Raw genomic sequence first — 57,671 nt, forward strand, 5'->3', positions numbered from 1 at the left:
AGTTAATGGACATAACGGTAAAGGATCTGATCTCCAGCAGTGATCTGCAGGCACGGGGTATGCAGCTGGTTGCAGAAAACACAGACGCCGCCGCTTCTGTCAGCCTGATGGACCTGTCTGTTGAGGCAGAGTGCTTTGGTTCAACAATCCGTGTCTCAGATGAAGAAGTGCCTACCGTAATAGGAAGTGTGGTCAGCTCAGAGGAAGAAGCAGACGCTCTGGAAATTCCCGAGATCGGAAGCGGGCGTACCGGACTCTATATAGAAGCAATTGAAAAGGCCTCAAAGTTAATAACAGACAGACCTGTGCTGGCAGGCGCTATCGGACCGTTTTCACTCGCCGGAAGACTGATGGATGTGTCCGAGGCAATGATTTACTGCTATGAGGAACCGGATATGGTACATACCGTTCTGGAAAAAGTCACGAGATTCATCATTAACTACTGTACAGAATACAAACGTGCAGGCGCTAACGGTATTGTTCTGGCTGAGCCTCTTGCCGGACTGCTCTCCCCAGCGCTTGCCGAAGAATTTTCAGCAGATTATGTAAAACAAATTGTTGATGCCGTTCAGGATGACGAATTCATCATTGTATACCATAACTGCGGAAACTGCACGATACAGCAGATCAACTCAATTATCGCAACCGGATGCCCGCTGCTTCATTTTGGCAATGCGATCAGCATGGCAGAAATGATGCCGCATATCCCTGCTCATATCGCTGCTGCCGGCAACGTAGATCCTGCTTCTCAGTTCAGAAACGGAACGGTGGAGTCCATCAAAAAAGAGACGAAAGCCGTTATGGAAGCATGCTGTAAGTATCCAAACTTTGTAATATCTTCAGGATGCGACATCCCTCCGCTTTCAAAATGGGAGAATATACATGCATTCTTCGAAGCTGTCAATGAATTTTATGTAAACTAAAGCGAAAGGAAGAAAACGGCTTAACCGGCCGCTTTCTTCCTTTTTGTTTCCCCCTTTTGCTTTTTCATTCCGGAATCAAAATCTTATCATTGTATTTTCTCTGACCACCGCATAAGTGATCCCGTTCAGCTTAATCTTCGGCTGTATCATGACGCCTTCGGGCGCATATTTTCTGGCAGCCCGCTCACAGACATTATCCACTCCGGTGATCTTTTCTACGAACTCAGAATGAGAACTGACGGCTTCGATTTCCTGCAGTTCGTCAGCTGAATACGTTGCGAAGGGAACCCGGCACTCTTGTGCAAGCTCCAGCAGTCCTGCCTCGTCCCTTTTCAGGTCAATGCTTGCAAGGGCCTGGATCTGGCAGAGGGATACGCCCAGCTCTTTTAGGAGGACTTCCAGCTTTTCCTTCAGCCTGGCCCCGGGGGTTCCTCTTCTGCATCCGACCCCTGCCACAAGATTCCTGGGCGGAAGAAACAGGATGTTTTTCCCCTCTTTTATCTCTGTCCCTGCATCTGCCACCGCAATCCCCAGCGGCAGCCTGCCCAGCTCTTCCAGGCAACGGCAGACACACAGTTCCTCCGGCATCCTGCCCTCCACCGGATAAGCACTGTAAAACCCGATCTTCTTTCCCTCCAGTACAGCTGCGGAAATCTCCTTTGCAAGCCTGCGGCTCCCGATGTGCAGATGGTTTTCTTTTGCAAATACATCCACAGCAAACTTATTCTGTACATCGGTTGCCGTTGTAACTACCGGTACTGCCCCCGTCTGCTCTGCGACCAGCATTGCCAGTCTGACAGCTCCGCCTACGTGGCCCGAAAGAAGCGGAATCACAAATCCGCCTTTTTCATCCATAGAGAGCACGGCCGAATCCCGGTACTTATCCGCCACCCATGGAGCAATATAGCGGATTGCAATTCCTGCCGCCCCGATGAACAGAAAGGAGCAGCTCCCCCATCGCACCCCAATCCATTGTTTTAGATCTTGATCCATCGGATTCATACCGAATCCTGCGGCAAAACGTTCCGTTGTATAACTTACGCACTCGTAACCTGCCTTTGCCAGCAGCGCATTCAATTTTCTGTTCAGCCTGCACCCTTCCTCCGTAAAACTGAATATGACAATCGGTTTCTCTTCTTTTCCTTTATTCTCCATATATATCTCCCCCGGGAACTACAAAAAACTGATCTGGTACCCGCTGTCCTTAAGTACGCCAAGCGCCTTTTGTAAATTCCTACTCTTAGTCAGTATATAGTCTGTATTGTACGTTGATACCGCAAATATTCCGATCTTATGCCCTGCCAGCAGGCCTGCGATCTTAGAAAGTATCCCGGTCAGGGAAAAGTCCAGGGTTCCCTGGATGCGGAAAGCACGCCAGCCATTGTCGCAGGCAGCCGCATTGGACGGGACATACTGTGAACTGCAGACCAGGGAATTCTCCTCATCCGTTTTTCCAATAAAACAAAATTCATCCTTCATATTCACCTCTGACAGATCTGTTACCCTGCACACAGAAAACTCCTGCCTCAGCACCTCTATTATCATATGGCATTCCCTCCTGCCTCTTCTTTGATAAAATGGCGCAGGTAATGCCTGCATTACCCGCGCCGAATCTTCCCAATTACTTTTGCACAATATTTATATCCACTTGAAAACATTGATTTTACGCCGTTTTTAGCTATCTATCTTCTGATTTACTCCATTTTTACTCCAAATTTAAGCCAATATTTTCAATTCGGCTACTTCTTCTTTTTTCTTTTCTTCTGAAACGTGCGTGTATAAATCAGTTGTCATCGCCAGCGTGGAATGACCTAAAAGTTTCTGTACTACTTGTTGGTCTACGCCATTTTCATAACACCTTGTAGCATATGTATGTCGCAGGGTATGACAGGTAAACACTTCAAATATCTTCGGCTCTCTCTTTTCTTCCTTTGCCAGTTCAATCTCTATCACATTGATTTTCGCTACATAGTCTTTGATTGCACTATTAACGTTGTAATAATAAACCGGCGAACCGTCCGAACAGGTAAATACCAAATTTTGAAATTCTTTATGCTGTTTCCATATCGAGCGTTTCCACATCTTCTGTTCTGTCTGCTTTATCTTCTGATTTTGTAAAATCTCATACACTTCATCTGTCATCGGAATTGCACGATTACTAGACATGGTTTTTGCAGTCGTGTAGAAAAACTTCGAACCCTCAACGGGACTGGAAGCCTTTGAATAATGGATTGTCTTATTGATTGTAATTTTTCTTCTTTCAAAGTCGCAATCTTCCCATTTCAGTCCAAGCACTTCTCCAATCCTACAACCTGTTGTCACGGCAAATTTTAGAACATTGATGTGTATGTAGGAAGAAGCAAATGTAAAAAATTTTTCCTGCTCTTCTCTTGTTAATACACGCCTTTCTTTTTTCACTTCTTTCGGCATTTCCACACCGATACAAGGATTTTTTCTGATGTATTCACTCAACACTGCCTTATCGAGCATATCGTTTAACATAAATCTGATATTTGATACAGTTCCATGTGCAAGACCATTGTCTAACAAATCATTCAAAAACTTCTGAACGTGATATGTTTTAATGTCCTGCAAATACATCTTCCCGATAGAGTTCTTCACTCTTGAATTGTAGTAACTGTGATTTTTATATATCGTAGTCATTTTAACTGTTTTCTTCTTATACAACTCCGTCCACGTTACATACCATGCATTTAAAGTGATACTTTCGCCATTGCCATTCAAACCATGTTCATCTTCATAAACCGCTTCTCGCAACTTCCGTTTCAACTCATTTAGTTTAAAATCATAAAGCGTTTTTCGTTTCCCTGTTTTGCTTGTAAATCTTGCAATATAGCGTCCGTCTGCTCTCTGTGAAATTCCCTTACCGAGTTCTTTGCCCTTTAAATCTTTACCCATACCAACTTTCCTTTCTTCTACTGAAAGAAATATGGTAAAGTAAATATTTCAATTTTCATTATATCGACACCTCATTTTCTTTTCAAGCCCTTTTGCATTGATATTCCAGCCATTCATCAAGTAATTTCTTATTTGCATACAACCGATTACCAATGCGTACTGTAAATCTATTTTTAGGATTGTTCAACAATTCTCTTGCCTTTGTTTTCCCAATCCCCATATACTCACAAAATTCATTTATATTTAGTAATGCTTTCTCGATACGATTACCCCCTTTCGTCTAATTTTCTTGCTTTTATGTAATCATCATACAACTGCTTTTGTGTGATATTCATTTCTCCATTTGCTATAAGATTAGCAATATAATCTCTCTGCTCTATCTTCCCAACTTCTGCAAACAATTTCAAAGACGGGGCAACATATTTTTCTAACCACTCCCATACCTTTTGCAGACTTTTCTTCTGTGGTTGCATAGTAAGTTTGACCTTGCCTATGTCTTTCATCAATTCCGTCCATGCTCGATAAGTGGGATAAAGCCTTTTTCTTGTTGTCATACAGTCTGTTGGCTTTTCTAAAAATCGTATTTTACTGTTCAATACTTCCATTGCCAGCCTTGCTACATCTTTATATCTCAATAATTCCTGTACTACACTAACTGCCATTTCCTGCCGAAATCTCAATTCATATCTATTCCAATTTTCGTCTAATTCTATTCCATATTTTTTACTCTGTTCATATCCCTTTTCATAAAACACCAATCTCAAATTACTGGCTGAACTACCGAGATAAAGACTGCCACCTTTACTCTGAAATACATCTTCTTTCAATTCTCCCGAATCATGAAAATCTATCTCCCGTAACTTTGAAGAAAGCAATCCCTCTTTTGTCCGTATAATCAAATCGGGAACACTCAAATACGGTTTTCTGTCGTCTATCGCCAAATCAATCCGAGGGAAATTGATATGATACTGACAAACTCTGTTAAAAAAATCAAACCAAGTTTCCTCATTGAGTTGTAAAAAATTCTCATAGTTGCGACAGCCTTTCCCACTCATTAAAATCTGAAATCCTTGATACTGTGCATTTCCTGTTGGTTTTAGTACCTTGATATTATCAAAGATTGCCACAACCTCATGTCCTGCAATTCCTTTTTCATAGCCTGTTACCGTCATAAGTTCCAACGGTATTCTCAGTACATCTTCTATAACTACTTCTAACGGAACTTCCTTAATGGTTACCTGACACCAATCTATCAAAGCACTTAATTCTTCTTTCTGTCGTATTACTCCCCTGTTAGTATAGGGGAGTTCTGGAAGAAAACTTCCACTTCTTTCTTCCAAATTTCACATACCTCCTATCTTCAATGGCGTTGTCATTGCCCCACCCTCAACCTGCCGTTTGGTACGACAGAACGAGGGCAGGAACTTTGACCACCTACATATTTTTATTTGAAACAGGACGGATACCCTTACAGGTAATCTTTTCCACTAATACAGGGAAGTTTCCTCTCTGCACATAAGGGGCATATACTGGTTCTTCCAGTTCTACCACCGCATAAGGCTCAATCTTCGGAAGTTCCGTTGCTTCCAAACGAATATCCACGCTGTTCCCAATTTTCATGCTTCCGAGATGAAGTTTTAAAGCTTCCACTTCCTCTGTTTTCTTCTTGCTGTCTTTGTCATAGTGGTAACAGTTGTCCGCACCCATAAAACGAAGTTCTCCAAATGCTTCTTTTACCTGTTCTTTTGTCAATGTAATCTGCATACTCGTTCCTTTCTCCCCGTTGAACCGATAGGTCAGTTTCTCATATTTTCATTTTCCTATTACGACGTCGTTTATGTTCAGTTATTTCTGAACTCATTTGTATATTAGCACAAGTATATTCATTTCGCAATAGAAAGTTTAGTTTTTTATGAACTTTTTGTTTTCTTTTTTCTGAACTTATGATATAGTGTCCTTAGACGATACGATATGAGAAGTTATAACACGATATGGAAAGAGAGGTTTTTCAGATGAATACAATCGCAGAACGGATTAAATTTGCCATGAAAGCAAAAAATAAAAAACAAGTGGATATAGTCAAAGATACTGGTATCAGCAAAGGAGCGTTCAGTTCCTATCTTTCGGGACAGTACAATCCAAAAGCCGATAAAATGGAACTGATTGCCGACTCTTTAGATGTGGACTTGAGATGGCTTTACGGACAAAATGTGCCTATGGAACATACAAGCCAAAATGACAATGCTCTGCAATATGTCTTTTACAACAACACCTGTTCCGAGTATCTTCTTGATAACTTAGATGATATATATATTGCCATGATGACACAATATGCCGCTCTTATTCCACGCTTTTACGTACTTGTCAATCGTGCTGGAAATGCAATGCACATACTTCCATTGTTTTTAAAAGACGATAGTTCCCAATTCTACGAATGTCCGTCTGATTTCTTCTATTCCGACAGGCATACTATTTTTACAAGAGATTTTGAAAGTATTCATATGGTATTAACAACCGCCACGATTTACTATTATGGAATTGATACGAAGATATATAAACCGAAAGTTACCAAACTTTCCTACTCACAAGCTGACGATTGCTTTTACATCGACACCGGAATACAAGACGCTCACATAAAAGCATTTGAAAAAGAACAAGTGAAAGAAGCACTTTACTTAAAATATAACGCCCAGTAACAGACAAGAGGACTTGCAAGGTTTCTGACCTTTCAAGTCCTCTGCTGTATCATGGTGCTGTTGGCTGTACCCGTTCCGTCAAGGACTGCCCTACGGCGTATCGGCTTCGCCTTGTTCCTTGACCTCACTTTTATTATATCAACTTTATCAAATAGTAATTGTTCTCATATATTTTCAATGTTACAATAAAATCAAAAACTTCAAAAAATAAATTACAACTATTATTTTTTCATGGAGGAAATAAAATGTATTCAGTCACACAACGAATTAGTAAAATAAAACAGCCTAGAGGTGGGTATATTAAACGAAAAGATTTTACATGTATTACCTTAGAAGATGGAATTGAACTAAATTCTCAAGAAAATATCCATCCAAGTTTAATTGGTCTTGTTATTGACTATATGACCAGATTCTGTATGGGAACACCTAAAGAAACTGCTTTTCATATATCTATACTCGGAGCTAAAATAGCTAAAAATGAATTTGTTGCTTATAAATTACTTTCCAAAATTAATGGATTAGATACTGAATCTATTATTAGCGCAAGCAAATTAGTGGGATATGACGTATGTTATCGAGCAGGAATGGCTCATTTTAAGCCAGTATCAGAAATCACCCCTGATACGAATACTATTGCAAACATTATAACAATGATAAAAAGAACTTTGTCTTTTTGGGAACAATATGGTCCAATCATTAAAGATGGTTTTACTTTTGAAGGTGGATACACATCTATCATATCAGCAGGTGATGGAGATTATTTAACCAAAGATACTTTATGGGATTTAAAAGTATTAAAAGAAGAAATCAAACCCAAATACACCTTACAATTACTTATATATTTAATTATGGGACAACATTCTGTACATAAAGAATTTAAAAATATAACACAGTTAGGTATTTATAATCCACGCTTAAATAAAGTATATATCATCAAACTAGATGCTATACCTCAATCTATAATAGATACCGTATCACGAGATGTTATAGGTTATGGAATATCAAGTGAAGAATTAAAAGAATTACATACAGCACAGTTGGATGAACTTAAAAAGAATTTCTATAAAACTCCTATTCAAAAAAGTTCTCCAAATGCAAATGATTCTGATGACTATTTAGATAAAAAAGTTTATGGATATTCAAGCAAAAAAAAATATATGTCCGTAGCATTTCCTCCTAAAATAATTGATGAATCAATATATGAAAAAGAACCTATTTTTTGGAGTGGCAATGCTCTTCCTTCCATTATCACCCAAAAGAATCTTTCATATATAGTAAGATTTAAAGCTTGTTTCAACCTAAAAAAAGGAAAAGAACCTTTTGTTATGAATAAAACAAGTTTTCTTTACCCTTTTAACAAAGCTTTAACTACATCTGACATTTACGATTCTAAGTCTAAGAAATATTACTCACAATATTTAGACAAGAATGGTAACATAGTAAAATCAAAACCAACCCTAATATTAACCAGTGATGATTTCAAATTATTTCAAGAGTTATATATTGTAAAGGATTTAGAAATCCTAGATGGATGTTACTTTTTATAACTATAATGCAAAGTATCCTTATTTTTTATCAATTGTATCAAATAGACGCAGGAAGTATTTCCACTACCTGCGTCCATTTTGACTTGAAATATTTACTCCATTTTCTTTCAATCTTTACTCCAAATTTACTCCATTTTAAAAATCTGTTACGATATTTTACGGTATTCTATAATACCTTTTCTTTAAAGAAAAATGTCTGTAAACCTTGATTTCAAGCAAACTTTTCAATATTTCCAAGCACTTTATTCTGTTGTGAGAATTTCTTCTCAATTATTTCTGCACAATATTTATAATCCTTCCGGGCACGTAGATTTCTTTTACAATCGTCCCCGTCAGTTTATCCGCAACCGCTTCTTTCCCGGCTGCTATGGCCGTATCTTTGTCTGCATCCGCCGCAATTGTTACAACGGCTCTTGTCTTTCCGTTGATCTGAACGGCAACTTCGATCTCATCGTCCTTCATCTTGGACTCATCGTATGACGGCCATCCTGCTTTGAATACCGTATCCGTATGCCCCAGCTGTTCCCACATCTCCTCCGCAAAATGCGGTGCAAACGGCGCGAGAAGTACTGCAATGTTTTCCAGTGTCTCCTGATCAATTCCGCCCTCTTTCTTAGCGATCTCGATCAACTTGTTATTATGCTCCATAAAGCCGGAGATTACCGTATTCAGGCTGAATGACTCCAGACGGGTCGTGATGTCATAGACCAGCCTGTTGCGCTGCTTGATCATTTCCTTCGTTGCTTTTATATCCTTGCCGCAGCTGTCCATGAGCAGATTCCAGAGGCGCTTCAGGAAACGGTTGACGCCGTCGATTCCGCGGTCATCCCACTCCGCGTCCAGTTCCGGAGGGCCTACGAAGAGCTCATACATTCTCAGAGAATCACATCCATAATCTCTTACCAGGTCATCCGGTGAGACTACATTTCCCTTGGACTTGCTCATCTTAACACCGTTCTTTCCAGTGATCATACCCTGGTTGAATAGTTTCTGGAACGGCTCATCAAAATCAATGGCCCCTATATCGCACAGGAACTTTGTATAGAAGCGGGAATACAGCAAATGCAGTACCGCATGCTCAACGCCGCCGATATACATGTCTACGGGGAGCATCTCATCCGCTTTTTCTCTGGATACCAGTTCGTTCTGATTATGGCTGTCTACATAGCGCAGGAAATACCAGGAGGATCCTGCCCACTGCGGCATCGTATTGGTTTCACGCTTTGCAGGCTTTCCGCAGACCGGACAGGTACAGTTTACCCAGTCTTCGATTCCGGCAAGCGGTGACTCGCCTGTTCCTGTCGGCTCATAGGATTCTACATCCGGCAGGCGAAGCGGAAGCTCTTCTTCCGGAACCGGAACGGCTCCGCAGTCCGGACAGTGGATAATCGGAATTGGCTCTCCCCAGTAACGCTGGCGGGAGAATACCCAGTCGCGCAGCTTGTAGTTTACCGTTGCATGGCCGATTCCCCTTTTTTCAATCATATGCGGCGCCTCTTTTTTAAGCACAGCAGATTCCATGCCGTTCCACTCGCCAGAATTGATCATAGTGCCGGCAGCATCCGTGTAGGCCTCTGTCATGTGTTCAATCTCTACGCCGTCTTTTGCAATAACCTGCACGATCGGAAGATCAAATTTCTTTGCAAACTCAAAGTCACGGTCATCATGCGCCGGTACACACATAATGGCTCCTGTTCCATAATCTGCAAGTACATAGTCAGACAGCCAGATCGGTGTCTTTTCTCCGTTCAGAGGATTGATGGCATAACTCCCTGTAAATACCCCCGTCTTTTCCTTATCCTGCAGACGATCTACATTGGACTTCATAGACGCATCGTAAATATACTTTTCTACCGCCTCTTTTGTCTCCGGTACGGCCAGCGATGCCGCCAGTTCATGCTCCGGAGCCAGCACCATGAAGGTGGCTCCATATAAAGTATCTGGTCTAGTCGTGTAGACCGTGATCTTCTCCTCTCTTCCGTCAACCGGAAAATCCACTTCCGCCCCGTAGGATTTACCGATCCAGTCGGACTGCATCTTCTTCACCTTCTCCGGCCAGTCCAGCTTGTCCAGGTCGTTCAGGAGGCGTTCCGCATAAGCAGTAATTTTCAGCATCCACTGGCGCAGATTTTTCTTGGTCACATCCGTACCGCAGCGCTCGCATTTTCCATTCACAACTTCCTCATTTGCCAGGCCGGTCTTACAGGAGGGACACCAGTTAATCGGGAATTCCTTCTCATATGCAAGACCTTCTTTAAACATCTTTACAAAGATCCACTGGGTCCATTTATAGAACTCCGGATCTGTTGTATTCACTTCCATATCCCAGTCATAGAGCGCAGCGATCTCATCGATCTGGCGTTTGATGTTAGCCACATTCTCAGCTGTGGATTTTGCCGGATGAACGCCCATCTTGATGGCATAGTTTTCCGCCGGAAGGCCGAAGGCATCCCATCCCATCGGATGCACAATATAATGGCCCTGCAGCAGTTTATAGCGGCTCCAGACATCGGAGATCACATAACCTCTCCAATGGCCTACATGAAGACCGTTTCCCGAAGGGTACGGGAACATATCCAGGCAGTAATACTTCTGCTTCTTATTTCCGTCATCGTCTACCTTGGGATTCACCGGGTTCTCCGCCCACTTCTCCCTCCACTTCTTCTCAATTGCTTTGTGATTGTACACAATCTTAGACATTACAATATCCTCCTACATTCAACACTTTATAAAAAGCCTTTTCATCTCATTAAGAGACGAAAAGGCTTTGACTTCCGTGGTACCACTCTCATTCACCCGGCAGCTCCCGGATGCACTCATTTCTTCTGTAACGGGAAGTCCCGCTTTTATCTACTGCTGTTTCAATAAAAGAACTCCGAGGCGAGTTGGGAGTTTACGCTTCTGCCTCACACCTTCCGGCAGCTCTCTGAAAACGATAGGCTCTTAGTACTCCTCATCCCAGTTTCTGCAATATTCTTATTTATTATAGGAAGAATGTTAAAATAAGTCAAGTAGTTTTCTCCCTGATTTCATAATTTGTTGCACCTGCGAATACTTTTCACGCCCGTTCACCATCTAAAACGGAGATGGCGTCTGCCTTTTCCGGTTATAGCGGTCGGCCGCGCCCCCCGCCCATAGGGAAACAAAAACCTGAGGTACCAGTGTCGCGATCGTTGCAGCCGTAATCCATGCCCCGGAAGACGTTTTCAGTGTTGATGTAGGTATTAAAATCTATTTCATCCCCATTTGTTTCAGCCTGGAAAAGTAATCCCTGCTCTCCGCGGCAACTACTCCGCTCAGTGAAATCAGAGCTACGAGGTTCGGAAGCGCCATCAATGCGTTAAAAATATCTGCAATATTCCAGACAGCCTCTACCGTCATATAAGGTCCGATAAAGATCGCAAGGATATACAGCCACCTGTAAGTTTTCACCGCCTTCATATTTCTGTTGGACAAATATTCCAGGCAGCGTTCTCCATAATAGTTCCACCCCAGTATCGTAGTGAAAGCAAAAAACACAAGGCACAGCATCAGGGCAAAGGATGCCACAGCCGGCGGAAACGGCAGTCCCTGCTGGAAAGCAGCTGTCGTAATCTCCACCCCTTCCAGGCCCGTATTCCACGTCCCCGCAATCACAATAGATAATCCGGTCATGGTACAGATTACGATCGTATCAATAAAAGTACCTGTCATAGACACCAAGCCCTGGCGCGCAGGCTCTTTTGTCTGAGCAGCTGCGGCAGCGATCGGGGCGCTTCCCAGACCAGCCTCATTCGAAAAGATCCCCCTTGCAATCCCTTTCTGCATGGCAATCACCATTGTTCCCATCACACCGCCGGCAAGCGCGCTGCCGGAAAATGCGGATTTGACAATCAGTGCAATCGCGCCCGGGATTGCCGGTATATGAGTCAGCAGGATGATCAGCGCCAACAGTACATAGAGAACCGCCATGAACGGCACAACAATCTCCGATACCTTTGCAATACGTTTAATTCCTCCAATCACAACCAGCCCCACACAGAAGGTCAGGATAATTCCCGTAATCACGGTTGCCCATGAGTATGTACCGCCGAACAAATTAACCGTGTTGGCGAGATCCGGATCAAAGAAATTCTTCACGGCAGAGGCGATCCCGTTAACCTGCGTAAATGTACCAATTCCGAACAGGCCGACACCTGCTCCAAAAAAGGCGAAAATCTTTGCAAGCCACCGCCAGTTCTTCCCCATTCCATTTTCTATGTAATAGAAAGGACCGCCCAACACATGTCCTTCTTCATCAATTGTACGGTACTTAATAGAGAGAAGCCCCTCTGCATATTTCGTCGCCATACCAAAAAAAGCAGCAACAATCATCCAGAATAAAGCCCCCGGCCCGCCAGCGGCAATCGCCGTAGCTACACCGACAATATTCCCTGTCCCGATTGTAGCAGAAAGCGCAGTACAAAGCGCTCCAAAACTCGTTACTTCCCCACGTCCATCTTCTTCATTTTTCACCATGAATTTCAGCGCCTTGCCCAGATGCCTGATCTGAAGGCCCTTCAAACGAACTGATAAATAGATTCCTGTCACCAGGATAAGAATGATCAATGGAAGCCCCCACACGGCATCATCGACCCACTTGATAAAACTGTTGATCTGACTAAACATAATATTACTCCTCCATCCTTTTGCCTGAGAGATTTACAGCACACGCTGCGTACACCTTCGGCGCTCTTAAAATAAGAGACTCTCCTGAGTTGTCGTGTCTTAACACGCAATTTAAAGCATATCACCAAATCCTCACCATTTCAAGTACTTTTTGGGGAATCAGCGTGCATCATCTGTCACTCGATCCACCTACTCCGTCTGGCCCCCCATCCGGGATAGGGACGCCTTCAGCTTTGATGTTCCAGCTCTTGAGAACCGGGGTGTCCGGAGGTCTTTTTGCGCAGGCTTATACTGATTCTGGAAACCTTTAATGCCGATTAATTCTAACTGCGAAAAAGCCGCATCTTATGGGGAAAAACTGATCTCCGAATCAGTTTTCCAGAGCGTATTCCCTTAGAAAGCATCGGCTTTCTAAGGGAATACGCTCGGTACCATAAGATGCGGCTTTTTCGCAGTTAGCAATTAACGGCTAAGCGGCCGGTTTCCAGAATCAGCATAAGCCTGCTCAAAAAGACCTCCGGACACTCCGGTTCCAAAGAGCGTCCCCATACCAGCCACCACAATCTCCCTACCCCAAAGCCACATCTAATATCATCATAAGGGTAAATCCGATTGCCACCCCCACTGTGCTGATGTTTGTATGCGGTTCTGCCTGTGCTTCCGGTATCAGTTCTTCTACGACAACATAAATCATCGCTCCCGCCGCGAATGCGAGCAGATACGGGAGAATTGGCACGACAAGACCTGTCAGAAGGATTGTTATGACCGCCGCAATCGGTTCCACTACACCCGACAAAGTGCCGTAAAGGAAGGAACGGCCTTTTGATACTCCTTCACTCCGCAGCGGCATGGATATAATGGCGCCCTCCGGGAAGTTCTGGATTGCGATACCGACTGACAGGGCAAATGCACCGGCAAGCGATATGGTTGTATTCCCGGATACTGCACCGGCAAACGTTACTCCTACGGCCATTCCCTCCGGTATGTTGTGCAGCGTTACCGCAAGAACGAGCATGGTTGACTTTTTCAGGCTGGATTTCACTCCCTCCGGCTCGTCTCCATTGAGATGCATATGCGGCGTCACGGTATCCAGAAGGAGCAAAAATCCCATCCCAAGCAAAAAGCCTGCCGCAGCAGGCAGCCAGGGCCGTGAGCCGTTCTCCTCCGCCATCTCTATGGCCGGGATCAACAGGGACCACACAGAAGCGGCTATCATAACACCCGAGGCAAAGCCTAGCAGCGCCTTCTGTAGTTTTTCATTCATTTCCTTACGCATAAAGAATACCATGGCTGAGCCAAGGGTGGTTCCTGCAAAAGGAATCAGTATTCCAAGCAGCATGTTCTGATTCATGTTCTTTCCCCCATTCATCTTATAGTTTCATACGTATGAAACTATCTTATGCATGGAGTAGACGATTTGTCAATGAAATCTATGTAAGTTCTGCAAGTTCTCTTCCTGCTTTCTCGCAAGCTTCTATTGCTTCTCCATCCGGTGCCTCATTGGCAATGATGCCTTCCGCACGCACCAGCTCAGCTCCGGCTGCCTTCATTCTTTCTGCCCAGTTCCGCATCCATTCGCCGTCGCCCCATCCATAGGAGCCAAATAATAAAATATGCTTACCGGATACAAGTGTTTCCAGTGACTCCACAAACGGCTCCATCTCGTTCTCCTCCAATTCTTCTGCCCCCATCGACGGGCAGCCCAGCGCAAATGCATGCTCAGACGCTATTTCAACCGCATCTGCCGCACTTGCCTCGATCAGCCTTGCGTTCTTTCCCGCCGCTTCTATTCCTCTGGCAACCGCCTCTGCCATTGCCTGTGTATTGCCGGTTCCGCTCCAGTAGACAACTGATACATTCATGGTTTTAATCCTCCTTATTACACGCGATATCTTTTATGCTCTTTCCTGTTAAAAATTCGTTGACCGCACATACTTTTGCCTGGTCATATTCCTTGAAAATCATTTTCGCGGCCATCGGATTGCTGTAAACCTTCCAATAGCCTAGGAACAGATATTCTCTTCCTGCATTGCGGATAAACCCCTGTACGTCCTCCACGGGATATCCAAAAAAGATTCCGATCTCATGCGGATATCCGATCTCCTCCCTTGAAAATAAAGCCGTGCGGCAGGACAGCCTTTCCAACATCTCGTCCAGCCCCATTTCAATGTAACCGAATTCCCGGATAAAGCTTCTGATCCCGACCCGGTTCAGATACTCGGATAACTCTTTTTCACGGTAAAATAAAACCAGGCATCTCCCCTCTGCTGCCGACAGCCTGCGGTAAGATATTCCTGACCCGCCCAAGATATTATACAGCTCATTATACATAGAGTCCTCCATTGTAATTCCGCAGGACACCTTTTTCCCCTTTAGAAACGGTGCACACTGAAGTACAATCTGAAACCGCAGCTTTAAACGTATATCCTCATGTTTTAGAAAATAAGACAGCACTTCTGCAGGCATAGCACCCTCCCTTCAAATGATTATGATTCTCAATTAAATGAATTTTACCACACTTCCGTCAGCTATTCAATCCCACTATATGATAACTATTCTCATTTACCTCAAAGCAATTCTGTACTTTTTCCTTCCCCTGTTTTATATGGTGAACCCTTTCGATAAAGTTGGAATTTATCCTTTTTTTAGTTGTTACCACCCGTACTTTAGTGTATAATGAATTAAAGACATTTGAGCATTGAGAGGTCTCAAAAAAACATACATAAAGGAGAGATTCGCCATGGTAAATTTAATAACAGGCCCGAAAGGCAGCGGCAAAACTAAGCAGATGATCGAACTTGCAAACGAGAAGGTGAAAACTTCCAATGGAAACGTAGTATTAATTAAAAAGAGCCATCGTGATACATACATCGTGGACTTTCAGGTTCGCGCAATCTGTATGGCAGATTACAGAGATATTCAAACGCTGGATGAATTTATCGGATTTATATACGGCATGGTAGCCGGTAACCACGACATTGAAACCATTTTCATTGACGGAGTATTAAAACAGGCAGATATTTCCATTGACAACCTGTCAAAATTCCTCGAAAAACTGAACAAAATTTCAAAAGAAAACAATATTGAATTTATTATCAGTGTCAGCGCTGAGAGAAAAGATATACCAAACATTGATTCACCGGATTATGCCGTTCTGAATTAATGAGACCAAAAAGGGTGTATCTGCGGATCTCGACCTGCCTGGTACACCCTTTTATTTTAACCTGTTTTCTCATTTCCATCCTAAGAAAATTATGCCCTGTTTTCCTCACATCCGGGCAGTCACATTTTTTCAAGAATCCCAATCGATCGAATCGAATATTTGATAACTGAATTCTGTGCATAGATCTTTATTTTAACGGGCTGATTCGGTAAAACGCGCTGTTTAAAAAAACAGCGGATATGACTACGTCCATCATATCCGCTGCTTACTCTTAGTGAAGCGCTTTTATTCCTGTACTGTGCCTTCCTCAGCCTGCGCTGTATCGTCCTGCTGCCCGTTGTCTGCATTTTCCCCGTCGGAAGACGGTGCTGTCTTCTGCAGTTCTTCTCCGTTGAAAGAAAGAACTGTATTGGTCGTATCACCCTCTTTATACTCCACAGTTACTTCCTGCCCTACTTCATATTTTATAATATCTATGAAGTCCACTACTGACACATCAAAGATCTCATCTGAGCCTTCCAGCATTACGTAGTAGTGAGAATTACCGTCAATAACTCCCTGCGCTATTTTTGTAATCTTCGCAGTAATTGTCTCAATCTCACGGGTATCTTTTTCAACCTCTTTGATTCCGTTTTCATACATCAGGTTCGTATAAGCAGCCTCGCACGAGCTTACCGTATCTCCGATTGCCACAATCTGATATTTCTGTACGTTCACCATCGCATATTTTTTAACCAGCCCCGCATCATCTTTAAGGGCGATAAAATAAGTCGGTTCTCCGGAAATATTCAAAAGCAGCGGGAAGGTTGCCTTATACTTCAGGTTCTGTACCTGTCCTTCCGCCGAGGACATTGCAGAGTCTTCTGTTGCTCCCTCAATGCCATAAAACTTTGTCTCCATTGTCCGCTGGTTCATCAGAACAAATCCTACATTGGACTGGTCACCGCTGACAGAAGTCACGCCGGTGTATACCCACACGTCATCGTCAATTGCAAGGTAATTGTAACCGGTTGTTGTCTTCAGACAGTCCTTTTGTCCCAGGATGCTGTTAAAATAGCCATGCTTTAATGATCCGTAATAGTCATACAGTTCCACAAGCAGATCAGCCGAGTAAGCCCTGTCTATCCATTCCGGCGCATCTTCTATCTTATAGTCCTTTGTCTCTCCCGTAATGGCATTGCACAACACTACGCGGCCTATGGTGGTTCCACCGAAAAGGCCGATGTTAAACTTCTTCACCGGGCAGATCCAGTATGGAACTCCGTCATCGTCAATTTCAAAACTGAGGTCATTAAAAATATACGTCGGATACTTAAATCTAAGATGGCGGTAAATATTTCTGTTAAAGTGGTCGCTTGTCGTATACTTCATGCCCTCTTTCAGCTTCACAAGTTCCGTATTCTGCGTTGCCATATCAATTTTTATATATGCCGGTATCCCTTCCTTCTGGTTTGTAAGCCATTTGATCACGCTCGCATAACGCAGCGGTGAAACTCTGACCGGCTGATCCTGGTAATTAATCTGGCTGTACAGATCATCCACCTCGAACTGAGATACCATGTCCACCATGCTGCCCATTTTACGGTTACCGAGGATTGCAGCAGAATCCCTGTCCAGAAGCGGAATCTGGTCAAAAGACAATTCCTCGATATCTTTCGTGAACTCACCGTCTTTTACATCCAGAAGTTTCTGATACTTCTTCGCATTTACAATTGGTGAAGATAGCAATGTGCCAATCAAATAAGCTGCTACCACTACCACCAGGATTCCCAAAATAACTTTTACGCCTTTCGAGTTTTTCAGTTCATACCGGTTAAGCTTCTTCCTTCTGATGTAAATCAAGGCAGCAATAATAATAATCACTATAAAAAACATCCAGAAATCTGAGGAGTGGATATTGATTGCCGGCAGCGTTACATAATAATAAATCGCAGCAAGCAATATGATTCCTATCACAGCCAACAGTTTTACTTTCCCTTTTTTCATACATTACCCTTTCTGTCTTTCTTCCTTAAGTCTTTAAGTACTCTCCGGCATGTTGCCAAAGTTCTGTCAGTTTCCGAGATTTATTAGAACCTCCTTCTCCACAGATCCGGAGAAAGAAGCAGAAGATACGGGAATATCTCCAATCTTCCTATCAGCATATCCAGGCAGAACACAATTTTGGACAGAGGTGAAAAGCCAGAAAAGTTTTCAATCGGCCCCACCTGAGCCAGCCCAGGCCCCACATTATTCAGTGTTGTCAATACAGAACTGAATGTTGTCGTAAAATCGTAGTTATTGATGGAAACCAGCAATACAGATAACATCATTATCAGGATATAACAAATAAAGTAAATATATACACCGTGCATGGTATCTCTTCCCACTTTTTTTCCGTTTATCTGCACAATCGTAACGGACTTGGGATGCAGCATTCTTCTGATCTCCTGCTTTACGCTCTTCATTAATATCAGAAAACGAGATACCTTTATCCCCCCTCCTGTAGAACCTGCACAGGCTCCGATCACCATCAGTCCCAGCAGGATTACCTTCGACAATTCGGGCCACTGGTCAAAATTGGCCGTACAGAATCCCGTCGTCGTAATGATCGCCCCTACCTGGAAGGAGGCATATCGAAATGCATGCAAAATATTGCCGTACATCCCCATGATATTCAGCGTAATAACCGCCATGGAGGCAAGAATTATGCCCAGATATCCACGGAGTTCTTCATTTTTCAGCGCGGCCTTCCAATTTTTCAGACGCAGCAGGAAATAGATATTGAAGTTCACTCCAAACAGAATCATAAATACCGTGATCACTCCGTCAATATATGCACTGTCGTAATAGGCAATACTTGCATTTCTATTTGAAAATCCGCCCGTTCCAGCCGTACTGAATGAATGGATCAGCGCATCATAAAAGCTCATGCCGCCAAAAAGCAGAAAAACTACTTCCGCTGCGGTCAGCACAAAGTACATGGAGTACAAAATCTTAGCCGTGCTTCTCGCCTTTGGCACAAGCTTGTCAGCCTCCGGCCCCGGCACTTCCGCACGCATCAGATGCATAGAACTCTCATCATCCAGAGAAGTCAGCATCATAACGAAAACCAGCACTCCCATTCCGCCAATCCAGTGCGTCAGGCTCCGCCAAAAAGCCATTCCCATCGGCAGGGCCTCAATATTTGTCAATATGGTTGACCCTGTTGTAGTAAAACCGGACACGGTTTCAAAAAATGCGTCCAGATAATTCGGTATGCACCCTGATATGAAAAACGGCAACGCGCCGAATAATGACCATAATATCCAGGCGGAACCCACGATAACAAGTCCTTCTTTGCCGTAAATCAGCTTGTTGCCCGGTTTTTTCCGTCCAAATATCAGGAATATGATGAGAAGTACTGCACTTACCATCAAAAATGATAATCCGCTTTTTTCTCCATATAAAAAAGCAACCGCTGCCGGAAGCAGGAGAAGCGCACCTTCCACCCCCAGCATCTTACCTATTATGAAAGTTGTCATTCTATAATTCATCGATCTGCACCTACAGCAAAATATCCTGGATATCCTGGATATGTTTTTCCATTGTAATGATAATAACGCTGTCTCCTACCTGAATGCAGTCATCACCGTTAGGTATAATAATTTTGCGCTTTCTCGCAATGCATGCAATCAGATTGTTCACCTTCAGTGACAGATCCTTTAATGGAATGCCCGTATAGTTTGTCTGAGATTTCACTATAAATTCGAGAGCCTCCACTTTTCCGTCGACCAATTGGTACATCGTTTCCACATTCGCGCTTCCCTGAGAGTTCCTGCGGGCACGCACGTAACTGAGAATTGCATCCGCCGTAGCAGCCTTGGCTGACACGATACTGTCGATGCCAAATTCCTGTATCATTCTGGCTCTTCTGTCTTCATTTACCTTGACAATAATCTTGGAAACACCCTGGCTCTTTGCAAAGAGTGACATAATGATATTTTCTTCATCCATCCCCGTCAGGGCGATCAGTGCATCCGCATCCTGTATCCCCTCTTCGATCAGAAGATCATGGTCGGTAGCGTCCCCGTTTATGACCGTCGCCTTGGGAAGAAGTTCACACAGGTTTTCACATTTCTTTTCGTCTATTTCAATGATCTTAACCTGCATCCCAATCTTGCAGAGCTGTGTGGAAAGGTAGTAGCTGACGCGCCCACCGCCACAGATAATTACCTTTTTAATCTTTTCTTTTCTCTGACCCAGCAGTTTGAAGAACAGCTCAATCTCCATGTGAGAAGCAGCTATATGCAGCCTGTCCCCGGCTCGCAGCACATAATCACCATCCGGAATAAAGACTTCCTCCCCCCGCTCTACCGCGCAGACAAGAAGCTTAATCTGAAATCTATTATACATATCCGCCAGTGACAGCCCAATCAGGCAGCTCTTTTCCAACAGAGGAAGTTCAATCAGTTCTACTCTTCCCTTGACAAATGTATCAACCTTACTTGCATCCGGGAATAATAAGAGCCGGACAATCTCCCCTGCCACAGCCAGCTCCGGGTTTACCGCCATACTCAGATGTAAGTCTTCTTTTAATATATCAATCTGCTGATAATATATTGGATTACGCACCCTCGCTATTGTGTGCCTTGCCCCCAATCGTCTTGCAATCAGACAGCTCAGCATATTACATTCATCTGTGGAAGTACACGCAATCACAAGATCTGCATGCGGAACATCTGCTTCCTTCTGAACTGCCACACTTCCACCGTCTCCGGTAACGCAAAAAATATCCAGCCTGTCAATCGCGGCACGCAGCTTTTTCTCATTGCTGTCAATCATAATAACGTCATAATTTTCCGCGGAGAGTTGTTTTGCCAGCTTATAGCCAACTTTTCCATCCCCAATAATGACTATCTTCATTCGTCTGCCCTCAACTTCATTACTTATTATATTTTGGTCATTTTTCTATAATGGCAGAGCAATTATAGCACTTTTAACTGCAAACTACAATCGTTTTCCAGATTTCTTAACAAATTTCAAATTACCGGGTGCGCAAGGGGGGATTTAGGCGGGTATGGGGACGCTTTGGGGAATTGGAATATGCCTCTCTCGGGTGCGGTATCAGGGCATAAATGCCGCTAATCAAAACCGGGGGAGGCGGATTATGCTGAACTGGTGGGACTGCAATTGTTTGGGAAGGAAAAGTACGTATGCTGATTTCGGAAGCCTTAAGAGTGCCTTAGAAGTTCTTGTAGCGGAAAAGCCGCATCTTATGGAGGAAAATTGATTCCGAATCAATTTTCCTCCATAAGATGCGGCTTTTTTACTGCCAGAACTTCTTGGCTAAGCAGCTGATTTCCAAAATCAGCAGACTCCTTCCCGCCTCCTACTCTTCAGCTCTTGCTGCGATTTCTTTTTCCTGTACGTCGGATGGCGCCTGCTCATATCTTGCGAATTCGTAAGCATAGGTTCCACGGCCACCTGTCATGGAACGGAGTACTGTACAGTATCCGAATAATCCGGTCATTGGGATATCGGCCTCTATGACCTGTTTGCCGCCCGTGATCGGGTTCATCCCCAGCACGCGTCCACGTCTTTTGTTCAGGTCTCCCATGACATCACCTGTATATTCGTCCGGTACTGTAACCTTTAAGGAAGCGATTGGTTCTAAAAGTACCGGTCCTGCTTCCATAAATCCTTTCTTGAATGCCTGCACTGTTGCTGTCTTAAATGCCATCTCAGAGGAATCTACCGGATGGTAGGAACCATCGTAGAGAACTGCTTTTACTCCTACAACCGGGTAGCCTGCAAGCGGGCCTTTTCCAACGGAATCCTGAAGACCTTTTTCGACTGCCGGGAAGTAATTCTTCGGCACCGCTCCGCCGACTACTACTTCTTCGAATATATATGGTGTCTCCAGATCCCCTGACGGCTCAAATCTCATCTTAACATGTCCATACTGTCCGTGTCCGCCTGACTGTTTCTTATACTTAGTATCCACGTCAGAATTCTTGCGGATTGTCTCCCGGAATGCAACCTTTGGCATCTCCAGTATAATCTCAACTTTGTATCTGTTCGCGAGCTTGCTAGCCGTGATCTCCAGATGCTGGTCCCCCATACCATAAAGTAAAGACTGACGGTTTTCGCTGTCATTTACTGCCTTCAGTGTCATATCCTCGGCCATCATCTTAGCCAGTGCCTGTGACACTTTATCATCATCCCCTTTGTTCTTTACGGAATACTTCATATATGTATACGGGATGGAGAAGTCTGTCTTAGCGTAGGAAACCTGCGTTGCTTTTGTAGAAAGAGTGTCTCCTGTCCTTGTATTGGACAGCTTTGCAATTGCTCCGATGTCTCCTGCAAACAGTTCGGTAACTTCGGATGGTTTATTTCCGCAAATCGTATAGAGCTTGCCCGGCTTCTCTTCTGCGTCCGTATCTGCATTGAAAAGAATATCGTCTCCCTTTAATACGCCGGAGCACACTTTAATCAAAGAATATTTTCCAATAAAAGGATCGACCATTGTCTTAAACACATAGGCTGTCTTTGCTTTTGAGAAATCATAATTCGCCTCAAATATGTCATTGGTCGTTCTGTTAATTCCTGCACAGCTTCTTTTATCCGGGCTCGGGAAGAACCTGACAATATCAGAAAGGAGATTGGCAACACCCTGCGCCTGAAGATTGGAACCCATTCCTACCGGAACAATATCTCCGTCCATAACTTCCGTACGCATAGCTGCCCGGATCTCTTCAACAGAAAACTCTTCCCCTGAAAAATACCGTTCCATGAAATCTTCACTTGTCTCTGCTACTGCTTCCATCAGGGAGTCTCTCAGTATCTCAAGGTTCGCCTTGCAGTATTCGGGAATCTCGCATTCTTCTCTCTGTCCAATCCCAGTATATCTTCTGCCTGCGTTCTTAATCACATTGATATAGCCAACCAGCTTTTCATTCTCGCGGATCGGCTGGAAGTGCGGAGCTATCTTTTTGCCGTATCTCGCTGTCAGATCCTCTACAACCTGACGGAAACTGGCGTCATCCACATCCATCTCAGTCACATAGATCATACGCGGAAGATTGTACTTATCGCATAATTCCCACGCCTTCTCCGTCCCAACCTGTACACCTGCTTTACCGGAAACTACAATTACCGCTGCATCTGCTGCACTGACTGCCTCCTCAACTTCCCCGACAAAGTCAAAATATCCCGGCGTGTCCAGAATATTAATCTTGGCCTTTTCCCACTCAATAGGAATCAGAGATGTGCTGATAGAAAAACCACGCTTCTGCTCTTCTTTATCAAAATCACTGACCGTATTATTGTCTGAAATCTTACCCATTCGGTTTGTTGCCCCTGATACATACAACATTGCCTCTGCAAGGCTCGTCTTGCCACTCCCGCCGTGGCCAAGCAATACTACGTTTCTAATCTCGTCTGTTCTGTAAACCTTCATGCTGCTGCCTCCTTGTGTGTCGTTATTATGTGCATGGTTTCTATCATACTCGCCGTGCACACGTATTATGTGTATATTGTACTAAAAAACTAGGACCATTACAACTCCTTTATGAATTTTTAACAAAGAATTTAGGGGGAATGGGCGGGAAATTTTGGATGAAGGGCCGCATCCAGGCAATCCCATTCCCCTTCCCCGTACGCTGGGTTCATCCAATTTTTACAGGGCAATTCCCAGGGGGATTCTTCCGGGGGCAGCGTATTTGATCTGCTGGGCGGATATTTTTGTGCTGTGGTTGGGGATGATATTTATACGCAAGGCCTGCTTCATCTTATTATTTATTCGCTGCAGCAGTAATATCCACTTTTTTATTTTCTTTGAAGCCTGCCATGCATACTCCCCTACCAGCCAGTCCCATCCGCTGCTCCCCTCCCGCCTTAGGGCCCCCAGCATGCCAGGGGCCGTTTGCTGCAGTGCATTATTCCCGGCCCGTGCAATGTGCGGCTCCAGGGGGACGTCTGCCGGTTTTGTGGGCATAGAATAAGCTTAGAAGCGCTTAATGCCGTACCGGAGGATTTTATGGATGGGAGCTGGCTTCCAGGCCGGCTCCCAAGCGGGGTCTGATCCGTGCAATCATCAGATTGCACGGTGAATCCCCGTGGTTCCATAAAATCCTCCGGTACGGCATTTACCGCTTCTTAGCGAATGGGCAGCCCCCAAAACCGACAGACGTCCCCCTGGAGCCGCACATTGCACGGGCCGGGAATAGCACTGCAGCAAACGGCCTCCTGGCAGGCGGCCCCCCCCCCTCCTTTTTATTTACTTTTTGGGGAGGAGGTGTTAAACTGTTTTTGTATGTTTTGTATTTGATTTTACTGAAAGGAATGAATCACCATGACTAAAAAGATTGGCTTCATCGGCCTCGGCCTGATTGGCGGCTCTATCGCTAAGGCTGTCAGGCAGTACTATCCTGATTATGAACTGCTGGCCTTTGACAAAAGTAAGGAGACACTGGCACTGGCAGTTCAGGAAGGTACTATTCAAACTTCCTGTTCTTCAATTGATGAGAATTTCAGAGGGTGCAGTTACATTTTTCTTTGTGCACCTATTTCCTATAATACCGCCTATCTTACACAGTTGAAGGAGTATATCCATCCGGACTGTATTCTGACTGATGTGGGAAGTGTAAAGACTTCGATTCATGAGGAGATTACCCGGCTGGGGCTAGAAGATAATTTTATTGGGGGGCATCCTATGGCAGGCTCCGAGAAAAGCGGATTCGTGAACTCAAAACCTGTGCTGATTGAAAATGCCTACTATATTCTGACTCCTTCTTCCAGGGTTCCGAAAGAAAAGGTTGCAGAATATAAAAGTTTTGTGGAGTCCCTGAAAGCGCTTCCTATTATATTGGATTATAAAGAGCATGATTATGTTACAGGGACGATCAGCCATCTTCCTCATATTATTGCGTCCAGCCTGGTCAATTTTGTACGGGATACTGATACGGAAGATGAACTTATGAAAAACCTGGCCGCAGGAGGTTTTAAGGATATTACCAGAATTGCTTCTTCCTCTCCTGTGATGTGGCAGCAGATCTGCCTGAAAAACCAGAAAAATATTTCCCGGATCCTGGGGGATTATATTGAGGTTCTGAAACAGGCAAAGGAGTCCGTGGATGAAGGCTCAGAAAACGACCTGTTTTCCCTGTTCGAATCCTCCAAAGACTATCGGGATTCCATGCCCAACAGTTCTGCCGGGCCTATCAAGAAACGCTTTGCGGTTTACTGTGATATCATCGATGAGGCAGGAGGAATTGCCACCATTGCAACCATACTGGCCAGCAATAATATCAGTATCAAAAATATTGGTATTGTACATAACCGTGAATTTGAGGAAGGCGTACTGCGCATCGAATTTTACGATGAAAGCTCTTCAGCTAAGGCAGCTGAACTGCTGAAAAAATACCGTTACATCGTCTACGAAGTGTAATTTGCATAAGAGAAAGGATTTTTAAAGATATGGAATTAACAAATATTACGGGATTAAAAGGAGAAGTGGCCATTCCCGGAGACAAATCTATTTCCCACCGCTGTGTTATGTTCGGCTCCATCGCGAAGGGAATCACCGAGATTCATAATTTTCTGGAAGGTGCCGATTGTCTGGCTACCATCGACTGTTTCCGGAAAATGGGGATTGATATTCGGCAGTCCGGGGACACCATTACGGTGCATGGGAAGGGCCTCCACGGTCTTTCCGCTCCTTCTGAGATCCTGGATGTAGGTAACAGCGGCACGACAACCCGGCTGATTTCCGGAATTCTGGCAGGACAGTCCTTTGATTCCAAGCTCTCAGGTGATGAGTCCCTGAATTCCCGCCCCATGAAAAGGATCATCGAGCCGCTGACTCTGATGGGAGCAAATATTTCCAGCATCCTCCGCAATGGCTGTGCACCGCTGTACATTACAAAGGGGGATCTCCATGGCATTCACTATGATTCTCCCGTTGCATCCGCACAGGTTAAATCCTGTATCCTGCTTGCAGGCCTGTATGCAGACGGCGAAACTTCTGTGACGGAGCCGAGCCTGTCCCGCAATCATACGGAACTGATGCTTGCCGAATTCGGAGCAGATGTCTCCACGACGCATGATCTCAGAAGTACAAAAGCGACAGCCTTACTCCGTCCATGTAAAGAACTCTACGGACGCACGATCACCGTACCGGGAGATATTTCATCCGCGGCCTATTTTATCGCAGCGGGGCTGCTGGTGCCGAATTCAGAGATTTTGATTAAAAACACCGGCATCAATCCAACACGTGCCGGCATCCTGAAGGTTTGTGAAGATATGGGCGCAGATATCACGCTTTTAAATGAACGTATTGAAAGCGGCGAGAAAATTGCCGACATTCTGGTTCGTACAAGCCGTCTGCACGGTACCACGGTGGAAGGCGATATCATTCCCACACTGATCGATGAGATCCCGGTCATTGCAGTCATGGCCGCCATGGCGGAAGGCACTACGATTATCCGTGATGCCGCAGAGCTCAAGGTTAAAGAAACCGATAGAATCGAGACTGTCACCGACAATCTTAAGGCAATGGGATGCGATGTAACGCCGACCTCGGACGGCATGGTCATAGAGGGTGGAAAACCGCTTCACGGAGCAACGATCCACACCCTTCTGGATCACAGGATTGCTATGGCATTCAGTATTGCTGCTCTTGTAGCAGAAGGCAATACGAATATACTGGACAGCCACTGCGTGGATGTGTCCTACCCGACCTTCTACGACACTTTTGAACAATTACTCTAAAATTACATCTGCACACAACACAAAAAACCGGGCCATGCAGTCACAGAGACTGAATGGTCCGGGTCTTTTTCACACCGCAAACGCTTCACCGGGATCCTCTCCGGCATTCGCTTCCCGTTTATTGACTCTGCTCAACCTTCTCCAGCAGCTCACGCACTGTCTTCCCGTTTCCAGGATGATGCTTATATGGCGCGATCTCATGAAGGGGCTTCAGCACAAAATCACGTTTGTGCATCTCGACGTGGGGAATACAAAGTGTATCCGTCTCCACAATCAGATCATCGTAAAAAATAATATCCAAATCCAGGGTCCTTGGCCCCCAGTGTATAATGCGCTCCCGCCCAGCATGTGCTTCGATCTTATGCAGCTCCTCCAGCAGTTCCTCCGGCGGCAGCAGCGTCCGCAGCTCCAGACAGCCGTTCAGGAAATCATCCTGCTCTGTCATGCCGTAAGGCGGGGTAACAAGCCAGCCGGAGGTTTTCACTACCCGGCAGTCCTCTCTCCGATCCAGTTCTCTGACCGCAGCATTCAGATAGCCTTCTTTGTCCCCCATGTTAGATCCCAGGGCAATATATGCCGTATGCCACTGCCTGGCAATCCTGACTGACACGTATTCCACCGGAAGGCCCAGAGGAGCCCACGGCTTTTTCACCTCCAGCTCCACCTTCTCCAGATGTGCAGTATGCATAAGAAGCTCCTCTGCCAGACACTCCGCGGCCCGTTCAATCAGCTTATACGTATTCTTCTTCATAAAAGTAACTATAAACTGGCTGACCTCGCCATAATGAATGGAAGCCGCCAGGTCATCTGTCTTTCCGGCATGCCTGGTGTCCGTATAAAGAACCGCTGAGATCAAAAACTTCTGCCCCAGCACATTTTCCTCCGGAAATACGCCGTGATTGGCAAATACCTCCAGATTTTGTATCTTAATCTGATCCATAATCCCGTCCCTCTATATGTCGTTTTCTCAAAGGGGTCAGACCCCTTTGCAGTCATGTTCCCTCATAATAGCTTCTGTCATCTGAATGGCCCGTTTGTTTCCCTTCACATCGTGCACACGCACAAAGGAACACCCTCTTAGTATCCCAAGCACGGTGGTTACGAGGGTTCCCTCTTCCCGCTGGCTGGCCGGCAGATCCAGTGTCAGGCCGATTACGGACTTTCTGGAGGTTCCCAGTAAAATAGGGTACTCCAAAAATTTCAGACGGTTCAATTCCTTGATGATTTCCAGATTCATCTCATACGTTTTTCCAAAGCCGACCCCTGGATCCAGTATGATCTTATCTTTTGCAATACCAGCCTTTCTTGCTATGTCAACACTTTCCTGCAGATCCATCAGAACCTCCGGCAGAAAATTCACGTATTCTGCTTTCTCCCGGTTGTGCATCAGGCAACACGCTGTCTGACTTTCAGCGATTACGTCCGCCATCCCGGCATCATATTTGAGCCCCCAAATATCATTCACAAGAGCAGCGCCGGCCTGAACTGCAGCTTTTGCAACGCTGCTCTTGTAAGTGTCGATGGAAATGGGTGTGTCAAACTCCTGCTTCAGCCTTTCTATCACGGGCACGACCCGCTCGGTCTCTTCGTCCTCCGTAATCTGGATATGCCCCGGACGAGTCGACTCTCCGCCCACATCCAGTATATCCGCACCGTCACGCACCAATTCCTGTGCATGCAGAAGCGCCTTGTCCAGATCATTGTACATTCCGCCGTCGGAAAATGAATCCGGCGTCACGTTCAGAATCCCCATGATATAGGTATGATGTTCCGTGTCAAACTCCCTGCTGCCTATTTTCATCTCTTATACCAGTCCTTTCACCATTTTATCTCCATATTCTTCTTTTCACTGCTCCAGTTGCATTCCTTCTCCGCCGGGCACGCATAACATGCTCTGGACAATTTATCACTTTCATATAAAAGTCTGCCAAGCACAGACTGATTCTCACTGTCCCGTCTGTGCTCCAGAATTGCCTGAAGAATCATCTGTCTTTCTTCTCCTGTAAATGTATCCGTATCCTCCAGTATCTTTTCTGCCGTCTCTTTTCCGGCGGTCTCGTGGGGTATGCCTTCCGTATACTGGCTGGCCTTGCCGATATCATGCAGAATTGCCGCCGCGTAGATCACCTCTTTCTTCAACCCCAGTCCGTTCTCCAGACTCCGGATATATGCGATCCGGGCCACATCCAGCAGATGCGTCATCTGATGCCTGCAGAACCGCCGGTCCCGTTCCAATTCCTCCAACCGCTTGCAGCTGCTTAGATACAAAGGATGCTTTCTGATCAATTCAATCTCTTTCATATACAAAATCCCGTTCCTTTATCTGATCATCTGAAAAAACAGATTGGTCAACTCCGGATCCTCCAGAAATACGCCTCTCTTAACTACTGTCACGGTCTGGCTCCCTGGTTTTTTGATTCCCCGCATTGTCATGCACATATGTTCTGCCTCTATCATCACAAGTACTCCTTTTGGCTTCAGATGCTCCATCAGGGCATCTGCAATCTGCCCCGTCAGCTGCTCCTGAATCTGAAGCCTTCTGGCAAATGCTTCTACAGTTCTGGCGAGTTTGCTTAAGCCTACTACCTTTCCGTCGGGAATATATGCAATATGGGCCTTTCCATAAAAGGGAAGAAGATGATGCTCGCATGTAGAATAAAAGGTAATATCTTTTTCCATCACGATTTCGTTATTGTCTACGTGAAATGTCTTTTTCAGATGCTCTGCCGCATCTTCTTCTATCCCGCCGTATATTTCCTCATACATCCGGGCAATACGCTCCGGAGTCTCCTTTAAGCCTTCTCTTTCGGCGTCTTCTCCGATCCCTTCCAGAAGAAGCTTAACCGCCTGTTTAATCTTTTCCTGATCTATCATAACTTCTCTCCCATATCCTCCGTCAATTCCATAACCCGTCCCAGATAGGACAGCGAACCAAATGCCAGTACTACATCGTCTTTTCTAGCAGAAGCACAGGCTTCCCTCACGGCCTCTTCTATCCCGGATGCCTCTTCTACCGCCCCCACACAGTAAGGCAGCAATGCCTGCTTTAATTCATCCGCGCCCAGCGTCCTGCCCTGATCCGGCAGCTCCACAGTATATATCTTATCCGCCAGAGGACCCATGATCTCTGCTATCTTGTCATATTCCTTATCCCGGAATACTCCCATAATAAAGAGCATGCGCCTGCTGGGGAAATATTGTACCAGAGACTCCCGCAGTCTCAGCGCCGCTTCCTCGTTATGTGCCCCGTCCACAAGCACCAGCGGATCCCTGGCAACACAGGTCAGCCGTCCGGGCCATGTTGTTTTTGCAAAACCTTCCTCCACAGCCCGCCTTGAGATCTCATATCCCCGGTTTCTAAGTGCCCGGATAACTCCAAGAACTGTTACGGCATTCTCAATCTGGAATCTGCCTGCCAGCGAAATTCTGATATTTTCCCACTCCCGGTAGGAAAACCGCTGTCCATCCCAGTTTTCTTCTACCATTACTGCCTCCCTGGGATACACAACCTCCATGCCGCATTTCAGCTCCCGGGCCTTTTCGACGAGTACCGTCATCACTTCCGGCTTCTGCAGCGATGTGACAACTGTACAGCCCGGCTTTATAATTCCCGCCTTATTAGCCGCAATCTCCTCCAGGGATTCGCCCAGAAAGCCCATGTGATCCCTGCTGATGGATGCGAATACGGCAAGCTCCGTATTCTTCACAATATTGGTTGCATCCAGCAGTCCGCCCAGACCGGTTTCTAAAACGACTAAGTCGCAGCGCCTCTTTCTGAAATACAAAAAAGCTACTGCCGTCTCTGCCTCAAAAACGGTGGGGCTGGCCTCACCTCTGGCTTCCATACGTGCAATAGCTTTCTTAACTTCTTCCACTAATTCTGCGAACTCATCTTCCGGTATCCACTTTCCGTCTATCTGAATCCGTTCCAAATAGGAAACCACTGTTGGTGATACATATCTGCCGGTTCTATACCCTGCCTCACTTAAAATTGTTGAAGTGTATGCAAGCACAGATCCCTTGCCATTCGTTCCTGCAATATGTATGAACTTCAGGTCATCTTGAGGATGCCCAAGTTCACGCAACAGACCTCGAATCGTATCCAAGCCAAGTACACTTCCGTATTTCGACACTTCGTCCAAATATACCCTTGCTTCTTTATAGGTCACGTTTCTCGTTTCCTTTCTCTATCTCTTCTATAAATTATGTAATTATTCAGTTTACGCTGCAGAATAATGTATTCCACTGTTGTCAATCATAGCACTAAATGCATTTTATCACAAGAGAAATTTATTCTCGCCATCCCGGTACTGCCGGGGCGCATTAAACACCTTCCCTATTCCAAAGAAGGTACCTGGCACCAGACATCCAGTATCTCCATCATATTTACCGGGCCGTGCTGCATGTTCTCCCGGTTCTTGGTATTTTCTGCATCCATCCATGCAAAAAAACCCGCAGGCAGTACGGACCATTCCTCCATCTTTCTTTTAAACTTTTCCGAAAAATACTGTTCATTTTGGAACACAGTCATAATTACCAACTGCACACAGTTATCCAGCACAAAACCTTTATACGCCTCTTCCCCGCTCCAATAATTTTCAAAAACATATTTTAGAAAAGACAGCAGACGTCCCACAATTTCGTCCAGAAAGCCGGCTCCCGCACTCAGCGTCATCAAGGTCTGATGTCCGTTTCCGGCATCCTCATCCACGTCCTGCAAATCATCTGCAAGCTGCAAAAAGAGCCCGAATCCCGTAAGAAACAGGACATCTTTTTCCTTTAGATTCCCATCAATCATGCACTGATCCACATAGATAGAAGCCCCGCCCTTATAAGCTGACATCTGCAGAAGCTCTTCCGCCGTTTTCTCCGTCTTTCCCTGCTGCTCCATACTTTTAATCTGGGCATCATAAATGGTCAGCAGAAAATCATAAAGTCCGCTGAATATTTTTCTGGGATAAATATCTTCGACCGAATCAACCATGGAGAAAACTTTCTGTTCCAGATCGTCTTCCGCCTCTGTTTTGATTCCGTTCAGTTTCTGCTCCAGCCTGCAGTTAAATGCAGCCTTTTCCTGTCTCGTTTTTTCACCGTCCAGAAAATTATCCGTATAAGGATAAAGCAGGCTGTACCCCCAGATCGCCTCATGGAACCACCTGTCAGAACCATCCGCAAGGCACAGCATAAAATATACAAAATAATTTCTCAGTGCCTGTCCAAGATCCTCCAGTACAAGTTCCCTGTCAAACACTCGCGTATGTCGGATAAACGTTCTAACCGCCTCTAGGAATCCGTTCCTCACATCGCCCGGCAGCCGCCCCAGCTGGAACATTACATCCTTATCCATAGCGTCGGACAAGGCTTTCTCCGCCTTCTCCCGCCACATCTTCTGACCGTGAACGGCCTGAGGGAAGCTTTGCAAATGCCCGTTCAGCTTCCCCCAAACCTCCCTGCACCGTTTATCATTTTCAGCCCGCTCTTTTACAGAAATAGCACGGAACATCCACGCACCCGCTACCGCAGGAGTTTTCTTCCAAACATCCGTCACGGTCTTCACCGCCGCAGTAATTCTATACCGATCATCCTCCCGAATCGTTTCCCAAGTATCCATAATATGCCCTCCTGTAAAAAGCCGCAGCCGTTAATACACTCCCTGTTCCCAATACTTCAAAAGTATAGCACGATCCTCCCTCAAAAACAACTAAAGGAATGGGACTGTTATATGAAGAAAAGGGAGCGGAAATGAAAGGGATAGGCGGAAACCTTCCCTAATCCGACTTGTCTATCTCCTGTCTGGCCACGATATCACCTCATACTTTCAATATCATTCCCCTTCCGCTCTCCCGTCCTGAATCCCATCCCGCACAGCCACTAAAAGGTAAGGAGAGCGCCCGCCTCTTTGGGCTGCGGGATACGGCGTGGGGCAGGATGTCTTCCGGTGATTGCGGATGCCTGAAGTGTGCCGTGTTTACGTAGGGATAAAATAGAAAAATCTGATGGACAGACTTTGCTTTACCAAGTAAAGTCTGAGGCGACTAAGGCCCCCAATTATCAAATTGGGGATCGCATGTCGCCGGTTCCATCAGATTTTTCTATTTTATCCCTACGTAAACTAGGCAAAACGGCCGGCATCCGCAATCACCGGAAGACATCCTGCCCCACGCCGCATCCCGCAGCCCAAAGAGGCGGACGCTCTCCTTACCGTCTCGTCAGCTGTAAGCTAATTCACCTCATTATGCAGCAGTTTATGTTCTTTTCCTTTCAATATGCCCTCATAAGCCGCCTCAACGATCGGATTCTGGTTTGAAAGTTTGATCTGTGCCATTGTGTCGATCTTATAAAGTCCTTCCAGTCTTGCTTTCTTTGTCCTTGGGCCGATCGGCACAGGCTGCCCTCCTCCGGCGATACACCCTCTCTTACAAGCCATGACTTCCACGAAATCATAGTGCACTTCTCCTGCTTTCATCTTCTCCAGTACTTCGGAGGCGCATTGCAGACCATTCACAACAGCGATTTTAACTTCTCTGTCTCCCAGTTTTACCCTGGCTTCCTTGATACCGTCTACACCGCGCACCCCGGTGAAACTGATTGCTTCCAGGTCTTCCGCCTTATTGCTGTTAACAAGACGCCGCAGCACTGCTTCTGTCACACCTCCGGTAACCCCGAAGATTGCGCCTGCGCCGGATGCCAGTCCAAATGGCATGTCCAGTGCTTCCGGCTTCACCTGTGCAAGATCGATTCCAGCTTCCTGGATCATCCGGGTAACCTCTGTGGTTGTCAGCACATAATCCACATTCTGCTCCCCATCTGTAAAGTGTTCCGGTCTTGTGATCTCCGCTTTTTTTGCGGTGCATGGCATAATCGAGATAACCATGGTCTTCCTGGTGTCTTCCGCCGCCTTCATACGTGCCTCTTCCTTAATCAATGCGCCGAACATCTCCTGCGGAGAACGGCAGGTGGAAATATTCTTCCTGAATTCAGGATATCTATTTTCACAGAACTTCACCCATGCCGGACAGCAGGATGTGAAAAGCGGAAGATTTTCTCCTGATTCCAGGCGTTCCAGCAATTCTTTGGATTCTTCCATAACCGTCAGATCCGCGCCGAAATTAGTGTCGTATACTTCGTCAAAACCGATACGGCGAAGAGCCGCCACGAGGCGTCCAAGCACATTTTCACCTTTTTTGATGCCGAACTTATCTCCCATAGCCACCCTGACCGCCGGGGCAATCTGTACAACCACACGGACATTCTTGTCACTGAGCGCACGCCATACCGGATCTACGTTCTGTTTAATCGTAATTGCACCGGTCGGACATACCGCGCGGCACTGTCCGCATCCTACACAATCCGTCTGCGCCAGATCCTTGTTAAATGCCGGCGTCACCTGCATTTTGGAACCGCGGAATGCGAAATCCAATATACCAAGGCCCTGAATCTCGTCGCAGGTTCTAACACAGTCACCGCACAGTATACACTTATTTGGATCCCTCACAACACACTCTGATGTCGTATCTTTCTCCAGCTGTTTTTTATTATTTTCAAACCTTACATCCATAATTCCAAGCTGTCTCGACAGCTTCTGCAGTGTACAGACTCCGTTTTTAGCACAGGTAGTACAGTCACGGCAGTGGGATGCCAGAAGCAATTCGATAATCATCTTTCTGTGGTGCTGCAGTTTTGGCGTATTTGTATAAATCACCATTCCGTCCCTGGGTGTCTCTGAACAGGATGCAAATATCCTTCCTCTGTTATCCTCCACCACACACATACGGCAGGCACCGTAGGTAGATAGCTCCGAATGATAGCAGAAAGTAGGAAGGTCAATCCCGGCTCTGCGGATGACGGAAAGAACATTCTTTTCATTCGTAAAGGCGACCCTTCTGTTGTTGATTGTCATATAACTCATGTTCGTTTCCTCCTACCCTTCAATATGTATCGCACCAAATGCACAGGCGCTCTCACAGGCGCCGCACTTAATACATTTTTCATTATCAATGACATAAGGTTCTTTAATCTGTCCGCTGATCGCACCTACCGGACAGTTTCTCGCACATTTGGAACAGCCCTTGCATCGTTCCGGGCTGATGATAAACTGCCGCATTGCGGTACAGTTGTGGGATACACATTTCTTCTCAACTACATGTTCCTCATACTCTTTTCTGAACAGCTTCAGCGTACTGATGACAGGCAGAGCCGCACTCTTGCCCAGACCGCACAGTGCTGTGTCCGTAATAGTATCCGCGAGCTCCTCAAGCAGATCCAAATCCTCCAATTTTCCATTTCCGGCCACGATTCTTTCCAGGATCTCCAGCATGCGCTTTGTGCCTTCCCTGCACGGAACGCATTTTCCGCAGCTTTCATTCTGCGTAAAGTTCATGAAGAACCTTGCGACCTCCACCATGCAGGTATGGTTATCCATTACAACCAGTCCTCCGGATCCAATCATTGCGCCCATCTTCTTCAAGGAATCGAAATCCAGATTAATATCCAGATGCGGCGTAATCAGACAGCCGCCGGAGGGACCGCCGATCTGTACGGCCTTAAATTCTCCGTCCCCCTTAATTCCGCCGCCGATGTCATAAATAACTTCGCGGAGGGTGGTTCCCATGGGAACCTCGATCAGACCTGTGTGCTTTACACTTCCAGTGAGAGCAAACGCCTTGGTTCCAGGACTGCTCTCCGGTCCGATGCTTTTAAACCATTCAGCGCCTTCGTTGATAATCATGGGAACATTTGCAAATGTTTCTACATTATTCAGTACGGTCGGTTTCGCAAACAGGCCCTGTTCTACCGTTCTTGGAGGCTTCACACGCGGCATGCCACGGTTCCCTTCTATTGAGGCTGTAAGAGCACTGCCCTCACCGCAGACGAAAGCTCCCGCTCCCCTGTTAATATGTAAACGGAAGGAAAAATCAGTACCCAGAATGTGATCTCCCAGCAGGCCGCATTCTTCTGCCTGTGCGATCGCCAGTTTCAGACGGCTGATCGCCAGCGGATATTCGGCACGCACATATATATAGCCTTCGGAAGCGCCAACAGCATAAGCAGCGATCATCATACCTTCAATCATCTTATGCGGGTCTCCCTCCATAATGCTTCGGTCCATAAATGCGCCCGGGTCTCCCTCGTCACCGTTACAGACAACATAACGTTCTTTTTCCTGCTGTTTAGCCACCTGTGACCATTTATAACCGGTCTGGAAGCCGCCGCCCCCGCGTCCGCGCAGATTAGATTCTGTAATTTCCTCAATTACTTCCTCCGGCTTCATATTGAACAGTGCCTTTTCAAGAGCCTGGTATCCGCCTGTGGAAATATACTCCTGGATATGCTCTGCATCAATATGTCCGCAATTTTTCAGCACATTTCTTGTCTGCTTTTTATAAAATGGAATCTCGTCCTGTTTCTGGTACTCAATGCCATCCTGTTTAAATAAAAGATGCCTGATGATCTCTCCTTTTTCAATCGTTCTGTGGAATATCTCATCGCAGTCATCCAGCTGTACCTTTGTATACAGAATTCCCTGGGGCTCTATCCTCATCAGAGGTCCCATCTCACAGAATCCATGGCATCCGCTTTTCTTAATGCCAAGTTCTCCATCCCCATGTGCGATCTCTTCCCCAAAATGCACTTCCACATCCGGATTTTCATCGACCAGCTCACACATTCTCCTGTAAATGTCACCGGAACCGCCTGCCAGACAGCCTGTCCCCGCACAAATCAGCACCCTGCATTTACTGTTTTCTATCTGTGCTTTCGAAGCTTCACGTACCAGCCCGAGAGCTTCTCTGTTCTCAATTCTCTCCATATCTCTAAGCTCCTCTCAACTCGCGAATTAATTCAGCTGCTGCATCCGGCGTCATTGCCGGATATACCTTATCATTCACTGTAAGCACCGGCGCCAGCCCGCAGGCCCCGAGACAGGAAACCGTTTCCAGAGTAAACAGCATATCATCTGTTGTTGCTTTTTCGCTGGAAAGGCCCAATTCGCTGTAGAGACGCTCCAGGATCGGAATCGATTTACGCACATGACAGGCTGTTCCATCACATACCTTGATGATGTATTTTCCTTTTGGCTCAAAAGAAAAATTCTCATAAAATGTTGCCACACTATAAGCCTTTGCCTCATTAATGCCTAGCTTCCCTGCCACATAGCTCAAAAGCTCAGGCGGCAGATAACGGTATTCCGTCTGAATGTCCTGAATAATAGGAATCAGTGATGCCTGTTCCGCCCCATGTGACGCTATGATTTCATCTGCCTTGTCATAGTAGGTCTGATCTAACATGAGATACCTCCTTAAACTGCGTTTATAAAGCTTTCAAATCCTTATAAACTGTACTTTTGTATGATATAGTTAAAATTTTATCAATCACTGTTTATTATATGGTAAATGTGGATTTTAGGCAATAGGAAAATACACTTTTTCTCAATAAAATCGGGATTTAGTGACGAGCTTTAGCCTTGGCGCGGATGGGGGCGCTCCATAAAGGGATAGCCGAAAACCTCCCGGAGAACATCCATGTCCTTTCAAAAATGCGACCACGGGCCTAAGAAATTCTAGGCGGGAAACAGCCCTGAAAATGGAGCACCACTGACACATCACGAGAAATCCGATGATTTCTCGCGCTGGGTCATCTGATTTTTGGATTTGGAATCCAAAAATCTCTCCATTTTCCGGGCTGTTTCCCACCAAGAATTTCTAAGGTCCGCTTTGAGCGTTTTTGAAAGGACATGGATGTTCTCCGGGAGGCTTTCGGCTATCCCTTCATGGAGCTGGCGCATCCAACCGGCAGGAAAAGGACTCGTTCCTAAGGTGGGGCCTCAAACGGGGGCAGCGTATGGTATTAAATTGGCGGGACTTCTATGTCCCCAGTAGGTGTACATAAGCGATGGGATACGGTTCCAGTATCAAAATAATTCAATACACATCTTGAAGATGAAAAGATACGCATAGCCAATCCACATCCGCTGCCCTGGTCCGGGATCCCACCCGGTTGGCGAGCTTTCCAGCCGATTGGATGAGCCAGCTTTATGACAGGGAGGCCGGGGAGGCGGATGGAATTGGCTATGCGTAACATGCATCTTGATTAAATGGATTTTAAGGCTTTTATGTATGGGAGCTTTGGGACTGTTTTTGAAGAAATCTATTTATTTAGTAACGATTATCGTGTGTAACTCCATATGTTTTTTTATTAATGAACCATACAATCTTTTAAATCCAGTATATTTACGGGTAACAAGGCGATCTAACACTTACACTTATATAAACGAATCACCAATTCTGTTCCATCCGTTGCTACCGTACGAGGGCCCCTCTGGGGAATGAGCTCTTAACTACCGTTTGGATGCAACAGCGAATGACGAGGTGAGTCCGGGAGCTGGCGGGGCAATGTCTGCTGGTGAAAAGTCCATAAAGCGAGCGATTAGAAGCTGTTGAAGAAAACGGAACGGGAAGGGAGGGCAGAATTTGCCTTACCAGGCAAATTCTGATGCCGCCTGCGGCGCGAATGCATCGGCATTCGGGCCAAATGCGGCATGTACCTCCCTTCCCGTTCCGTTTTCTTCTACAGCTTCTTCGCGAAGTGTCAGGACATTTCACCAGCAGACATTGCCCCGCCAGCTCCCGGACTCACCTCGTCATTCGCGTCCTCCGTCCGTCAACGAGGTCTAAAGCTCGTTAACTATATCCCGATTGACTTTATTGAGTTGATATGTTATATTAAGTGTATTAGTTGAATTAGTACACTTCACACACCAACCATACAGGAGGTTCGCATGATAAACATTGATTATCAAAGCAGGACGCCCATCTATGAGCAGATTGTCGAACGTTTCCAGATGCTCATTCTAAAAGGCGTATTAAAACCAGACGACCAGATGCCCTCCGTTCGCGCCCTTGCATTACAGCTGTCCATTAATCCGAATACGATCCAGAAGGCCTTTGCCCAGCTGGAACAGCAGGGATATATTTATCCGGTTAAGGGGCGGGGGAATTTTGTTTCCGGCAGCGGTCAGCTGGCAAAGCAGAAAAAGCTGGCATTTTTTGAAGACTTAAAAAAACTGATTTTCTATGGCATGGAGATGGGAGTCACCCGTGAAGAATGCAGTAAAATAATTGATCAGCTTTATCAAAAGGAGGTTCTGCATGATTGAATTAAAAAATATAGACAAAACATTTCAGAATATCCATGCAATAGATCATGTTACCGCATCGATCAGCGAGGGGATGATCTTTGGACTGGTGGGCAGTAATGGAGCAGGGAAAAGTACTCTTCTGCGCCTGATTTCGGGGATTCTGAAACCAGATGACGGGGCTCTTCTTGTGGACGGACAGCCCGCCTACGAGAATCGGGAGGCCAAAGAGAATATCTGCTTTCTCTCTGATTCTGCCTATTTTTTTCCCAATGCGACACCCGCGGTCATGCGGGATTACTACGCGATGGTCTATCCTCAGTTTGACAGCAAGGCATTTGACAGTCTCGCAGAAAAGCTGGACATCACACTTACCAGGAAACTGAATACATTTTCCAAGGGCATGAAAAAGCAGGTATCCCTGCTGCTCGGCCTATGCACTGGGACAAAATACCTGCTCTGTGATGAGACATTCGATGGACTGGATCCGGTCATGAGGCAGGCAGTAAAGAGCCTGTTTGCCGCAGAGCTGATGCAGCGGGATTTTACTCCGGTCATTGCCTCCCATAATCTCCGGGAGCTGGAGGATATCTGCGACAGCATCGGGCTGCTGCATAAGGGGAAGCTTCTGCTCACCCAGGATCTGGATCAGATGAAATACCATGTCCATAAGATCCAGTGCGTCCTTCCAGACGAAGCCAGGGAACAGCAGCTTCTTCAGGAACTGACGGTCCTGCAGTACGAGAAATCCGGTTCTCTGATGCTGATCACAGCAAGGGGAACAAAGGAAGCGCTTCTCAACTGTGTTAATTCGAAGGCTCCTGTATTTGCAGAAATACTGCCATTAACTTTAGAAGAAATCTTTATCAGCGAAACGGAGGTAGCCGGCTATGACATCAAAAATCTCATACTTTAAATTTATAGAATCCGACATCAGGCGCCGGGGATGGCTTGCCGCCCTGAGCGCGGTCCTGCTGTTCCTCATCCTTCCGGTTTATACGCTTCTCTCAATCGACAGTATAAAGAACCAGCCATGGTACAAAGACGGCAGCGGGGATTTCCAAAGTTGGGCTTCAGGAACATTTCCCGGGTTTTTTAACGGTTCCACGAACCGCTATTTTGCTGTATTGATCGTGATCCTGGCTGTTCTTTGTGCGGTAACCGGATTCTCCTATCTGCACTCCAGAGACAAACAGGACTTTTATCATTCCATGCCGGTCAGGCGTGTACAGTGGTTTGCGGTCTCATACTGGGGCGGCCTGATTATTTTTCTGGTACCCTATCTGTTGTTCGCATTGTCCACACTGCTGATTGGTCAGGCGCACGGAATATTGAACAGGGACATTTTGCTGACCACCTTTACCTCTGTGATGGGAGGCATCCTGGGCTTTTTGATCTGTTATCACACCAGTATTCTGGCCATGTTCCTGACAGGACGCATTGTTACAGGAGTACTTGCTTCATTTGTCCTGCTTATATACGGGAACATTATTATGTTTCTTATGGGAGGACTTGCCTCTAAATTCTTTCATACCTGGACCAGCAGCTCCCCCGCCATTCTACAAGAGGTCGCGGAATATATGACACCAGCCACCCTATATTTGCGGACATTGCGTACGACTACCCTGCGGCCATCGTCTCCGGCTGTCCTGATCTGTGCTGTTCTGTGTGCTGTCATACTGATCGCGGCTGCTCTTTTAATCTATAAATATTATCCGGCAGAGGCGGCTGAAAATGCACTGGCCTTTTCCAGATCAGCTCCTGTCATTAAGATCCTGATCGCGGTACCCACCGCATTATTTATCGGTTTATTTATCGATTCCTTCAGCGCAGGCAGCGGCTCACGGTGGATTATTTCTTTCAGTATACTTACCGTAATTCTGCTCTGTCTGCTGATTGAATTCATATACCACCAAGACATCCGGCAGATACTGGCGGGAAAAGCGTCAATGGCCCTATCCCTTTGTGCCGTGGCGGCAATTCTGTGTATCCTGCAGTTTGACCTGTTCGGATATGACACTTATCTGCCAAAAGAAAAAAAGCTCGCCGAAATGTCTGTATACACCGATAATTTTTCCGGGTATTTCGACTATCCGGAAAGCTATGAAGGAGTCCACTATGACCAGCTGAATGCCCCGGCCGCAGCCATCACCGATTACGAGACACTGTACCGTTTGTCAGAAGAAGGCATAGAGAACCTGAAGCAGGGGATCACACCCCAATTCATTAATCTGGGAAACAGCTCCCAGGATGCTGTCGTTGTCACAATGCGTTTTGGACTCACGAACGGGAAAAATATTTACCGGCAGTATGCAGTAGACAAAACAGCACTTTTGAATGCAATGAAACAGGCCTGTGAGAGTGAATCATACCGAAAAGAGCTCTTCCCGGTCTTCCATCTGAACCAGGAAGACATCCTGGGTATTTCTATGCAGGATATCTATTACAAGGCCGATTCACTGCCCTTAAACAGGAAAGAACAAAACCAGCTTATCAATGCCTACAAAGAAGACGTCCTGAACGCAGATATTGCAGAACTACAGAACGAAGCCCCATTGGGTGAACTTATCGTAGATTTTCCAGACAAGTATGCTGCTGAACCCGTAACCGGAAAAAGCGTGCATAAAATTCAGTTAGGCCAGTTTTATGTCTATCGTTCCTATACAAATACACTGCGCCTGCTGGAGGAACACGGATACAAATTCCGAACCGAAATTAGTCCCGATGACGTTGCACTAATGACCTACTATCCAAATGAAGGCACAGACGATGTATATACTCAAAATGCTGGCCTTGGTTATTCAACCATAGAAAAGCAGAAATCATCCTATGATTATTCCTTCGGAGACGGAATCCCCGTCACCAGTCCTGAAGAAATCCAGAAACTTCTGGATCAGATCAGCTATGACGAATGCAGCGGACTACTTGGAAACTATAAGACTACAACAGGATCCGTAGAAATCACCCTTAACGGAAAGGCTTATCCCAATACTTATGCGGTTTATGGAGAGTGAGGGGGGTGGCAAAAGGGCCGCTGCGTGGAAGTGGAGCAGGGCTCTCCTGGATACGGTATTAGGGCATAAGTGCCGCTAATCAAAATCGGAGCCGGCATGTTGAACATCGCAGACACTCACGAGAATTCTGATGAATTCTCGCTGCGGGTCTGCTTTCTTCCAGGCCTTGTGGGCCTGGAAGAAGTTCACATGCTGGCTCCGATTTTGATGAAGCGGCACTAATACCCTAAAAGACGCATCCAGGAGAGCCCTGCTCCACTTCCACACAGCTGGTCGCATCCTGTCAGAAGTTACCGTCACTTCCCGGGTGGGAACGCGGACGGGAGAGGCGAATTGTGCTTCACTGGTGATACCAAAGTCTCCCCAGCAGTAATGCACATCTCCCATCCGTAATCCGCCTCACCGTCAGTTGCCCAACCGATGTCAAGCTTCTACCGACCGGTTGCACCAGCCACTCCGCAGACAGGCGTCCCTCCCCCTTTACATCAAAAACCTCATCCAGTTGAAGGGGGTCAGGAGTTTTATGCGGTTTTCACGGCTTTTACTTATTTTCTGCCTTGTGACTCCCTCCGGGATGTTGTATGTCCCGTCAGGCAGTGCCTGCACGGAATCGTCTTCGTAGCTTTTCATGTATCCTCTAAGCTGCTTTGTTACCTCTTTGCTGTCTATCACAAGCATCAGCTCTGTATCCAGGTAGGCACTTCTCATGTCCATGTTGAAGGAACCTACGATTGCCAGATCGTCTCCGATTGTGATGCTTTTCCCGTGATAGGAAACTCCGCCTTCGTATTCATGGATTTCCAGTCCGGTATCTAAAAGTTTTCCTTTATTTTTCCTGTAATCCGAGGCGCCGAACGGGTTCCCGTTGTTGGCTACGGAGTTGGTCATTAAAAGGACATTTTCGTTAGCTTCACAGACCGATTCAAACTCCTGATACATCCAGTCATTGCAGATGATGTATGGCGTGTGGATGGCGATTTCTTCATCGGTGTCCTTCATCAGGCTGGTCAAGGCATAAAACAGCGTTGGCTCTTTGGCGTATACGTGGGTCGGATTGCTCAGAAGGGTAATCTTCCCAGTCTCAAAAGTCATGGACTGATAATCTGGTTTCTCTTTTAATGCCGGATTGTTTTTTATGATCTCCTGGTATCTGGCTTCCAGCTCTTCTTTGGCACGGGTAACGTCTTTGGCACGCACCCTCCAGGAGGTGGTGCTGAACTTCTTACATACATCCAGATCCCATACGGAATCAAAATAGGATTCCAGCTGATGTATGGAACTTTCATCATCGGGATTTCCTGTGTAAACCAAGACATCTCTGTCGTAATTCTTATATCCGTTGTCCCCCAGGAAATAGTCGTAGGTGTTCCTTCCGCCCAGCATATATAGGTCATCATCCACGATCAGATATTTATCATGAAGACGGCCCATGCTCTTCCATGGCGTCAGCAGGTTAATCCGGTTATAAATCCTGACCTCTACATTTTTTTCCGATGAGAGCGCATAAAAATATTCATTTCCATCCATCTGCTGAAATGCGGAAAACCCGTCTACAAGAACCTTCACATCCACGCCCCGCCTGGCAGCATGGATCAGAGCGGCAATGACATCTTTACCGCTCTGGTCCGCATGAAAATCAAATGTTGAAAGGATAATCCTGTTCTCTGCCTGTTCCAGCATCTTCAAACGTTCTTCCAGTCCGTCCACATTATCCTCTATGATACATGCCCTGTCACTGCATACCGTATCTGAGTAGCAGTCCGCTGCATCAAAAGATTTTTTGTATTCCCTGCTTACCTTTGGCTGCCGGATATAAGATATGATTGTCCCCAAAAGGACATACAGAACAAATACCAGAATACCCAAGATAAGGTATCTGATTTTAAAATGTTTCCTGTTTCTTCTGCCTTCCATTGCTGTTTTTCAGCCTGCGGCGGCATAATGGCCTCATACACAGGCTGAGTACTTCCCTCCTAATAATAATTTACTTTGACTTTTTTTCCCATCTTACTGACTACGGACTCCAGCTGCTCTATCAGATTCATCCGCACACTGAGGTCAAAACTCAATTCCGAGTTCTGGTGTGCCTCATTCACGGCAGTCCCCACGAAGAGATTCAGCTCTGTGCACTCTTCGATCAAGATCTTTGCAAGCCGGGATGCACCGTTATTGGCATCCAGTTCATCGAAGAACTCCACGTCAAATTCATCCTTCACATACCGTTTCAGCAATTTCAGCGCCTTGCCCAGGGTCAGCACACCCTCTGTCACCAGATCCAGCCCTTCTATCGTTGCCATAGGGGGCACGTTGGGATCATTGTAATCCACTTTGGTGATAATATCTTTCCTGAGAATCCTTGCGGCAATATTGGCGCTTGTCCCGCCGCATACGATTTTCCGGCCTTCTTTATGCATAAATTCATGCATCAGTTTTTCATCGTCTTCCTTGCTCTTTGGAGGCCCTGTAAATATATTCACCACTCTCCGCTCGATCACCCTGGCCACTGCCACCGTTGTGTCATCGCCCGGTTTCTGGACATAGAGGTCATCGCATGCTTGGCTTAGAAGGGCAGCCAGCCTGGAGGCCGACATCGTTTTTTTCGTGCACTGCAGGGTATACTCCGCCATACTCTCCCAGGTCCACCCCTGCAGGTTCAGTATCTCACCCGCGCCGGCATAGATCACGCCGTCGCTCATCAGTACAAAGCAGTCATTCTGCTGGACCTTAAAACGGTATTCGTGGATTTTCTTTCCCTCAATCACCCTTTCCTCGTAGGGATAGTTTACAATTTTCTTGTCCCGGATAAATACACAGGCCGGATTATCGTATTCCACCAGATAGGCGTCTCCATTGCGGAAGATCTGCAGGATACTGAAAGTCGCATATGCTACCTTCCTCACCTGGCAGATCGGAAGTGTTTTGGCGATTGTCGCCACACAAGATTCTATGGCCGCGCCTTCGAACAGCATTGTCCTGAGTATCTTGGATGTCAGTGTTGCGAGAATGTTAGCTTTCACACCACTCCCCATTCCGTCCGCAAGAATCACAATGTCGGAGTCTTCCGTCTTTAAGATCTCCACTTTATCGCCGCACAGTTCTTCGTGGTGCTTATTCAGGCTCTTCCATGCCACGTCTATACTTACGCTCATATCATTCCTCCCCTTCATTGAGGATAGAATCCCGAAGTTTTGTCAGCGTCACCTTTGTCTCTGCTGTTGTCTCACCGAGCAGACCTGCAATCTCCTGGGCAACCATCATCTGCTTCTCAATGACCTCCTGCGCCATCTTAACGGTCTCCACTTTTAGGAAATAATGCTGCTCCTTGATCTTCTCCTCCCTGGTTACATCCTGAAAAGTCACAAGCACGGAATCCAGGTTTTCAATATAAACGATCGTCTCCTCCGCAGTCATTCTGCCGTGTTCCAGCTGGATCTTCTTGTGGATCACGGGCTCCCTGGTGCGCAGTGTCTCCTCAATATCCTCTGCCTCTATGAATTCGAAAATGTAACGCTGAACGGCCTCATCCCTGCCCACTCCGAGCAGTTCCTGGGCCTTTTTATTACATTCCCTGATCTTCATACTGCTGTCTATAATAAAAATCATATTCGGCGTAACATCCATCACCACATTGGACATAGACTCCGCCTGCGTCAGCGCATACGGCATGCACATGGACAGTTCTGCCTTGTTCTGATAAACGGCGATCGCTTTATCCCTGCAGGTAGGATAACCACATGCTCCGCAGTTCAATTCGTCCTCCTCGGAATATTTCCCGGTAGACTTCAGAATATCCCGGATCTCTTCATCCGTGGGGATACGGTCCGTCAGATGATTGTCCTCAAATGCCTTTGCCAGTTCCTGCGTGCTCATATCTGGCAGGTCCCTGGCCGCCTTATAAGATACCTCATTTTCAATCTTTACTTTCGCCTTCACATAAGACGTATTCCACCTTGCGGATGCCGGGCCCTTCGCGCATCCCCCTTCACAGACATTTGCCTCAATAAAGCAGTGCTCCAGTTCTCCCCGCTGCAGACACTCCAGCATCTCCATGCAGTTTGCCAGCCCGTCCACATAGACTTTATGGTATGTATCGGCCTCCTCCTCGGTCACAACGGACTGAATTACGCCTCCGCTGATTGGATACATACGGTTAACCTTTGGATCCGGGTTGCCCATGGGCTTATCCTCGCAAGCATAGATGTCGATTCCTGCCTCATCCAGCCAGATCGCCAGTTCTTCAAAAGTAAGAATTGCATCAATCGCTCCGAATACTCTTTCATCCCCGATTGCCTCCTGTTTCTTCGCAATACACGGCCCTAAAAATACCACTTTCACATCGTCTCCGTACAGTTTTTTTATATAACGTCCGTGTGCTACCATAGGTGATACCACCGGCGCCAGCAGATCCACGCAGTCAGGATAATACTTTTCCACCAGATCATTAACACTCGGACAGCAGGTCGTAATTATATTGGGCATCGTATTTTCCCGAATGATTTTTTTATACTCATTCGTCACCATGGCTGCCCCTTCAGCCGTCTCCCTGACCTCTGCAAACCCAAGTTTCAAAAGAGCATCCACAATCTGTCCCGGCCGTTTAAATTCCAGTACTCCCATATAAGACGGAGCAATCGAAATAATCGTTTTAAACCCCTGCCTCAGATACCCCTTCACCCGATCCATATCGCTGGCAAACGTCTTTGCATTCTGCGGACAGATCTCCATACACCGGCCGCAGTTAATACAGTGGTCCTTAAGAATATGCGCCTGCTCATCCCGTACGGAAATCGCCTTCACCATACAGTAGCGCACACACTTGTAACAGTGCCTGCATTTCGCATCCTTAAAATCAATCACTCTCATGACTTCTAAGCTCCTCTCATCTCAAAACATTTCTGAAACCATTCTACCACTGATCCCTCCAAATATCCATAAATTTTAGTGAATGACGGGAGGAATGAACGGATGGGGGAAGGAGGCCGCCTGTGGAAGGAGGGACTTGTGCCGGGGGGCGGGAAACTTCCTTCCACAGGCTGGGTGCATCCAGACGGTTGAATGCTGTTCATGGGGAGTTTAACGGGGCCGGTGGATCCTTTTGGATACGCGTAAAGTCCTCCTGTAGTCAATTATAACGCACCCCCTTACGATACCGTCCCACCCAGGCCCGCACCATCCGCATCTCCCGCCTTAATCTCCCCTCCGAGGGGGAACGCTCTTTCCTGCCGGCCGGATGCGCCCAGCTAAGTGAAAGGTGAGCCGGATCCCCCTGTGGGGCTGTGCATGCCATTTTTGTACCCTTAGAGCGCGCGATAGAATCCGTTAGAGAAAAAACAGGGAACCTGGAGGGCAGAATTTGTTTTACCAAAACAAATTCTGTTGCCGCCTGTGGCTCAAAATCATCAAGATTTTGGGCCAAATGCGGCAAGTCCCTCCAGGTTCCCTGTTTTTTTCTCTTACGGATTCTTAGCAAGCGGGCAGGATACAGAAATGGCATGCACAGCCCCACAGGGGGATCCGGCTCACCTTTTACTTAGCGTCCCGTCCACTCGCTAAAACGCTCCTTAGTTAATACTTCTCTTTACATAGCTTGTATGCAGTATATGATGTGCCTTTTCACTTCCCGGTTCTCCAAGGAACTCCTCATAGAGTTTCTTGATAGACGGGTTGTCATGTGATTTTCTGATAGTTTTTGCTTTGTCATTATCATACAGTGCCTTTGCACGGATAGCTCTGACATCTTCATAGTTGCGTACGTCTGCATGTACCTGAGGCTGTCCGCCTCCGTTTACACATCCGCCCGGGCAGCACATGATCTCGATAAAGTGATAGTCTGCCTCCCCTGCACGTACTTTATCCATAATCTGCTTTGCGTTGGACAGTCCGGATGCTACTGCTACTTTCACATCCATTCCTGCCACATTGTATGTAGCCTCTTTGATTCCTTCTGTACCGCGGACCTCGTTGAACTCCAGGCTTGCAAGTTCTTCGCCTGTCAGGGTCTCAACTGCGGTACGCAGCGCTGCTTCCATAACGCCTCCGGTTGCTCCGAAGATAACGCCCGCACCTGTGGACTCTCCTAACGGATCGTCGAATCCTTCGTCCGGCAGGCTTCTGAAGTTGATTCCGACTTTGCGGATCAGACGGGCAAGTTCTCTTGTGGTGATTGAGATGTCTACGTCAGGTACTCCTGCTGCATCCTGGTCGTCACGGTTGATCTCGAACTTCTTCGCCGTACACGGCATTACGCTGACACATACGATGTTCTTCGGGTCTATGCCCATCTTCTCGGCATAATATGTCTTTGCGATAGCGCCGAACATCTGCTGTGGTGATTTGCAGCTGGACAGGTGTTCCAGCTGATCCGGATAGTAATGCTCACAGTATTTGATCCATCCCGGTGAACAGGAGGTCATCATCGGAAGCACTCCGCCGTTCTGTACACGATCGAGGAACTCATGTGCCTCCTCCATGATGGTAAGGTCTGCACTGAAGTCTGTATCGAATACTCCGTCGAATCCGATTCTTCTGAGTGCCGCCGCCATCTTGCCTTCCACGTCTGTTCCCATCGGATATCCGAATTCTTCTCCAAGGGCAGCTCTTACGGAAGGAGCCGGCTGAACGATGACATGTTTGCTCTCATCCGCAATTGCAGCGAGCACGTCGTCGATAAAGTCTTTTTCATATAAAGCACCAGTCGGACATGCGGTGATACACTGGCCGCAGGATACACAGCTTGTTTCCGCCAGGCCCATATCAAACGGTGAGCCGATAAATGATGCGAATCCTCTGTTGTTTGGTCCAATTACGCCTACGGACTGTACTTTTTCACAGACAGCTGTACATCTTCTGCAGAGAATACACTTGTTATTGTCACGGATCATATGAGGTGCACTGTCATCCAGCTCAAACTCCGGTGATTCTCCTGCAAAATAATTTTCATCTTCCACGCCCAGTTCCTGACAGAGCTCCTGAAGCTCGCACTTTCCGCTTCTGACGCAGGACAGACATTTTTTATCATGATTGGAAAGAATCAGTTCCAGCGTACGCTTTCTCGATGCAATCAGTTCCGGAGTGTTGGTCAGGACCTCCATTCCCTCATTGATCGGGTGTACACATGCTGCAACCAGATTCCTTGCGCCTTTTACTTCTACGATGCACATACGGCAGGCGCCGATCTCGTTGATTTCCTTCAGGAAGCACAGCGTCGGGATCTTGATCCCTGCGATATGTGCCGCATCCAGAATCGTAGAGCCTGCCGGTGCACAGACATCTATGCCATTAATTTTAATATTTACATTTTCCATAGTCTCTATCCTCCATTACTCTTTGTAAATCGCACCGAAACGGCATTTCTCCATACAAGCACCGCACTTAACACATTTTTCAGGGTTAATCATATGTGGTTCTTTTACGCTGCCAATGATTGCATCAGACGGACAGGTTCTTGCACATAAGGTACACCCTTTACATTTATCAGCATCAATCTTGTAGTGGAGCAGGTCTTTACATACTCCTGCCGGACATTTTTTGTCTACGATATGTGCGATGTATTCGTCCCTGAAGTAATGAAGCGTGGAAAGTACCGGGTTCGGCGCTGTCTGCCCCAATGCGCACAGGGAATTGGATTTCAAGTGGTAGCACAGTTCTTCCAGCTTATCCAGATCTTCCATAGTAGCCTGGCCCTTCGTGATCTTCTCCAGGATCTCCAGCATACGTCTTGTGCCGACACGGCATGGCGTACACTTACCACAGGATTCGTCTACTGTAAATTCCAGGAAGAACTTCGCGATATCTACCATACAGTTGTCTTCATCCATAACGATCAGACCGCCGGATCCCATCATGGAGCCGATCTCGATCAGGTTATCATAGTCGATCGGCACATCAAAGTGCTCGGCCGGAATACAGCCGCCGGATGGTCCGCCTGTCTGGGCTGCTTTGAACTTCTTGCCGTTCGGCACACCGCCGCCAATCTCTTCTACGATCTCACGGAGCGTGGTTCCCATTGGAATCTCCACAAGACCAGTATTGTTAATCTTACCGCCGAGAGCGAATACTTTTGTACCCTTAGACTTTTCCGTACCCATGGATGCAAACCATTCCGGGCCGTTCACGATAATCTGCGGGATGTTCGCATACGTCTCAACATTATTCAATATGGTCGGCTTCTCGAACAAACCTTTCAGCGCCGGGAATGGCGGACGAGGTCTTGGCTCCCCTCTGTTGCCCTCGATAGAAGTCATAAGAGCCGTTTCCTCACCGCAGACAAAAGCGCCTGCGCCAAGTCTCAATTCAATATCAAAATCGAAGCCGCTGTCGAAAATATTTTTTCCTAGCAGGCCGTATTCTCTCGCCTGTCCGATCGCGATTTCGAGGCGTTTTACTGCGATTGGGTACTCAGCACGCACATAAATGTAACCCTGTGAAGCACCGATCGCATAGCCTGCGATTGTCATAGCCTCCAGAACTACGTGTGGGTCGCCTTCCAGTACAGAACGGTCCATGAATGCACCCGGATCTCCCTCGTCGGCATTACAGCAGACATACTTCTGATCCGCGTCATTTGCCGCCGCAAATTTCCACTTCAAACCCGTCGGGAAACCGGCGCCTCCGCGTCCTCTAAGGCCGCTGTCCAACAGGATCTGGATGACATCTTCCGGTGTCTTTTCCGTCAGTACGGTACCCAGGGCCTCATATCCTCCCGTACCTATGTATTCTTCGATATCCTCCGGATTAATAACACCGCAGTTTCTCAAAGCGACTCTCTTCTGTTTCTTGTAAAAGTTTGTCTCATTCAGAGGAAGAATCTTGTCTGTCTTTGTTGTCTCATCATAAAGAAGACGGGTAACTACCCTTCCCTTTAACAGATGTTCGGATACAATCTCCGGAATATCGTCTTCCTGTACCATGGAATAGAAAGATCCTTCCGGATATACAATCATGATCGGTCCCAGTGCACACAGTCCGAAGCAGCCGGTTTTAACAACACCGACTTCATCAGCCAGGCCCTGGGCTTTGATCTCTTTCTCAAGTTTTTCTATAATTCTCGGGCTTCCGGAGGAAGTACAGCCTGTTCCACCACAAACCAAAACGTGCGAACGATACATAATCATCAGCCTCCTTTATTTTTTCTCAACACTCTTCTGTACTGCACCCAATGTATACTTTGTTACGACCTGGCCGTCCAGAAGATGCATTCTTAATACTTCCAATGCCTTTTCCGGATTCATCTTTACATATGTAACTTTCTCCTTGCCTGGTTCCATGACTTCTACGATCGGCTCGTACTGGCAGAGTCCAATGCATCCTGTCTGTGTTACGTTAATATTGTTAAGGCCCTGCTCCTGAACAGCATCGGAAAGAGCTGTCAGCACTGGTCTTGCGCCGCTTGCGATTCCGCAGGTAGCCATGCCGACCACCACTCTGATCTGGTCTTCGCTCTCTGCGCGGACGCCGACTTTACCCTGCATTTTTTCTCTAATTGCGCGTAATTCTTCGAGAGATTTCATATATTTCCTCCATTCTTATTTTCAAAATCATCTATATATCCGCTCCCTGATCTGCCTCAGCCTTATTTGACTCGAGAAATTCCTTGATAAATCCGGAAACCTCCAGACTTGAGAAAGAAATATCTTCCCCCAGAATCTCTCTGATCTCACGAGTATCCAGAACAAACTCACTGTCATTATACCGGTAAGTATAGATGAATCGAATCTGTTCATTGAAAACAACCAGTGTATGTATGGTAGAACTAATATCCCCGAGCGGCATTCTGTCTATATGTGATAATCCAAAAACAGCGGTTACCACTGTTCCCTTTCCTAATTCCGACATAATGGAGAAGCTCCCTCCTGTACTCTCTGCAGCCTGTTTGAAAAAAGGCACTCCCAAACCTACTCTTCTCGTAGTCCTAGTCGTGTAAAATGGGTCCTGCACCTTTTCTACCTGTTCTGCAGACATACCGCATCCGTCATCCTTGATTACAACGGTGAGCGTGTCCTCCTCTGTCTGCACAGAAACCCCTATTTCAATAAGTGATGCTCCTGCACGTACAGAATTTTCAGCAACGTCCAATATGTTCAGAGATATTTCCGGCATCATAGGCTTATTCGTATTTTGCTAAAATGTCGTCAATATCATCCACCGTCAGACGGCCATATACTTCGTCATTGACCATCAAAACCGGAGCCAGTCCACAGGCGCCTACACAACGGCATGCATCCAGTGAAAACTTGCCGTCAGGCGTACATTCCCCGCCAACAATGCCAAGTTTTTCCATGAGCGCATTGTAAATATCCCCGGAGCCTTTGACATAACAGGCAGTTCCGAGACAGACGGAAATCTGATATTTTCCTTTCGGGTTTAATGTAAACTGGGAATAGAATGTAACAACTCCGTATATCTTTTCCAGAGGGATCCCGGTTTCGTTAGAAATGATTGTCTGTACCTCTATTGGAAGGTATCCATAGATATCCTGGGCTTTTTGAAGAATTGGCATCAAGGCGCCTTTTTCATCCTTCAGCTCAGCTATCACTTTTAATAAAGATTCTTCTTGTTCCTTTGTTCCTGTAAACGGAACGGTTTGTTTCTTCGCGAGCATCGCTTAACCTCCATTCTTTTCTTTGGGTTTATACCCATATTATAATACCATGAGATATGACAAAATTCCAGAACTATTTACGTTACTTTTTGTTCATATTTGCCGATAATTATTCTCATTATTACTAATATTCACGAAATCGGGATTTAGTCGGCAAGCTTTAGACTTGTCGACGGACGGGGACGCTTCATGACAGGGAGGCCGGGGAAGCGCTGGGGCTGTATATGCCGTTGCGATATGCACCCATGCTGCTAAGTGCTTCTAGAACAGCCGATGCCGGATAGACGGGTACGCTGAACACATCACGGGAAATCTGATGATTTCCCGCGCTGGGTTCAGCAAAAACTTGATTTGGAGATCAAGTTTTTCCCCGCCTATCCGGCATCGGCTGTTCAAGAATCACTAAGCGCACTCCAGCATATCGCAACGGCATATACAGCCCCAGCGCCTCCCCGGCCTCCCTGTCATAAAGCTGGCTCATCCAATCGGCAGGAAAGCTCGCCAACCGGGTGGGATCCCGGACCAGGGCAGCGGATGTGGATTGGCTATGCGTATCTTTTCATCTTCAAGATGTGTTGAATTATTTTGATACTGGAACCGTATCCCATTGCTTATGTACACCTACTGGGGACATAAAAGTCCCGCCAATTCAATACCATACGCTGCCCCCGCTTGAGGCCTCTCCTTAGAAACGAGCTTTTTCCTGCCGGTTGGATGCGCCAGCTCCATGAAGGGATAGCTGAAAGCCTCACGGAGAACATCCATGTCCTTTCAAAAACGCTCAAAGCGGACCTTAGAAATTCTTGGTGGGAAACAACCCGGAAAATGGAGAGATTTTTGGATTCCGAATCCAAAAATCAGCTGACCCAGCGCGAGAAATCATCGGATTTCTCGTGATGTGTCAGTGGTGCTCCATTTTCAGGGCTGTTTCCCGCCTAGAATTTCTTAGGTCCGCGGCCGCGTTTTTGAAAGGACATAGATGTTCTCCGGGAGGTTTTCGGCTATCCCTTTATGGAGCGTCCCCATCCGCGCCGAGACTAAAGCCCGTCGCTAAATCCCGATTGCTTTTTATAGGTACAAATGCTATACTAAACCCATGATTTTACCTGATATCTTCTTGGGTTAATACTTTATTTTCAGAATTTAGGAGGGCTTATGACAATAGGGGAAATGAAGAAATTGCTGGATGCCGACATTCTGTTCGGCGAAGAATTATTGGATTTGGATGCAGAATTCGTTTTTTCATCTGATATGATGAGCGATGTCCTTGCCTTTGCCGATCAGTGCTCTGTCCTGATTACCGGACTGTGCAATCCGCAGGTGGTCAGAACGGCGGAGATGCTGGACATTGCCTGTATTGTATTTGTACGCGGCAAGATGCCGGATGAGAATATCATTGCACTGGCCCGCGGCAAGGGAATGGCTATTCTGGCCACCAAGCATTTTATGTTTACAACATGTGGGATCCTGTACGAACACGGACTACGGGGAGGTGCCTGAATGGATGAATTATTGACATTTACTTATACGATCTCCGGGGATGATTTTACCCGTGCCGGGGAGGCCAGCAGCGCCATTAAAAACAAACTGAAGATGCTGGGAGTGAATGCTTCCGCTATCCGCAAGGTCGCCATCGCCATGTATGAGGGTGAGATCAACATGGTGATTCATGCCAATGGCGGAGAAATCACCGTTACAATCTCGGATACTGAGATCACAATGGTCCTTGCCGATGTGGGGCCTGGTATCGAGGACATCTCCAAGGCAATGCAGGAGGGGTACTCTACTGCGCCGGAGGAAGTGCGTTCTCTCGGTTTTGGTGCCGGCATGGGACTTCCGAATATGAAGAAATATTCGGATGATTTTCACATAGAATCTGTGCCCGGAAAGGGCACTACTGTTACCATGAAGGTATTTATCTAACCGCACAGCCGGATTTATGAATCACTGTAACGAAAGGAGCTGTCATGGACAAATTTATGCGGTCTGTCCGACTCAAGGAAGACCTCTGCCAGGGCTGTATTAATTGTATCAAGTATTGCCCGACCCAGGCAATTCGTGTACATAATGGGAAAGCCCATATTATCGATAAGTTCTGCATAGACTGCGGCAGGTGTATCCGTTACTGCCCGCACCATGCAAAGATACCAATATATGATTCCTTAAATGTTTTGAACGATTACAAATATACCGTTGCACTGCCCGCGCCGTCACTCTATTCTCAGTTCAACAACCTGACTAATGTGGACATTATACTGAACGCCCTGCTTAAACTGGGGTTTGACGACGTATATGAGGTCAGTGCGGCGGCGGAGCTGGTCTCCGAAGCTTCCAGGGAGTATATGAAGGAACATGAAGACGAAGGGCCGTTCATCAGTTCCGCCTGTCCGTCCGTGGTCAGGCTGATCCGGGTGAAGTTCCCCTCCCTGCTCTCCAAGCTGCTTCCGATCAAACCGCCAGTAGAGGTTGCCGCCGAGATAGCCAGGGCGCGTGCCATAGAGAAAACGGGGCTGCCTTCCGAGGATATCGGGATCATCTTTATCTCCCCGTGCCCCTCCAAGGTTTCTTATTCTAAAGCGCCTCTAGGAATCGACAAGAGCAACATTGATAAAGTGGTTGCCATCAAGGATGTCTATCCGCTGCTGCTCCCGCATATGAGCCGAGACGAGTCACAGCTGGAGCCGCTCTCCAATTCCGGCAGGATCGGGCTTGGCTGGGGCAATGCCGGCGGCGAAGTGGGCGGTCTTCTGATCGACAGCTATCTGGCGGCCGATGGTATCGTCAATATCCTTCGAGTTCTGGAAGAGATTGAGGATGAGAGGATTCACGGTCTGAAGTTTATCGAACTCAGTGCCTGCAACGGCGGTTGTGTTGGCGGCACCCTGACCGTGGAAAACGCTTATGTGGCAACTACCAAGACGAAACGCCTGCTGCGCTATCAGCCCGTCTCCAAAAGCCATCTCTCCAGCCATCCTGAGCTGAAAAGCGTACACTGGGATGACGATGTGGAGTATGAACCGGTCTTCCGTCTTGGCAACAGTTTCAAGGAAAGCCTGGAAATGATGAGCACGGTGGAAGAACTGACCAAGAAGTTCCCGGGGCTGGACTGCGGTTCCTGCGGGGCGCCCACCTGCCAGACTTTGGCAGAAGATATCGTAAGAGGAGCTGCAACCAGCAATGACTGTATCTACGTACTGAGAGAACATATTTCCAGTCTCTCAAAAGAGATCGATTTTCTTTCCAAAACATCCAATTTGACCTGTAACTCTGATGATGACAACGCCAAGCTGCTTCATGAGTACATACATAAGCTCACGGCAGAACTGGATGCATTCGGAGTTCCGCAGAGGCATAAAAATAAGAGGGAGGAATAAAGTATGAAACTACAGGCTGTATTAGAGATACCCGGATGTAAGGTGCTGGTAAAAGGGGATCCGAAGCGGGAACTGTCCAAAGTATTCTGCTGCGACCTGCTCAGCATTGCTATGAGTAAGGCCCCGGCAGACGGTGTCTGGGTTACGGTAATGGGGAATAAGAATACACTGGCGGTTGCCTCTCTGACGGAGACCGCCTGCATCATCCTGGCGGAGGGTGTTGGACTGGACGAAGGGACACTAAAACAGGCAGAAAGCGAAGGCATTGCCGTCCTGACCACGGAACTTCCGGTTTTTGACATGGCTCTGGAAGTTTATGAAGCAGGATTATCATGATTCCGTTATATTATGACCTGCATCTCCACTCCTGCCTCTCCCCCTGTGGAGATGATGACATGACTCCTGCCAATATTGCAGGTATGGCTTCCATCAAGGGCCTGGACGTTATCGCCCTCACGGATCACAACAGCTGTAAAAACTGCCCCGCAGCCATGTTGCAAGGCAGAGAATACGGTGTCATTGTCATTCCCGGAATGGAGCTGTGCACCGTTGAGGAAGTTCACGTCATCTGCCTCTTTCCCGCACTGGAGAATGCCCTTGCATTCGACGGATATGTGTATGAACATATGCTTCCCATTAAGAATAGGGAAGCGATATTCGGCAAACAGCAGATCATGGACGAGAACGACAAAGTAACGGGTACGGTGGAGAATCTGCTGATTAATGCCACGGACATTACGTTCGACGATGCTTTTTCTCTGACTGCGTCCTATGGCGGCATCGCCTATCCGGCCCATGTGGATAAGAGTTCAACGAGTGTCCTCTCCAACCTGGGATTCGTCCCGCCAGACAGTACCTTTACCTGTGCGGAGTTCCATGACCTGAAAAACCTGCACAGAATACAAAAAGAGCATCCGTACTTCTTACAATGCAATATCGTAAGCAGTTCAGATGCCCACTATCTCGGGGATATCCGGGAACCGGAATATCAGATTTTTTCGGAATCGAAGGAGATTCCTGACATACTAAATGCGCTTCAGACAAAGGCGTAGGAAACGGATGCAAGGAATACGGGCAGATTGGCTCTATTCCTTGAACCGGTATCCTACGCCTACTTCTGTCACTATAAACCGGGGTTCTGCAGGATTCTTCTCAATCTTTCTGCGCAGCGTGGCCATGAATACCCGGAGTGTACCGGCCTCGACGCCTTCACCATACCCCCAGATCTTTTTTAATATATAGTTGTGGGTCAGTACTTTTCCGCGGTTTGAAATAAGCAGCGTCAGGATCTTATACTCGATAGGAGTGAGGTGTATCTCCTCTCCGTCCACCTGGACACTTCGTTTCGTATAGTCTACGGTCAGATAATCCTGATGAAACATTTCCTGAGCGCTGTCAGGCGCTATCTTCTCCATCTTACGCATGGCAACCCTGATTCTCGCCATCAGTTCTCCCATATAAAATGGTTTCGTAACATAATCATCGGCCCCTGCATCCAGTGCCTGTATCTTTTCCTGCTCTTCCTGCCTTGCAGATACGACAATAATCGGAGTGTTGGACAACTCCCTGACATGCTTAACCACCTCCAGGCCTTCCCCATCCGGAAGCCCCAGATCCAGCAGGATCATATCCGGCTGGTTTGCGTAGAAAAGGCTGATTGCCTCCTTTACCGACTTCGCGACATAATAGCCGTATCCCTCATCTTTTAATGTCATACTCATGAAATTTACAATATATTTGTCATCTTCAACAATTAAAATTGTCTTTTTCTCGTTCATCTATACCACCCGTTCATGATTCGTTACTATTTTCTCGCGGCCTGTTAACAGGTTCCCTTATTCTGCAATTCTTGCTTCCAGCCAGAAGGTAAATCTGGCGCCGCCCTCTCTGCGGTTTTCTGCCCATATCCTGCCGCCGTGGG

The 57,671-nt window shown here is 46.6% G+C and carries 48 protein-coding genes, 1 riboswitch and 1 other annotated feature (2 of these 50 running past the window's edge); of the genes, 14 read left to right on the top strand and 34 right to left on the bottom strand.

From position 1 onward, the window contains the following. A protein-coding gene (locus tag MWG26_RS12855) for a uroporphyrinogen decarboxylase family protein (protein WP_025657167.1) crosses the window boundary here: on the top strand, positions 1-923 show its 3' portion. Its footprint begins 88 nt before the window's first position; 923 of the gene's 1,011 nt are visible here — the last part of the coding sequence; its start codon lies off the left edge, out of view; the stop codon is at positions 921-923. A 75-nt stretch (positions 924-998) separates the two neighbouring features. Here MWG26_RS12855 and MWG26_RS12860 read toward each other — a convergent pair whose 3' ends face one another. From MWG26_RS12860 to MWG26_RS12885, 5 genes are all read right to left on the bottom strand, one after another. Beyond that, positions 999-2,078 (bottom strand): cobalt-precorrin 5A hydrolase, encoded by a 1,080-nt coding sequence (locus MWG26_RS12860; RefSeq protein ID WP_025657166.1) that lies wholly within the window; start codon positions 2,076-2,078, stop codon positions 999-1,001. An 18-nt stretch (positions 2,079-2,096) separates the two neighbouring features. After that, a complete protein-coding gene (locus tag MWG26_RS12865) occupies positions 2,097-2,468 on the bottom strand; it encodes an ACT domain-containing protein (RefSeq protein WP_025657165.1) in 372 nt (123 codons plus the stop codon). 171 nt (positions 2,469-2,639) lie between these two features. Further along, the gene (locus MWG26_RS12870) at positions 2,640-3,842 is read right to left on the bottom strand and encodes a tyrosine-type recombinase/integrase (protein ID WP_117441170.1); all 1,203 of its coding nucleotides are present in this window, start codon (positions 3,840-3,842) and stop codon (positions 2,640-2,642) included. Positions 3,843-4,108: 266 nt separating this feature from the next. After that, positions 4,109-5,182, bottom strand: coding sequence for a replication initiation factor domain-containing protein (locus MWG26_RS12880; RefSeq protein WP_181969599.1), 1,074 nt, complete (start codon positions 5,180-5,182; stop codon positions 4,109-4,111). A gap of 94 nt (positions 5,183-5,276) precedes the next feature. Next, entirely contained in the window at positions 5,277-5,606 is a 330-nt protein-coding gene (locus tag MWG26_RS12885) for a hypothetical protein (protein WP_117441171.1), read from the bottom strand. A 248-nt stretch (positions 5,607-5,854) separates the two neighbouring features. Between MWG26_RS12885 and MWG26_RS12890 the strand changes: the two genes are divergently transcribed. Then, complete coding sequence (locus tag MWG26_RS12890; protein ID WP_117441172.1) at positions 5,855-6,538, top strand: helix-turn-helix domain-containing protein; 684 nt, start codon at positions 5,855-5,857, stop codon at positions 6,536-6,538. Positions 6,539-6,783: 245 nt separating this feature from the next. Then, positions 6,784-8,085, top strand: a complete 1,302-nt coding sequence (locus MWG26_RS12895; protein ID WP_207658948.1) for a hypothetical protein — start codon at positions 6,784-6,786, stop codon at positions 8,083-8,085. Positions 8,086-8,355: 270 nt separating this feature from the next. Here MWG26_RS12895 and leuS read toward each other — a convergent pair whose 3' ends face one another. From leuS to MWG26_RS12920, 5 genes are all read right to left on the bottom strand, one after another. Continuing rightward, a complete protein-coding gene (gene leuS / locus MWG26_RS12900) occupies positions 8,356-10,785 on the bottom strand; it encodes a leucine--tRNA ligase (RefSeq protein WP_117441173.1) in 2,430 nt (809 codons plus the stop codon). 49 nt (positions 10,786-10,834) lie between these two features. Next, positions 10,835-11,054 (bottom strand) — a binding site (T-box leader). 262 nt (positions 11,055-11,316) lie between these two features. Further along, entirely contained in the window at positions 11,317-12,732 is a 1,416-nt protein-coding gene (locus MWG26_RS12905) for an alanine/glycine:cation symporter family protein (protein ID WP_025657160.1), read from the bottom strand. Positions 12,733-12,734: 2 nt separating this feature from the next. Next, positions 12,735-12,829: riboswitch (glycine riboswitch) on the bottom strand. Between the two features lie 471 nt (positions 12,830-13,300). Then, positions 13,301-14,083: a ZIP family metal transporter gene (locus tag MWG26_RS12910; protein ID WP_025657159.1), complete on the bottom strand. Its 783-nt coding sequence runs from the start codon at positions 14,081-14,083 to the stop codon at positions 13,301-13,303. A 79-nt stretch (positions 14,084-14,162) separates the two neighbouring features. Next, positions 14,163-14,594, bottom strand: a complete 432-nt coding sequence (locus tag MWG26_RS12915; RefSeq protein ID WP_025657158.1) for a flavodoxin — start codon at positions 14,592-14,594, stop codon at positions 14,163-14,165. 4 nt (positions 14,595-14,598) lie between these two features. After that, entirely contained in the window at positions 14,599-15,198 is a 600-nt protein-coding gene (locus MWG26_RS12920) for a DUF3793 family protein (protein ID WP_025657157.1), read from the bottom strand. Between the two features lie 274 nt (positions 15,199-15,472). Between MWG26_RS12920 and MWG26_RS12925 the strand changes: the two genes are divergently transcribed. Next, positions 15,473-15,895 carry a hypothetical protein gene (locus MWG26_RS12925; protein WP_025657156.1) on the top strand — a complete coding sequence of 141 codons (423 nt, stop codon included), beginning with the start codon at positions 15,473-15,475 and terminating at the stop codon, positions 15,893-15,895. Positions 15,896-16,180: 285 nt separating this feature from the next. Here MWG26_RS12925 and MWG26_RS12930 read toward each other — a convergent pair whose 3' ends face one another. From MWG26_RS12930 to MWG26_RS12950, 5 genes are all read right to left on the bottom strand, one after another. Next, positions 16,181-17,881, bottom strand: coding sequence for a hypothetical protein (locus MWG26_RS12930; RefSeq protein WP_025657155.1), 1,701 nt, complete (start codon positions 17,879-17,881; stop codon positions 16,181-16,183). Positions 17,882-17,964: 83 nt separating this feature from the next. Continuing rightward, positions 17,965-19,410 (bottom strand): TrkH family potassium uptake protein, encoded by a 1,446-nt coding sequence (locus tag MWG26_RS12935; RefSeq protein ID WP_117441175.1) that lies wholly within the window; start codon positions 19,408-19,410, stop codon positions 17,965-17,967. A gap of 10 nt (positions 19,411-19,420) precedes the next feature. Then, positions 19,421-20,779 (bottom strand): Trk system potassium transporter TrkA, encoded by a 1,359-nt coding sequence (trkA, locus tag MWG26_RS12940; protein ID WP_025657154.1) that lies wholly within the window; start codon positions 20,777-20,779, stop codon positions 19,421-19,423. 466 nt (positions 20,780-21,245) lie between these two features. Next, positions 21,246-23,318 carry an elongation factor G gene (locus tag MWG26_RS12945; protein WP_025657153.1) on the bottom strand — a complete coding sequence of 691 codons (2,073 nt, stop codon included), beginning with the start codon at positions 23,316-23,318 and terminating at the stop codon, positions 21,246-21,248. Positions 23,319-23,537: 219 nt separating this feature from the next. After that, positions 23,538-23,855: a hypothetical protein gene (locus MWG26_RS12950; protein WP_055154895.1), complete on the bottom strand. Its 318-nt coding sequence runs from the start codon at positions 23,853-23,855 to the stop codon at positions 23,538-23,540. Positions 23,856-24,212: 357 nt separating this feature from the next. Here MWG26_RS12950 and MWG26_RS12955 point away from each other — a divergent pair, with 357 nt between their 5' ends. Together MWG26_RS12955 and aroA are read left to right on the top strand one after the other, a co-directional pair. After that, the gene (locus MWG26_RS12955) at positions 24,213-25,307 is read left to right on the top strand and encodes a prephenate dehydrogenase (protein WP_025657151.1); all 1,095 of its coding nucleotides are present in this window, start codon (positions 24,213-24,215) and stop codon (positions 25,305-25,307) included. Between the two features lie 29 nt (positions 25,308-25,336). Further along, complete coding sequence (gene aroA, locus MWG26_RS12960) at positions 25,337-26,629, top strand: 3-phosphoshikimate 1-carboxyvinyltransferase (protein ID WP_025657150.1); 1,293 nt, start codon at positions 25,337-25,339, stop codon at positions 26,627-26,629. Positions 26,630-26,747: 118 nt separating this feature from the next. On the opposite strand, the gene folK is transcribed toward aroA, so the two are convergent. The 9 genes from folK to MWG26_RS13005 form a co-directional block, all read right to left on the bottom strand. Continuing rightward, entirely contained in the window at positions 26,748-27,569 is an 822-nt protein-coding gene (gene folK / locus MWG26_RS12965; protein ID WP_025657149.1) for a 2-amino-4-hydroxy-6-hydroxymethyldihydropteridine diphosphokinase, read from the bottom strand. 36 nt (positions 27,570-27,605) lie between these two features. Next, complete coding sequence (gene folP / locus MWG26_RS12970) at positions 27,606-28,430, bottom strand: dihydropteroate synthase (protein ID WP_025657148.1); 825 nt, start codon at positions 28,428-28,430, stop codon at positions 27,606-27,608. A 17-nt stretch (positions 28,431-28,447) separates the two neighbouring features. After that, entirely contained in the window at positions 28,448-28,930 is a 483-nt protein-coding gene (locus MWG26_RS12975; protein ID WP_025657147.1) for an HD domain-containing protein, read from the bottom strand. An 18-nt stretch (positions 28,931-28,948) separates the two neighbouring features. Then, a complete protein-coding gene (gene folE, locus MWG26_RS12980; RefSeq protein ID WP_025657146.1) occupies positions 28,949-29,503 on the bottom strand; it encodes a GTP cyclohydrolase I FolE in 555 nt (184 codons plus the stop codon). Then, the gene (locus MWG26_RS12985) at positions 29,500-30,798 is read right to left on the bottom strand and encodes a bifunctional folylpolyglutamate synthase/dihydrofolate synthase (protein ID WP_025657145.1); all 1,299 of its coding nucleotides are present in this window, start codon (positions 30,796-30,798) and stop codon (positions 29,500-29,502) included. The genes folE and MWG26_RS12985 overlap by 4 nt, the downstream gene beginning before the upstream one ends. A gap of 167 nt (positions 30,799-30,965) precedes the next feature. Then, positions 30,966-32,240 (bottom strand): class 1 isoprenoid biosynthesis enzyme, encoded by a 1,275-nt coding sequence (locus MWG26_RS12990; RefSeq protein WP_025657144.1) that lies wholly within the window; start codon positions 32,238-32,240, stop codon positions 30,966-30,968. 609 nt (positions 32,241-32,849) lie between these two features. After that, positions 32,850-34,538 carry a [FeFe] hydrogenase, group A gene (locus MWG26_RS12995; RefSeq protein ID WP_025657143.1) on the bottom strand — a complete coding sequence of 563 codons (1,689 nt, stop codon included), beginning with the start codon at positions 34,536-34,538 and terminating at the stop codon, positions 32,850-32,852. 12 nt (positions 34,539-34,550) lie between these two features. Next, positions 34,551-36,437, bottom strand: a complete 1,887-nt coding sequence (gene nuoF, locus MWG26_RS13000) for an NADH-quinone oxidoreductase subunit NuoF (RefSeq protein WP_025657142.1) — start codon at positions 36,435-36,437, stop codon at positions 34,551-34,553. 4 nt (positions 36,438-36,441) lie between these two features. After that, positions 36,442-36,915: a complex I 24 kDa subunit family protein gene (locus MWG26_RS13005; protein ID WP_025657141.1), complete on the bottom strand. Its 474-nt coding sequence runs from the start codon at positions 36,913-36,915 to the stop codon at positions 36,442-36,444. A 1,490-nt stretch (positions 36,916-38,405) separates the two neighbouring features. On the opposite strand from MWG26_RS13005, the gene MWG26_RS13010 reads away from it, so the two are divergent. Genes MWG26_RS13010 through MWG26_RS13020 form a run of 3 tightly spaced genes read left to right on the top strand, consistent with a single transcriptional unit; the run spans position 38,406 to position 41,776 of the window. Next, positions 38,406-38,783, top strand: a complete 378-nt coding sequence (locus tag MWG26_RS13010) for a GntR family transcriptional regulator (protein WP_025657140.1) — start codon at positions 38,406-38,408, stop codon at positions 38,781-38,783. Then, positions 38,776-39,678 carry an ATP-binding cassette domain-containing protein gene (locus MWG26_RS13015; RefSeq protein ID WP_025657139.1) on the top strand — a complete coding sequence of 301 codons (903 nt, stop codon included), beginning with the start codon at positions 38,776-38,778 and terminating at the stop codon, positions 39,676-39,678. Before MWG26_RS13010 ends, MWG26_RS13015 begins: the two co-directional genes overlap by 8 nt. After that, positions 39,653-41,776: a DUF6449 domain-containing protein gene (locus tag MWG26_RS13020; protein WP_025657138.1), complete on the top strand. Its 2,124-nt coding sequence runs from the start codon at positions 39,653-39,655 to the stop codon at positions 41,774-41,776. The genes MWG26_RS13015 and MWG26_RS13020 overlap by 26 nt, the downstream gene beginning before the upstream one ends. A 480-nt stretch (positions 41,777-42,256) precedes the next feature. Here MWG26_RS13020 and MWG26_RS13025 read toward each other — a convergent pair whose 3' ends face one another. From MWG26_RS13025 to MWG26_RS13060, 8 genes are all read right to left on the bottom strand, one after another. Next, the gene (locus tag MWG26_RS13025; RefSeq protein ID WP_025657136.1) at positions 42,257-43,690 is read right to left on the bottom strand and encodes a phospholipase D-like domain-containing protein; all 1,434 of its coding nucleotides are present in this window, start codon (positions 43,688-43,690) and stop codon (positions 42,257-42,259) included. Positions 43,691-43,749: 59 nt separating this feature from the next. Further along, entirely contained in the window at positions 43,750-44,925 is a 1,176-nt protein-coding gene (locus MWG26_RS13030; RefSeq protein ID WP_025657135.1) for a SpoIIE family protein phosphatase, read from the bottom strand. A gap of 1 nt (position 44,926) precedes the next feature. Further along, positions 44,927-46,639, bottom strand: coding sequence for a [Fe-Fe] hydrogenase large subunit C-terminal domain-containing protein (locus MWG26_RS13035; protein WP_025657134.1), 1,713 nt, complete (start codon positions 46,637-46,639; stop codon positions 44,927-44,929). Positions 46,640-47,337: 698 nt separating this feature from the next. Continuing rightward, positions 47,338-49,080 (bottom strand): NADH-dependent [FeFe] hydrogenase, group A6, encoded by a 1,743-nt coding sequence (locus MWG26_RS13040; protein WP_025657133.1) that lies wholly within the window; start codon positions 49,078-49,080, stop codon positions 47,338-47,340. 15 nt (positions 49,081-49,095) lie between these two features. Beyond that, positions 49,096-50,883 carry an NADH-quinone oxidoreductase subunit NuoF gene (gene nuoF, locus MWG26_RS13045; protein WP_025657132.1) on the bottom strand — a complete coding sequence of 596 codons (1,788 nt, stop codon included), beginning with the start codon at positions 50,881-50,883 and terminating at the stop codon, positions 49,096-49,098. A gap of 15 nt (positions 50,884-50,898) precedes the next feature. Beyond that, positions 50,899-51,285, bottom strand: a complete 387-nt coding sequence (locus MWG26_RS13050) for a (2Fe-2S) ferredoxin domain-containing protein (RefSeq protein WP_025657131.1) — start codon at positions 51,283-51,285, stop codon at positions 50,899-50,901. Between the two features lie 31 nt (positions 51,286-51,316). Next, complete coding sequence (locus MWG26_RS13055) at positions 51,317-51,877, bottom strand: ATP-binding protein (RefSeq protein WP_025657130.1); 561 nt, start codon at positions 51,875-51,877, stop codon at positions 51,317-51,319. A 4-nt stretch (positions 51,878-51,881) separates the two neighbouring features. Further along, positions 51,882-52,376, bottom strand: coding sequence for an NADH-quinone oxidoreductase subunit NuoE family protein (locus MWG26_RS13060; RefSeq protein WP_025657129.1), 495 nt, complete (start codon positions 52,374-52,376; stop codon positions 51,882-51,884). Between the two features lie 1,155 nt (positions 52,377-53,531). On the opposite strand from MWG26_RS13060, the gene MWG26_RS13065 reads away from it, so the two are divergent. The 5 genes from MWG26_RS13065 to MWG26_RS13085 are packed head-to-tail and all read left to right on the top strand — an operon-like array spanning position 53,532 to position 56,802. Further along, complete coding sequence (locus tag MWG26_RS13065) at positions 53,532-53,876, top strand: DRTGG domain-containing protein (RefSeq protein WP_025657128.1); 345 nt, start codon at positions 53,532-53,534, stop codon at positions 53,874-53,876. Beyond that, complete coding sequence (locus MWG26_RS13070) at positions 53,877-54,299, top strand: ATP-binding protein (RefSeq protein ID WP_025657127.1); 423 nt, start codon at positions 53,877-53,879, stop codon at positions 54,297-54,299. A 44-nt stretch (positions 54,300-54,343) separates the two neighbouring features. Next, on the top strand, positions 54,344-55,750 hold the full coding sequence (locus tag MWG26_RS13075) for a [Fe-Fe] hydrogenase large subunit C-terminal domain-containing protein (protein WP_025657126.1): 1,407 nt from the start codon (positions 54,344-54,346) through the stop codon (positions 55,748-55,750). Positions 55,751-55,753: 3 nt separating this feature from the next. Continuing rightward, the gene (locus MWG26_RS13080) at positions 55,754-56,086 is read left to right on the top strand and encodes a DRTGG domain-containing protein (RefSeq protein WP_025657125.1); all 333 of its coding nucleotides are present in this window, start codon (positions 55,754-55,756) and stop codon (positions 56,084-56,086) included. Further along, positions 56,083-56,802, top strand: a complete 720-nt coding sequence (locus MWG26_RS13085) for a PHP domain-containing protein (RefSeq protein WP_025657124.1) — start codon at positions 56,083-56,085, stop codon at positions 56,800-56,802. The genes MWG26_RS13080 and MWG26_RS13085 overlap by 4 nt, the downstream gene beginning before the upstream one ends. A 33-nt stretch (positions 56,803-56,835) precedes the next feature. Here MWG26_RS13085 and MWG26_RS13090 read toward each other — a convergent pair whose 3' ends face one another. Further along, positions 56,836-57,528, bottom strand: coding sequence for a response regulator (locus MWG26_RS13090; protein ID WP_025657123.1), 693 nt, complete (start codon positions 57,526-57,528; stop codon positions 56,836-56,838). A gap of 57 nt (positions 57,529-57,585) precedes the next feature. Next, positions 57,586-57,671: the final stretch of a sensor histidine kinase gene (locus MWG26_RS13095; RefSeq protein ID WP_025657122.1), read on the bottom strand. The gene runs 1,351 nt beyond the window's last position; 86 of the gene's 1,437 nt are visible here — the last part of the coding sequence; its start codon lies off the right edge, out of view; the stop codon is at positions 57,586-57,588.

The organism is Faecalicatena contorta, from assembly GCF_022835095.1.
GTDB classification, from domain to species: Bacteria; Bacillota; Clostridia; order Lachnospirales; family Lachnospiraceae; genus Faecalicatena; species Faecalicatena contorta.

Excerpts from the sequence above, each read along its gene's own strand:
- MWG26_RS13010 (WP_025657140.1), top strand. The coding sequence starts at position 38,406 with ATGATAAACATTGATTATCAAAGCAGGACGCCCATCTATGAGCAGATT.
- aroA (WP_025657150.1), top strand. The coding sequence starts at position 25,337 with ATGGAATTAACAAATATTACGGGATTAAAAGGAGAAGTGGCCATTCCC.
- nuoF (WP_025657132.1), bottom strand. The coding sequence starts at position 50,883 with ATGTATCGTTCGCACGTTTTGGTTTGTGGTGGAACAGGCTGTACTTCC.
- MWG26_RS13080 (WP_025657125.1), top strand. The coding sequence starts at position 55,754 with ATGAAACTACAGGCTGTATTAGAGATACCCGGATGTAAGGTGCTGGTA.
- MWG26_RS13040 (WP_025657133.1), bottom strand. The coding sequence starts at position 49,080 with ATGGAAAATGTAAATATTAAAATTAATGGCATAGATGTCTGTGCACCG.
- MWG26_RS12885 (WP_117441171.1), bottom strand. The coding sequence starts at position 5,606 with ATGCAGATTACATTGACAAAAGAACAGGTAAAAGAAGCATTTGGAGAA.
- MWG26_RS13025 (WP_025657136.1), bottom strand. The coding sequence starts at position 43,690 with ATGGAAGGCAGAAGAAACAGGAAACATTTTAAAATCAGATACCTTATC.
- MWG26_RS13065 (WP_025657128.1), top strand. The coding sequence starts at position 53,532 with ATGACAATAGGGGAAATGAAGAAATTGCTGGATGCCGACATTCTGTTC.
- MWG26_RS13050 (WP_025657131.1), bottom strand. The coding sequence starts at position 51,285 with ATGAAATCTCTCGAAGAATTACGCGCAATTAGAGAAAAAATGCAGGGT.
- MWG26_RS12990 (WP_025657144.1), bottom strand. The coding sequence starts at position 32,240 with ATGGATACTTGGGAAACGATTCGGGAGGATGATCGGTATAGAATTACT.
- MWG26_RS12950 (WP_055154895.1), bottom strand. The coding sequence starts at position 23,855 with ATGCCCACAAAACCGGCAGACGTCCCCCTGGAGCCGCACATTGCACGG.
- MWG26_RS12910 (WP_025657159.1), bottom strand. The coding sequence starts at position 14,083 with ATGAATCAGAACATGCTGCTTGGAATACTGATTCCTTTTGCAGGAACC.
- folP (WP_025657148.1), bottom strand. The coding sequence starts at position 28,430 with ATGAAAATAGGCAGCAGGGAGTTTGACACGGAACATCATACCTATATC.
- MWG26_RS12895 (WP_207658948.1), top strand. The coding sequence starts at position 6,784 with ATGTATTCAGTCACACAACGAATTAGTAAAATAAAACAGCCTAGAGGT.
- MWG26_RS13070 (WP_025657127.1), top strand. The coding sequence starts at position 53,877 with ATGGATGAATTATTGACATTTACTTATACGATCTCCGGGGATGATTTT.
- MWG26_RS13020 (WP_025657138.1), top strand. The coding sequence starts at position 39,653 with ATGACATCAAAAATCTCATACTTTAAATTTATAGAATCCGACATCAGG.
- MWG26_RS12915 (WP_025657158.1), bottom strand. The coding sequence starts at position 14,594 with ATGAATGTATCAGTTGTCTACTGGAGCGGAACCGGCAATACACAGGCA.
- MWG26_RS12930 (WP_025657155.1), bottom strand. The coding sequence starts at position 17,881 with ATGAAAAAAGGGAAAGTAAAACTGTTGGCTGTGATAGGAATCATATTG.
- MWG26_RS12925 (WP_025657156.1), top strand. The coding sequence starts at position 15,473 with ATGGTAAATTTAATAACAGGCCCGAAAGGCAGCGGCAAAACTAAGCAG.
- folK (WP_025657149.1), bottom strand. The coding sequence starts at position 27,569 with ATGGATCAGATTAAGATACAAAATCTGGAGGTATTTGCCAATCACGGC.
- MWG26_RS12995 (WP_025657143.1), bottom strand. The coding sequence starts at position 34,538 with ATGAGTTATATGACAATCAACAACAGAAGGGTCGCCTTTACGAATGAA.
- MWG26_RS12975 (WP_025657147.1), bottom strand. The coding sequence starts at position 28,930 with ATGAAAGAGATTGAATTGATCAGAAAGCATCCTTTGTATCTAAGCAGC.
- MWG26_RS12860 (WP_025657166.1), bottom strand. The coding sequence starts at position 2,078 with ATGGAGAATAAAGGAAAAGAAGAGAAACCGATTGTCATATTCAGTTTT.
- MWG26_RS13060 (WP_025657129.1), bottom strand. The coding sequence starts at position 52,376 with ATGCTCGCGAAGAAACAAACCGTTCCGTTTACAGGAACAAAGGAACAA.
- MWG26_RS12865 (WP_025657165.1), bottom strand. The coding sequence starts at position 2,468 with ATGATAATAGAGGTGCTGAGGCAGGAGTTTTCTGTGTGCAGGGTAACA.
- MWG26_RS12935 (WP_117441175.1), bottom strand. The coding sequence starts at position 19,410 with ATGAATTATAGAATGACAACTTTCATAATAGGTAAGATGCTGGGGGTG.
- trkA (WP_025657154.1), bottom strand. The coding sequence starts at position 20,779 with ATGAAGATAGTCATTATTGGGGATGGAAAAGTTGGCTATAAGCTGGCA.
- MWG26_RS13055 (WP_025657130.1), bottom strand. The coding sequence starts at position 51,877 with ATGATGCCGGAAATATCTCTGAACATATTGGACGTTGCTGAAAATTCT.
- folE (WP_025657146.1), bottom strand. The coding sequence starts at position 29,503 with ATGATAGATCAGGAAAAGATTAAACAGGCGGTTAAGCTTCTTCTGGAA.
- MWG26_RS12890 (WP_117441172.1), top strand. The coding sequence starts at position 5,855 with ATGAATACAATCGCAGAACGGATTAAATTTGCCATGAAAGCAAAAAAT.
- MWG26_RS12955 (WP_025657151.1), top strand. The coding sequence starts at position 24,213 with ATGACTAAAAAGATTGGCTTCATCGGCCTCGGCCTGATTGGCGGCTCT.
- MWG26_RS13035 (WP_025657134.1), bottom strand. The coding sequence starts at position 46,639 with ATGAGAGTGATTGATTTTAAGGATGCGAAATGCAGGCACTGTTACAAG.
- MWG26_RS12870 (WP_117441170.1), bottom strand. The coding sequence starts at position 3,842 with ATGGGTAAAGATTTAAAGGGCAAAGAACTCGGTAAGGGAATTTCACAG.
- MWG26_RS13075 (WP_025657126.1), top strand. The coding sequence starts at position 54,344 with ATGGACAAATTTATGCGGTCTGTCCGACTCAAGGAAGACCTCTGCCAG.
- MWG26_RS13005 (WP_025657141.1), bottom strand. The coding sequence starts at position 36,915 with ATGTTAGATCAGACCTACTATGACAAGGCAGATGAAATCATAGCGTCA.
- MWG26_RS13085 (WP_025657124.1), top strand. The coding sequence starts at position 56,083 with ATGATTCCGTTATATTATGACCTGCATCTCCACTCCTGCCTCTCCCCC.
- MWG26_RS13090 (WP_025657123.1), bottom strand. The coding sequence starts at position 57,528 with ATGAACGAGAAAAAGACAATTTTAATTGTTGAAGATGACAAATATATT.
- MWG26_RS13015 (WP_025657139.1), top strand. The coding sequence starts at position 38,776 with ATGATTGAATTAAAAAATATAGACAAAACATTTCAGAATATCCATGCA.
- leuS (WP_117441173.1), bottom strand. The coding sequence starts at position 10,785 with ATGTCTAAGATTGTGTACAATCACAAAGCAATTGAGAAGAAGTGGAGG.
- MWG26_RS12920 (WP_025657157.1), bottom strand. The coding sequence starts at position 15,198 with ATGCCTGCAGAAGTGCTGTCTTATTTTCTAAAACATGAGGATATACGT.
- MWG26_RS12905 (WP_025657160.1), bottom strand. The coding sequence starts at position 12,732 with ATGTTTAGTCAGATCAACAGTTTTATCAAGTGGGTCGATGATGCCGTG.
- MWG26_RS12945 (WP_025657153.1), bottom strand. The coding sequence starts at position 23,318 with ATGAAGGTTTACAGAACAGACGAGATTAGAAACGTAGTATTGCTTGGC.
- MWG26_RS13030 (WP_025657135.1), bottom strand. The coding sequence starts at position 44,925 with ATGAGCGTAAGTATAGACGTGGCATGGAAGAGCCTGAATAAGCACCAC.
- nuoF (WP_025657142.1), bottom strand. The coding sequence starts at position 36,437 with ATGGAGAGAATTGAGAACAGAGAAGCTCTCGGGCTGGTACGTGAAGCT.